Raw genomic sequence first — 57,671 nt, 5'->3', positions numbered from 1 at the left:
AGACGCATCAGCACTTCGTCAACAAATGCCCCCTCAACGCAGAGCGCCTTCCGATCAACCGCCCATTCCCTGAAACCCGCGCGCTGATACAGCCTTTTTGCCGCTTCGTTTGAAGCGGTCACGGAAAGCAGGACTGACTGGCAATCAACCATGGCTTCGTTGATGGCTGCCTGCAGCAGGTTTTTCGCCAGACCGGTGCCGCGACCAGAAGGAGCCACATACATCCCCCAGATGCCGGCCCTGTGTCTGATCTTGGCCGCCTTTTCCCTGCGGAGGCCGATGATCCCCTGCAAGGCTCCAGCAGCGTCAAATCCACCCAAAACGACATTCTCCGCCAAACGTGCGGCTGCCCGTTCGAGCGGCTGGGCAAGCTCATCATCAAACGAAGCGCCGAACGCCTCGGGATGCATCTTTAGCCCCTCTAGCCTCAGTTCTCTGAACGCGCGCGCGTCTTCGGCTCCAAGCCGTCTGATATTCATCTGCATGGCCTTCTCACAAGCACGAGCCTCCGCTCCCCTCTCACAGGGAGAAAATTCGCCTCAACATGCCGCAAGCGACGTCTCACCGCGAAAGCTCCGCAGCCGCCAGAGCGGCAATCTTCAGATCCACTTCCGCCAATGGGTTCTCATCCTCGAGAAACCACGCCGCCGACAAGCCGGTCCATGCGAGAATCCACTGAAGCAGGGTGCGGCACTCCACCTTCGCCGCCTCGGAAACGACCGCCAGGCGTCGCTGAAAGCGGCCGGGCTGCGTTGCGACCGGTCGGCTGGAATCGCTCAAATCGGGGTTGGTGAAAATGTTCGCAAAGTCGAAGCCGCGATCACCCGTCAGGCCATGCGGATCGATGGCCAGCCAGCCCCGCTTGCCGAAATCAAGCACATTGCCGTGGTGCAAGTCGCCGTGAAGGACGACCTGCTCTTTTGGCTCGGCAAGAAGCTTTTGCGCTGTCTCAAGCGAGTGAATCAGGATACCGCCATGCCTGGCCGCCGCCGGTTCGAGGCACCGGAACCAGCGCTTTAAAGGAACGAGTTCAGGCATGGGGCCGGGCCTGCTGCGATGCAGGCGGTTGGCGGTGGCGCAGAGAATACGGCAGGCCTCATCATCATCTTTGCCACGCGCCATGTCCGCCAGAGAGCGAGCGCCGGTGGCGCGCTCAAGAAGCAGAGCGCCTTCAGTGCACGCCAGAACCTCTGCCGCCCCGTCCCCGCTCCACCATGTCATAAGGCTCGCCCCGCGCTTCTGATCCGCGCTGGAGAACAGTTTGAGCATTGCCGGCTCGTCCCCTCGAAGCACCGGCAGAAGGTTCGCTGCCGGGGTAACGATCGGCTCACCATCAATGGCGAGCTTCCAAAGGCGCAGATACGGCTCGAACATCACAGTCTCTCCGGGCTCGTCCGAATACCGCAAGTGTCATATTCGGAAATCAGGCAGGTTCTTCGCATGCCCGTTTAAGAGCGGCAATGTCCACACCGTCGCACCGGCCCACAAGCCAGACAGCGCATAAAGAAAAAGGCCGCCCCAAAGGACGGCCTTTCTCGAACTTTCAAAAAGGAGAGGCTTATTCGCCCTCTTCCTTCTTCTTGGCAGCAGCCTTCTTCGGAGCGGCTTTCTTCTTCGGAGCAGCCTTCTCCTTCTTCGCCGGCTTCGCCTCGGTCTCGTCCTCGTCGTCAGCCATCAGCTCGTCGCGGGAGACCTTCTCGTCGGTGACCGCGATTTCAGCGAGCAGATGGTCGATGACCTTCTCCTCGAAGAGCGGCGCACGGATGTTGGCCATGGCCTGCGGGTTCTGACGATAGAACTCGTAGATTTCCTGCTGCTGGTGCGGCGGGTAGCGGCGGATCGATTCGATGAGCGCGCGCTGCATCTCTTCGTCGCCAACCTTGACCTCTGCCTTCTCACCGATCTCGGAGAGAACCAGGCCCAGACGTACGCGGCGCTCAGCAAGACGCTGATACTCTTCGCGAGCCTCTTCCTCGGTCGTCTCTTCGTCTTCGAAGGAGCGGCCGGCAGCCTCGAGATCGCGGGTCACCTGGTTCCAGATGTTCTCGAACTCGGCTTCCACGAGCTTGGACGGCGCTTCGAACTTGTAAGCCTCATCCAGCGCGTCGAGGATCTGACGCTTCGCCTTCTGGCGGGTCACCTGGCCGAACTGGTTCTCGAGCTGGCCACGAACGATCTCGCGCAGCTTGTCAGCCGATTCAAGGCCGAGCTGCTGTGCGGTCTCGTCGTTGATCTCCATCTCGTTGGGCTTGGAGACTTCTTTGACCTTGATGTCGAACTCGGCTTCCTTGCCGGCGAGATGCGCTGCCGCATACTCTTCCGGGAACGTGACCTTGATCGTGCTCTCGTCGCCGGCCTTCAGGCCCACGAGCTGCTCTTCGAAACCGGCGATGAACTGGTTCATGCCGATCACGACCTCGGAATCCTCGGCAGCGCCGCCATCAAAGGCTTCGCCGTCGATCTTGCCGAGATAGTCGATCTTGACCTTGTCGCCGTCAGCCGCCTTGCCCTTCTTCACCTCGTAGGTGCGGGCGGAGTCGGCAACGCGCTTGACCTGCTCTTCGACTTCCTCATCCGTCACGTCATAGACCTGACGCGTGATCTTGATGTCGGAGAAATCCTTCAGCTCGATCGGCGGAATGACTTCATAGGACATGGAGAATTCGAAGTCGGCATCGCCGGAGAGAACCTTGTCGGCTTCCTTCTCGTCCTCGGTCATCGAGATTTCCGGCTGAATGGCCGGCTTCTCACCGCGCTCGGTCAGGATGCTCTGCGTGCCTGCGAGGATCTCGTTCACGACTTCAGCCATGAAAGACTTGCCGTAGACGCGGCGCAGGTGCTGCGCGGGCACTTTACCGGGGCGGAAACCCTTGAGGTTCACCTTGTCCTTTGCGTCGTTGAGACGCTCAGCGAGGCGCGCCTCCATGTCCTTGGCAGGAACAACGACCTTAAGTTCGCGCTTGAGCCCTGAATTGAGAGTTTCGGTTACCTGCATCCATCATACCTTTGTATTCGCTTTTGCCGCCGCGTTCACGGCGCCCACCGCTCTTCCTGTCGGGGATACTTACCGGGAATGGCCCTTCTGGTGCGGGTGGAGGGACTTGAACCCCCACGGCTTGCGCCACAGGAACCTAAATCCTGCGTGTCTACCAATTCCACCACACCCGCTTCGAAAGACCCAAGGAACGCCTTAAGCTTCCGAAAGCGCGGGTTCTATATCACCTGCACCTAGTCTATCAAAGCAAAATTGGCAAGATTCAGGGCTTTTTTGATCGCTTCGGCCCCCTTGCGCATACCGGCTGCATCCCCCGCTCCCACCGTGCTTTTTATAAACCGATTAGAACCGCGCCAAACCCGAGCCATGCAGCAGCCGCAAAAAGGCCATGTTGCATTGCACAAATCGCATTGCTGTCATGCAACATTGTCACTTCAAAGCCGGGCGGCTTGGGACTATCTCCTGCTCACAAGACGAACACAGAATATTCGAACGAAGCGAGCAGCAAGATGAACATCATTCGCAACTACCGCAACTGGCGCCGTTACCGTCAGACCGTCAACGAGCTGAGCCGCCTGTCCAACCGTGAACTGAACGATCTGGGCATCTCCCGCGGCGACATCCCGTTCGTTGCACGCAAGTCTGTCTAAGGACAGCAGCTAATTCAGTTTCGCCAGGATTACCTCCTCCCAATCCTGACGGATATGACCGACAAACTCCTCCTCCCAATTGTCGGTCACCCAAAACAACCCCTGCCGAACCTCCTCCCTCGGCAGGGGTTGTAAAAAGGGCGGTAAGCCTCGTAAGAGCCCGCCAGACAGAGTTTTAGAGATTCCTTCGGAGTTATCCTCCTCCCAACTTCGAAGGAAACGACCGGCATCTCCTCCTCCCAATTGCCGGTCACCCTATAACGACACCCGCCGAACCTCCTCCCTCGGCGGGTGTTGTTTCCGGGCAGAAGCCTTCCTATATGGGCGCTGTCAGGATTTGAGTTTCATAGATTTCGTCCGGGTTACCTCCTCCCAACCCTGACGAATAGACCGGCAACCTCCTCCTCCCAAAATTGCCGGTCACCCTATAACGACACCCGCCGAACCTCCTCCCTCGGCGGGTGTCGTTTTTTTATCCCCTCCGCTTCCATGCACGCGCGCCGGATGCGCTAGCGCTCGCCGCGCACGCCGCGCTTCTTCCACTCAGAAAGCTGCATGATGTCCGGCGCACCGCCAGCCGGCTCGTACCAGCTGTCGATAGCCCAGTCCCGGCCATCCTTCGCGCGCACCACGGCAGTGGCGTGCGGGTAGCGGATGTCGATGAAGAAGCCGCGTGCGGCGTTCCTGCGCACGGTGTGATGATGCAGCAGCCCGTGGCGCTGCAGATAGGTCAGGAGCGTCCGCGTGTTGCGCGACTCGTCGATGCAGTCCATCTGGCCATAGACCCGCGCGCCGCCCGGTCCGGACTTCGCGCTATCGCGCACGCCCATGGTCTGTGTCGCCAGCGTCTCGAAATAGCGGACCGCCTTGCTGATGGCCGCCCGTTCGGCGCTTGCGGAAGACCTGCCGCCCGCCATGATTGCGGCCAGCCGCTGCTTCGCAGCCGCCCCCAGGTTCATGCTCTTCTTGTAGACACAGCCATAGCCGCTGCACAGATAGATGCGCTCCGCCTTCGCCGCCGCCGGCCCGGTCACACATGCCAAACACAGCGCCGCTGCAAGCAGCCCCGCCCGTGATGCTCCAAATTCCATTCGCACAGTATAAAACGCCCCTGTTGATTGCGAAACCGGATGTCAGAGCCGCCTCTATAATTGGTTAGCGCCACACGCCATCCACCGTTGCATTCCATGGTCCGGCGGCTTATCTCCTCCCCCATGAAACCGATACACATCATTGGCGGCGGTCTCGCCGGTTCCGAAGCTGCCTGGCAGGCGGCACAAGCGGGTGTTCCCGTCATTCTCCACGAGATGCGGCCGGTGCGCGGCACCGATGCGCACAAGACCGACGGGCTTGCCGAGCTGGTCTGCTCGAACTCGTTCCGCTCCGACGATGCGGAAACGAATGCGGTCGGCCTGCTGCATGCGGAAATGCGGCTCGCAGACTCCCTCATCATGCGCTGCGGCGACGCCAACCAGGTGCCCGCCGGCGGCGCGCTGGCCGTGGACCGCGACGGATTTTCCGAAGCCGTCACCGCAGAGCTTGAGGCGCATCCGCTCATCACCATCGAGCGCGAGGAAGTCACCGGCCTGCCGCCGGAAGAGTGGGATCAGGCAATCATCTCCACCGGCCCGCTGACCGCGCCCTCGCTGGCGGAAGCCATTTCGGAGGCCACGGGCGCGCAGTCGCTCGCCTTCTTCGACGCGATCGCCCCAATTGTCCACTTCGATTCCATCGATCTAGGCACCGCATGGTTCCAGTCGCGTTACGACAAGGTCGGCCCCGGCGGCACCGGCAAGGACTACATCAACTGCCCCATGGACAAGGAGCAGTATGAAGCCTTCATCCAGGCACTGCTCGACGGCGGCAAGACCGAGTTCAAGGAATGGGAAGGCACGCCCTATTTCGATGGCTGTCTGCCCATCGAGGTGATGGCGGAACGCGGACCGGAGACGCTGCGCCACGGACCGATGAAGCCGATGGGCCTCACCAATGCGCACAATCCCGACGTAAAGGCCTATGCGGTGGTGCAGTTGCGCCAGGACAACGCGCTTGGCACGCTCTACAACATGGTCGGCTTCCAGACGAAGCTGAAATATGCCGAGCAGACGCGCATCTTCCGCATGATCCCCGGTCTGGAAAATGCGGAATTCGCACGGCTCGGCGGCCTGCACCGCAACACCTATCTGAATTCGCCTGCGCTTCTCGACGGCCGGCTTCAGCTGAAAAGCCGCCCCGGCCTGCGCTTTGCCGGTCAGATCACCGGCTGCGAGGGCTATGTGGAAAGTGCGGCCATGGGCCTGATCGCCGGTCGCTTTGCCGCATCCGAGCGTCTGGGTCAGCCGATCTCCACGCCGCCCGGGACCACTGCCTTCGGCGCGCTGCTCAACCACATCACCGGCGGGCATCTCATCTCCGACGATGAGCCGGGCAAACGCTCCTTCCAGCCAATGAACGTCAATTTCGGCCTGTTCCCGCCCGTCGAGGTACCGAAGCCCGAAGGCAAGCGCCTCCGCGGCAAGGAGAAGACTGTCGCCAAGAAGAAGGCGATGACGGCGCGCGCGCTGGTCGACTTCAAGGAATGGCTCGCTGCACAGCCGGCAAGCCAGGCCGCCGAATAGGCAGGTTCTCGAACGAGAGCCCACAAAGAGAAAGGGGAAGCCGCAATGCCGGCTTCCCCTTTTTTATTCAGTCCTGGCTGCGCCCTACTTCCAATCTTCAAGCCTTAGCAGCAGCGTCCCGGTCATGTTGCGCAACTCCAGCTCCGGCTCAAACGTGGCGTGGAGATGAGATGGCACGATGAGGATCTTTCGCCCCTCAGCCTCCAGAGAGAACATCACCGTCTGCCCATCCTGTGAGGCGAGAGAAGCGATGCGTTCTTCCTCCAAGGGAAACAGCCCTTCAACCCCGTTCGCGGTTTTCACCGAAACCGCATTCTGCTTCAGCAGAAGCGCGATCTTTCCGCCATCCGGCAGAACGATATCGAAAGTACCCGGCTCCCCGTCCAGGAAGATCGCATTCTGGACAACGACATCGAACCCATCCGACTTGAACGCAACAATCAACGGATTGCTGTAGAAAACCCCGTTTCGATCCACATGGACGGGATTGTCGGGATCGAGCCCCCAGGCGATGGCCACTTCGCGATATGCATTGCCGTCCGGGCTCAGCGCAAAACCTTCAGGCTCCACAGCGCCAACGGCGTCCTCTCCGTTGAGATAACGCAGCACCGAAAGCGCCTCGGATTTCGCTGCCACGCTGAGCGGCGTATCGTTGACGAGTTCCAGAAACCTCGCCGTCTGCGACCGCACCGACCAGTCGAGCGCACCCTGCGGCCCGAAACTGCCCAAAAGCAGCGCCAGAACCGGAATGCCGGCGATGAGGCGGATATCGCCCCGCAGACGCGGCAGCGCCTGCATCCCGACCAGCGCGAGCGTCACCAGACCGAACAGGCCGAGGAAATAGCGCTGCGGCGTCCAGCCGAACGCCCCCACCCGCAGAGCGAGCGCGTAGAACAGAAGCCCCAGCGGCGCCAGAAGGAACAGCGGCCAGAAACGCACGAAGAAGCGCGTCGGCGCACGGGCGGTGTCCAGAAACGGCTTTGTCAGAAGAAGAACGGCGACAATGCACACGCCATATGTGAGCACCAGCCATCCGATCTGGCCCTGCGGAACCTCTCCGGTAATCGCGATCTTGGCCGCATAGAGGTGCAGAATGAGCGCATAGATGATGAGCATGGGCACGGCGGCGAAATCACCCAGCGCGCGCATCCCGCTCTGCATCAGCGCATGCTCATGGCCGCCCGGCTCTTCATCGAAGGTGCGCGGCGTCTGCCCGAGCCCGAACAGCGGTGCGACGAACAGGCCGATCGAGGCCCAGATATGCTCATAGAGATCATTCGGAACATCGATCCCGAAGAGATGGGTCAGACTTGCCAGAATGGCCGAAATCCCGCCGCCGAACAGCGCAAACGCCAACAGGCCGAGCCCCACGGCAAATACCAGCCGCGCCGTGAACATCCAGAACGCATCGCCCGTCCCCCGCCATGCGAAAGGCGCAATGGGCGCAAGCGCCATCAGGGAGAGCACAAACGCCCATTCCACTGTGCGCTCGGTGATGTCCGGCCACATGACGGCAAAGGCGGCAACACCGGCGAGCACCGGCAATGCCACGCTGATCAACGCTGAAAGCTGCCGGGCCTGCGCAAACAGGGTTGCGGCAAAAGAGGCAATCACGGCGGCGATCAGCGCAAAGAGGAGGTCATCCTTGTTGGCCGCACCAAGAAGGGCGGCGGGCACAAGATCGATATCCGCAACAAGCGCGTTGGCGTAGGTGGCGGTCAAAAAAAGAAAAAACACGGTGACGGGAAAGCGCGCCACGGCATCGCCCATGGCGACAAGCGCCTCAAGCGCTGATGCGAGCCACCCCGTGGCCGCATGATTTCTGTTCAGATTTTCAGCCACAAACCTTCCCCCGATCAATGAGCCGATAGTCAGAGACCATGCGGACGCGGCGTAAATTGGACAACGGCATCGTCAATCGCCGTGCGCCCCTTCGGGCGCACCAGGGACAATCCGGATTGTAAATGAAGCGTCGGAACAACCGAAAAACGGATCGCGCTTTGAGGTCCAGGTCCTGGGGTTATCCCCATCCCTTCGTGGCGCGCCGGAACATCAGCCAGTGCCGTCGCCATTGCGGCAGCGTCACGATGTCTTCAAGTGCCGCAGCCCCGCTGGCCTCAAGGCGCTTGAGATAGGCCTGTGAAAGCCCCGCAGGCAGGAATGCCGGACGCAGAGAAGCCGGCAGCGCCTTCGCGCCTGCCTCGAATGCCGCCGCATGATGTTTGCCAAGGGCGACCATTGCCGCCACGGCGCGCGCCGCAGCGTCACGGTCCTCGCCGCTCAGAAGATTTTCGCGTGTGGTGCCGGCGGCCCGTAACAGATCGCCCGGAATGTAGCACTGCCCGCGCCGGCGGTGGATCGGCAGCATGCGCAGAAGCCCGGCAATGGCCTGTGCACAGCCGGCATGGCCTGCCAGTTCCGAGGCGCGCATGGCGGCTGGCGTGTCGAGCACCAGTCCGGCAAGCTGGATCAGAGCCGAAGCGGTCTCGCCGCAATAGCCTTCCAGATCGTTGCGGCTTGGCATCGGGTCGTCATAGAGATCGAAGATGCGCGCTTCGAGAAGGTCGAGCAGCGGCTGCACGGGCAGCCCATGCGTGCGGATTGCCTCCAGAAGAGCTACCGCGAGCGGCGAACCGTCCGCACTCTCCGGCGCAGCCTCCGCCGTCAACACATCGCGCCAGAACTGCAGCCGCACCTCGCCGGGAAGCGGCTCGCTCACCCGGTCACGAATGCCCGCAACTTCCGAATTGAATGCATAAAGCGCAAACAGCGCCGGGCGCTTTTCCTCGGGTGCGTACAGCACGGAGAGATAGCGGTCCGGATCGGCGTCGCGCACCACCGACATGACAAAAGGCTGCGTTTCGGCCATCTCAGTCGACAGCGATCAGCGCTGCTGCAACCGTGCGGTCTTCCGCAAGCAGCACATTGTAGGTGCGTACCGCGGCGCCCGTCGCCATGGGCTCGACCGCCACGCCGGCCGCCCGGAAGCGCTTGCGCAGTTCAGCTGGCACAGGGATCAGGGTCTTTCCGGTGCCAAGAAGCAGAATGTCGAAGTCGGCGGCTTCGTCGAACAGCCTGGTGAAGTCGCCCTCGCCCAGCCCTTCGAAAGCCGCCACGTCCCACCCGTGAATGCCCGAAGGCATGCACAGGATGGAACCGCGATGCGACATGTCGGCAAAGCGAAAACCGCCATTGCCGTAAGCGTCGATGGGAGCGCGGCCCGGGAAATGGGCCGCGCGTATTTCAATGCCGCCCGCCATCACTTGGCCGGCATCTGTCCGGTCGTGTCCGAACCGGTCGCATCATCGTCCTTCTGCTCTGCGCCCAGCGCCCCGGTGGAGCGCATGCGGAACAGGATCAGCAGCGGACCGGCGATGAAGATCGACGAGTAGGTGCCGATCACCACACCGAAGATCATCGCGGCCGTGAAGGAACGGATCACCTCGCCACCGAAGACGAACAGTGCACCGAGCGCCAGAAGCGTCGTCACCGAGGTCATGATGGTGCGCGACAGCGTCTGGTTCATCGACAGGTTCAGAAGCTCCGGAAGCGGCATCTTCTTGAACCGTCGCAGGTTCTCGCGCACGCGGTCATAAACCACGACCGTATCGTTCAATGAGTAACCCACGATTGTCAGGATCGCCGCGATACTCGTCAGATTGAACTCGATGCCGGTTATCACGAAGAAGCCGACGGTCATGATCACATCGTGCAGTGTGGCAAGAATTGCACCCACGGCAAACTGCCACTCGAAGCGCAGCCAGATGTAAATCAGGATCGCCAGGAGCGAGACCAGAACCGCAATCGTGCCGGCACGCGCAAGCTCACCGGAGACGGTCGGCCCCACCACTTCGACGCGGCGGAACTCATAGGCGTCCTCAAGCTCGCCCCGCACCTTGGCGATGACGGTCTGTTCGGCATTCTCGCCGCCGTCCTGCGCCTGAACGCGGATCAGCACCTCACGCGGATCGCCGAACTCCTGCACCTGAACGTCGCCCAGATTGAGTTCCGACAGACGCGCGCGGATATCGCCGATGTCAGCCGGTCCTTCGCGGGACTGCACCTCGATGGAGGAGCCGCCCTTGAAGTCGATGCCGTAGTTCATGTTGACGGTCATGAACAGCGCCACAGCCGCGATGGAAGCCAGAGCCGAAAGCGTGAAGGTCACGCGGCGCAGCTTCATGAAGCCAATCTTCGTGTTGTCAGGCACGAAACGCAGCGGCGTGCGCGGCAGCTCACGGGGACGCCGGCGGCGCACCCACTCGGCGACGATCCAGCGCGTCAGCGAATAGGCGGTGAAGACCGTCGTCGCGATACCGATGGCAAGCGTGACGGCAAAGCCGCGGATCGGACCCGAACCCAGATAGAACAGGATCACGGCGGCGATCAGCGTCGTCACATTGGCGTCGACAATGGTTGCCAGCGCCTTGGAGAAGCCCGTGTCGACCGCCTGAATGAGCGAACGCCCGCCAGCCCTCTCCTCGCGAATGCGCTCGAAGATAAGCACGCTGGAGTCCACCGCCATGCCGATGGTCAGCACGATACCGGCAATGCCCGGCAGCGTCAGCGTTGCACCGAGCGCCGAGAGGATCGCGATGATCATCGTCACATTGGCGGCAAGCGCAATCACGGCGAACACGCCGAGAAGCCCGTAAGCGGCAATCATGAACACAACGACAAGAGCCGCGCCGATCAACGAGGCGATCTTGCCGGCGTCGATGGAGTCCTGACCAAGGCCCGGTCCGACCGTGCGCTCTTCAATGATTGTCAGCGTCGCCGGCAGAGCGCCCGCGCGCAGAAGAACGGCAAGATCATTGGCCGACTGGACGTTGAAATTGCCCGAAATCTGGCCGGTGCCGCCGAGGATGGGCTCGCGGATCTGCGGAGCCGAAATCACCTGGTCGTCGAGAATGATGGCGAACAGGCGACCGACATTCTCCTGCGTCGCCTGACCGAAGCGCGTCGCGCCCTTCGTGTCGAAGCGGAAGCTCACCACCGGTTCGTTGGTGCGCTGGTCGAAGGTCGCCTGCGCATCCACGAGGTTCTCACCCGAAACGATGACGCGGTCTTCGATCAGGTAGGGAACGGGCGGATCGTCCACCGAGTATTTGATGGTCGTGCCGATGGGCGGGCGGCTGTTGATGGCCTCCTGCACGGGCACCGACTGGTCGACCATCTGGAAGCTCAGCTTGGCGGTCTGGCCAAGAATGTCTTTCAGGCGCTGCGGGTCCTGAAGGCCCGGCACCTGAACGAGAATGCGGTCTTCGCCCTGCCGCTGGATCACCGGCTCGGTGGTGCCGAGCTCGTTGACGCGGCGGGAGACCACTTCAATGGACTGCGAAAGCGCGGAGGACACACGGTAGTTGATACCGTCTTCCGTCAGCGTGAAGCGCAGAAGGCCCGGCTCCGGTTCGGTGAGCGCAAGCTCGGTCACCGTGCCGCCACTGAACAGGCCGGAATTCACCGGCTGTGTCAGCTCGCGCAGAGCCTCCTTGGCTTCGGGTATCTGAGCGGCGTCGCGAATGCGAACCTGCACGCTCTGGCCCGAACCGGTGAGACCGGTATAGCCGATCCGCTTGTCACGCAGCGTACGGCGGATGTCGTCGCGCGTCGTAACGATGCGCTCCTCGATCAGTTCCTTCTTCTCGATCTGGAGAAGAATGTGCGAACCGCCCTGAAGGTCGAGGCCCAGCGTCATTGGCCGCGAAGGCGCCCAGCTCGGCATGGAGGACAAATAGGATGCCGGAATGATGTTCGGCGCCGCGTAGGCGACGCCAAGCGCCACGGCCAGCCAGATAAGTATCGTTTGCCAGCGCGAGAAGTGTAGCATGGGGCCTCGTCTGTTCAGGTTGGGAGGGCCGTTTTTGCCGGCCCTTCCCGGCAATCACGTCATATTGCGGTTATTTCTTGGCGGGCTGCTTGTTGTCTGCAACCGGCTCACCCTTCACGCGAACCTCTGCGAGCATGGAGCGCACGGCCGTAACCTTGTTGCCGCCGCCCAGGTCGATTTCGAGCTCGCTGTCATTGATGACCTTGCTCACCTTGCCGACCAGGCCGCCGCCCGTCACCACCGTGTCGCCACGACGAACAGCCGACAGCATCTCGGCGCGCTTCTTCATCTGCTGGCGCTGCGGACGGATGATGAGGAAATACATGATCACGAAGATCAGAACGAACGGCAGAATGCTGACAAAGATGTCGGGCGCTCCGCCTGCGCCAGCCTGTGCGTATGCCGGGGTGATGAACATCGAAAACTCCTGATATCTGCCGGACGTCCGGCTGGTCATAAATGTGGCCGGAATATAGACTTTCACCCCTTCATTGCAACTGTTGGCGCAGTGTGCACAGGCCCGCAAGGCCGCTTATGCGCAGACATCTGACGCTGCGTCCGGCAATACACTCCCCCGCGCCGCCTCCCGCACTTGCAAATCCCGCCCCCTTATGGAAGAACCGTACCGTACGGTACGCAACCCGTCTGCGCATGAGCTTTGCGAGGAAATCATGTCCGAAAACACCATCGAAGCGCTGTCCGAGAAACTCGACCGGCTGATCGATACGATCGCCCGCCTCACCCCGCAGCAGCCCGAGCCGCCGCGCTTCGAGCAAGCCGACTGTTTTGTCTGGAATGCGGAGCGCCGGACGCTGGATCCCGTCGAAAAGGTCAATCGCGTGGAACTTTCGCTGATTCGCGGCGTCGACCGCGTGCGCGATATCCTGGCCGACAACACCGAGCGCTTTGCCCGCGACCTACCCGCCAACAACGTGCTTCTGTGGGGCGCGCGCGGCATGGGCAAGTCGTCGCTGGTCAAAGCCGTCCATGCCGAGATCAACCGCGCCGCCCCTGCCGGCCAGCCGCCGCTGAAGCTGGTGGAGATCCATCGCGAGGATATCGAAACGCTGCCGCAGCTCATGGCTTTCCTGAAAGCCGCGCCGTTCCGCTTCATCCTTTTCTGCGACGATCTGTCCTTCGACCAGAATGACGCCTCCTACAAATCGCTCAAGGCAGCATTGGAAGGCGGCGTTGAAGGCAGGCCCGCCAATGTCATTCTCTACGCCACCTCCAACCGGCGGCACCTCTTGCCACGCGACATGATCGAGAATGAGCGCTCGACGGCCATCAACCCGTCGGAAGCCGTCGAAGAAAAGGTTTCCCTGTCAGACCGTTTCGGCCTCTGGCTCGGCTTCCACAAATGCTCGCAGGACGAATATCTGGCGATGATCGACGGCTATGTCGCCCATTACGGCCTCGAGATCGATTCGGAGCGCCTGCGCGCCGAAGCACTCGAATGGGCCACCACGCGCGGCAGCCGTTCGGGCCGCGTCGCCTGGCAGTTCATTCAGGATCTCGCCGGCCGCCTCGGCAAGCGTCTCGACGCCTAAGGCGTATCCCCCCGACCCAACGCTTCGCCTCAATAAAAAACCCGCCCTTTCGGGCGGGTCAAAGAGGCAGCCTGACCGGAGGTCTGGCAGGCCGCAGCTTTTTTCTCGTTATTCAGGGAACGTCTATTCCAGATAACCGGTCGGATTGACCGGCGTGGCGTCCTTGCGCACTTCGAAGTGCAGTTTCGGGCGCTCGGCGCTGCCGCTCATGCCCGAAAGGGCGATTTCCTGACCGCGCCGGACCTTCTCGCCACGCTTCACCCGAAGCGCGCTGGCGTGGCCGTAAACCGTCACCATGCCGTTGTCATGGCGCACCAGAACCGTGTTGCCGAACTCCTTCAGCCCGTCGCCGGCATAGATCACGACGCCGTTTTCGGCTGCCTTGACCGGCGTGCCTGCCGGAACGGCAATGTCGATGCCGTCATTGCGCACGGAACCCGAGGTGCTGCCGAAGTCCGAGATGATTCGACCACGCGCCGGCCAGCGCAGCTTGCCGATGCCGGTCGAGTCCGGCGCAACTTCATTGCTCTGCTTCGCCACGGCGGCAACCTGTGTCTGAGCCTGCGTCGAGGTTTTCACCACCGGTGCAGGATCGCGGGTCGTGGCGCTGGTCGTCGTGCGGTCAACCGTCTTCGGAGCCGCTGCAACCTGCGTCGGCTGGCTCACATTGCCGGACGGGATGGTCAGAATCTGACCGACCTTCAGATAACCATCGGCAAGACCATTGGCCGCCTTGATGTTCGCGACGCTCGCCCCCGTCTTGCGGGCAATGCCGTAAAGCGTGTCGCCCGAAACCACGGTGTAGGAACCGGCAGAAGCCGTCTTGGCCTGCACCGGCGCCGGCTGGCTGGTCGTATTGGCGTTGCTCGCGGTATTGTTCGTTTCAGAACCCTGCGGGCGCGGCTTGGGTCGCGGCGTCTCGCGCAGAACCGCAAGGCGCTCCTGCGGCTCTCTCTGAGGCGTCGGCTCCTTGGGAACAGGCTGCGGCGCAGCGGCCTGACGCTGCGTGGCCGCACCATTGTCAGATGCGGCAGCCGGTGCATTGCCCGAATAGGCATAGCTCGGGATCATCAGCGTCTGTCCCGTGCGCAGCTGCGATGCGCTGGAAAGATTGTTTGCGCCCAGAATGGCGGCAACCGGCACACCGAACCGGCGCGACAGGTTGAACACCGTCTCGCCTTCGCGCACCGTAATCTTCTGGCCAGCGCCCTGCCCGGTCTGCGCAGGCTGGCGCGTCACCGATCCGGTCGACGTGCGGTCAAGCTGCGGCTGCGCCGGTACGGGCGCTGCGGCAACGCGTGCCGGCTGCGGCTGCGACGGCGCGGGAAGCGCCTGGCGCTGTACGTTGGAAGCGGTCTGATTGGTCAGGTCAACCGGCCTGGTCGCTGCGCGAACCGGTGTGTTGGTCGGCGCGGGCAGAGGCTGGCTGACGGCACCGCCCACGAGACCGTTCGGCCGCGGGCTGGAGCCCTGACGGCTGATCGAACCCGTGTAGGTGGTGTCAACACCGCCGACATCGCCCGGATAGGGCTGGCTGGCAGGGGCCATGGCCACCGCCCGGTTGGTCGACCGTGCATCTGCAAAATCGCTGGACTTGAAGCGGGACACATCGGAACTGCATCCTGCCGCAACGCCGCCCATCAAAATGACAGCGGCTCCGCGCAACATAGCGCGATCGAAACTCCGTGTAATGCAACGCATGTGACTACCCGCGTACCCAATACCTGAACACGGGCAATTAAATCGCGTTAATGTTACTCAGCGGTTAAGCTGCGGGGAGATTTTGAGATGAACGCCCCTCGCCAGGGGCGTCAGATGGCCTCGGCAGCGCTTTTGAAAAGAGGCTGTAACCGCACGTTTTCAAGGTCTGTGCGCTCGAAACGACTGCCAACCTTGGCCAGTTTCGTCATCATCTGCACATCGTCGCCCGGTCCGATTGGCGCGACCATAATGCCGCCGGTGGCAAGCTGGTCGACGAAACGGCGCGGCAATTCATCGAAAGCGGCCCACACGATGATTCGGTCGAACGGCCCGTCGGAGGGTGCGCCTTCTGAACCGTCTGCATGCCGGGCCGACACATTGGTGAGGCCCAGATTCTCCCAGCGCAATTGTGCTTCCACACCAAGCGTCTTGTAACGGTCGAGCGTGAGGACCCGGCCCGCCAGCCTCGCGATCACCGCAGCGGTGAAGCCCGACCCCGTGCCGATCTCCAGCACGCGGTGCCCGGAAGAGAGTTCCAGCGCATCGATGGCCCTTGCCTGCAGGTCGCAGCCTTCAATGGCCTCGCCACAGGCAATAGGCACCATGCGCTGCGACCACGCCGCCGCATACCATTCCGATGGAAGAAAGCCCGCGCGCGGTGTCGCTTCCATGGCGGCAAAGAGTTCCTTGCCGCCAATTCCGCGTGCGCGCATGCGCAGCATGAACGCGGCAAAGCTCTCGCGCTCCTGCCCCGCTTCGTTCATGCCAGAGCCTTGGAAAGCTGGTCACGCACTTCATGCGCCGTCAGATCGAGATGCAGCGGCGTCACCGAAACATAGCCGTCACGGATCGCTGCCTGATCGCTGCCCTGGCGAATATCGGCCTGCTTGCGGCCGAAACGCAGCCAGTAATAGGGATAGTTGCGCCCGTCGCGGCGCTCTTCCACGTTCAGCCCGTGCACCATCTTGCCCTGTGCGGTCACCAGAGTGCCCTTGGCGTCTTCCGGCGCACAATTGGGGAAGTTGATGTTGATCAGAACGCCTTCGGGCATGGGCCGGTCGATCAGCTTCTTCAGAAGCGGCGGCGCAAGCGCCTCGGCGGTGCCGAAGGGAATGTAGCGGCTTTCGTCGGTGAAGTCGTAGGCCTGGCTCAGCGCAAAGGACGGAATGCCCAGAAGCGTCCCTTCCATCGCACCGGCCACGGTTCCCGAATAGGTCACGTCATCGGCAATGTTGGTGCCGTTGTTGACGCCGGACAGGATCAGGTCCGGCGGCGTGTCCATCACATGCCGCACGCCCATGATAACGCAATCGGTGGGCGTGCCGCGTAAGGCAAAATGCCTGTCATCGATCTTGCGCATCCTGAGCGGCTCCGACAATGACAGCGAATGGGCAAAGCCCGACTGGTCGGTTTCGGGCGCCACAACCCAGACATCATCGCTCAAAGTGCGGGCGATACGCTCCAGCGTCGCCAGTCCTTCTGCGTGAATGCCATCGTCATTGGTCAACAGAATGCGCAAAGTCTCAATCCTTCGATGCTTCGATTTTCTCCAGGCCGCCCATATAGGGTTTGAGGGCTGACGGTATCGTGACACTGCCGTCCTCATTCTGGTAATTTTCCAGAACCGCGATCAGCGCACGGCCAACAGCCGTTCCCGAACCGTTGAGCGTGTGCACGAAGCGGGTCTGCTTCTTGCCGGCCGCACGGTAGCGCGCATTCATGCGACGCCCCTGGAAATCGCCACAGACCGAGCAGGACGAGATTTCACGATAGGCGTTCTGCCCCGGCAGCCAGACTTCCAGATCGTAGGTCTTGCGTGCACCGAAGCCCATATCACCCGTGCACAGAACCATGGTCCGGTAAGGCAGGTCGAGCTTCTTCAGCACGGTCTCGGCACAGGCCGTCATGCGCTCATGCTCGTCAATCGATGTTTCGGCATCGGTGATGGAAACCAGCTCGACCTTGTAGAACTGGTGCTGGCGCAGCATGCCGCGCGTGTCGCGTCCCGCAGAACCCGCTTCCGAACGGAAGCACGGCGTCAGCGCGGTAAAGCGCAGCGGCAGCTTGTCGCCTTCCAGAATTTCCTCGCGCACGAGGTTGGTGAGCGACACTTCCGCCGTCGGGATCAGCCAGTGATCGTCACCGGCGCGGAACAGGTCCTCGGTGAACTTCGGCAACTGCCCGGTGCCGAACATTGCATCGTCACGCACCAGAAGCGGCGGCTGCACTTCCGTGTAGCCATGCTCCTGCGTGTGCAGGTCGAGCATGAACTGGCCAAGCGCGCGCTCAAGGCGGGCAAGCTGGCCGGATAGCACCGTGAAGCGCGAGCCCGAAAGCTTTGCCGCGCGCTCGAAATCCATCAGGCCGAGCGCCTCGCCGATCTCAAAATGCTCTTTCGACCAGTTGGCGTGCTTCGGCTCGCCATGCCTGCGCACTTCGACATTGTCGTTTTCGTCCGCGCCAACCGGCACATCTTCGAGCGGGATGTTGGGAACACGCGCCAGCGCATCGTTGAGCGCGGCGTCGTGGCGGCGCTCTTCAGCCTCGCCATCCTGAACGAAACTCTTCAGCTCAGACACTTCGGCCTTCAGCTTCTCGGCGAGGTCCTTGTCGCCGGATGCCATGGCCTTGCCGATTTCCTTGGAGGCGGCATTGCGGCGCTCCTGCGCCTCCTGAAGCTTCGTCAGGTGCTGGCGGCGCGCTTCATCAAGCGCCAGGAGCTTCCCACTTTCAGGGTCCGCGCCGCGCTTTTTGAGCGCTTCGTCCAGCGCCTGCGGGTTCTCGCGAATCCATTTGATGTCGAGCATGTCTGATTTCCAATCGCGGAGAGATTGCAGTGAACCGCCCCGGGACAGACAGGAAATGACCTGCTGATCTAGGCGGTCGGCTGGTCCGTCTCGCCGGTGTCGTCCTGCGCGTTCGCTTCCTTCTCGCGCTGGCGCTCGACCATGCGGGCGGCCCAGATGGCAATTTCGTAGAGAAGGATGGTCGGAAGCGCAAGGCCGATCTGGCTCACCGGATCCGGCGGCGTGAGGATCGCCGCAGCCACGAAAGCCGCCACGATGGCGTATTTGCGCTTGTCGGCAAGCCCGGTCGAGGTCAGAAGCCCCACCCGCGCCATGAGCGTCGTCACGACCGGAAGCTGGAACACGAGGCCGAACGACAGGATCAGCGTCATGATCAGGCCGAGATACTCCGAAACCTTGGGCAGCAGAGAGATCTGCACCGTGTTGTCAGGCCCCACCTGCTGCATGGACAAGAAGAACCACATCACCATCGGCGTAAAGAAGAAATAGACGAGCGCAGCGCCGATCAGGAACAGGATCGGCGAGGCAATCAGGAACGGAATGAACGCGCGGCGCTCGTTGCGGTAAAGCCCCGGCGCGACAAACTTGTAGATCTGCATGGCGATCACCGGGAAGGCGATCACCAGGCCGCCAAACATGGCCAGCTTGATCTGGGTAAAGAAGAATTCCTGCGGCGCGGTGTAGATCAGGTCCACCTTGTCCGCGTCGAGACCGGCCCACAGGGTCGCCCACTGGAACGGAATCACCAGCAGGTTGAAGATCTGCTTGGCGAAGAAGAAGCAGACCAGAAAGGCCACGAAGAACCCTCCGATCGCCCAGATGAGCCGCGAACGCAGCTCGATCAGGTGATCCATCAGCGGGGCGGAAGACTGATCGATGTCGTCGTCTCGTTCGGCGTTCACGACATTAGGCTCCGCTGGTCTTCTTGGTGGCCGGACGCTTCGCCGCGCCAGCCGCAGTGGTCTTGCTGGCGGCCTTCGGCTTGGCTGCCGTGCTTTTGGCTGCCGTGCTCTTTGTCGAAGCAGCCTTCGTCGACGCCGCCTTTGTTGAAGTAGCCTTCGGCGACGTCTTGGCAGACGTGGACTTCGCCGGAGCCTTGGCGGCTCCAGCCTTCCCCTCGCCCGGCATGCGGGTTGCCCCGGCCTTGGCCGGTTCCGCCGCATGCGTCTCGGTCGAGGCCGGAGGCCCTGACTTCGCCGCCTGCGGCTTCATGGCCTCATCCAGCCCGGAACGAATATCACGTCCCACCTGCTCCAGAGGGTTCAGGTGCTTCTTGATCTCGTTGCGCGGATCGAGCTTGCGCGCGTCGTCCACGATAGACTTCACGTCATCAAGCTCGGCTTCCTGCAGCGCTTCATCGAACTGCTTGCGGAAATCGCCAGCCATGCTGCGCAATTTGGACGTCGTGCGCCCGAATGAGCGCAGCATACGCGGCAAGTCCTTCGGCCCGACCACGACGATCAGGACGATGGCGATCACCATGATTTCGGGCCAGCCAAGATCAAACATAAGTCACCGGAAAGAGGGGCAGGAAGTTTATCCGCAGCGCATCAGCGCCGAATCAGCCGGACTTCTTCTTGTTCGGCTTGCTTGCGTCCTTCACCGGCTCGTCAGCCTGATGCTCGACCGTCTTGGTCGTGTCCTCGTCATCGTCGGACATGCCCTTCTTGAAGCTTTTGATGCCCTTGGCCATGTCACCCATCAGCTCGGGGATCTTGCCGCGACCAAAGAGGAGCAGCACCACGACGAGCACGATGAGCCAGTGCCAGATTGAAAAGGAACCCATGATCAGTCTCTTTCACCAATTGCCATTGATTTGATTTATGCGCTTTCGCCCGATTGTTCAAACGATTGTCTCGCAAACACAAGCACATCGCTCGGGACGACATTCAGCCATATATCGCGCACGCCCGGCTCCAGATGTCCACAGCGCACACGCGCCCGGACATGATGATCCGCGCCGGGAATGGCGAGTTCGAGAAATTCCACCACGCCGAGGAACCGGCGCGAGATGATGCGGGCAGGCACGGCCCCGCCCGTCTGGTCCACCTGGAAGCCGGAAAGGCGCACCGCGACCGTTGCCGCAGCCCCCTCTTCCAGCCCATCGGCGGGAAAACGTCCAAGCGGCGTTTCCACCGCGCCTGCATGAACCCGCCCCTCGAATTCGTTGATCTCGGAGAAGAAACCCGCAACGAAAAGATCGGCAGGACGATGATAGAGTTCTTCGGCAGTGCCCACCTGCACCAGCCCGCCATCCTTGAGCAGGGCGATCCGGTCGCCCATGCGCATGGCTTCCTCGGCGTCATGCGTCACCACAACCGCCGTGGCGCGGCTCTGGCGCAGGATCGCAAGCGTTTCGGCGCGCACATTGTCCTTCAGGCGCGAATCGAGCCCGGAAAATGGCTCGTCCATCAGGAGAACCGCCGGACGCGGCGCAAGCGCGCGCGCCAGCGCAACACGCTGCTGCTCACCGCCCGACAGCACATGTGGATAGGCGTCGGCATAGCCGTCGAGCCCGACACGCTCCAACGCGTTCATCGCCTCCTGCCGCGCCTCGCCGCCCGACAGGGCTGTCAGGCCAAAGCGCACATTGTCGAGAATCGTCAGATGCGGAAACAGCGCGAAATCCTGGAACACCAGGCCGATGGAGCGTTTCTCCGGCGGCAGGAAGACATCCGGCCCCGCAATCTCCCGCTCATTGAGGAATACCTGCCCGGCGCGCTGCGCCTCGATGCCGGCGGCAATGCGCAGAAGCGTCGTCTTGCCGGAGCCGGAAGGCCCCAGAAGGCACAGCACCTCGCCCGGCTCGGCCGAAAGCGAAACATCGCGCAGCGTCTGCCCGCCCGAAGCGTAGGAGTGGCTGATGTTCTTGAAGGAGAGACGCGCCGCAAAGCTGACGCCGGCTGTCCTGCGCGCCGAACTTTGCTTCTTACTGTCCATGCACCGGTATCCCTGGATGGATCGCAGGCGGCCCCTGTCCCGCGGACCTTCCGTCAATCATCCTCTGCGAGCGGTGTCAACAGACCGAGCTCTTCCAGATCGATATCCGTCAACGGATCTTCATCTTCTGTGAGTTCATCGGGATCTGTCATGGGCTGGGGAACGGCAAAATTGGCCGGCATGCGGGCAGAAAGCAGCCCCGCGCCCTTCAACTCTTCGATCCCCGGCAGATCACGCAGTTCCGCCAGACCGAAATGGTCGAGAAATTCCGTGCTGGTTCCGTAGGTTACCGGCCGTCCGGGCGTGCGGCGGCGACCGCGCATCTTCACCCAGCCCGTCTCCAGCAGAATGTCGAGCGTGCCCTTGGAGGTCTCGACACCACGGATTTCTTCGATCTCCGCCCGCGTCACCGGCTGGTGGTAGGCGATGACCGCAAGCATCTCGAGCGCGGCGCGCGACAATTTGCGCTGCTGAACCGCGTTCCGGCTCATCAGGAAGGAAAGATCGCTCGCCGTGCGAAACACCCAGCAATCTTCCACGCGAACCAGATTGATGCCGCGCTTTTCATAGTCGCTGCGCAGTGCTTCCAGCGCCTCGGCAACATCCGTACCCTGTGGAAGCCGCTCGACCAGCGCCCGCTCGGGCACCGGTTCGGCGCTGGCAAAGATGATCGCTTCGACCATGCGCTTGGCTTCCACCAGATGCGGCGAAACAGACTTGCTCTCTTCCCTTTCCTCATCGCCGTCATTGGCGACAAACGGAACCACATTGCTGTTTTCAGTCATCATAGCCCTCGAACAGGCTGGCGGGAGCCTTCTTGCCCGTGCGCATATAGATGGGCGCAAAAGCCTCCTGCTGCCGGATTTCCAGTGCGCCTTCGCGCACCAGCTCCAGCGAAGCGGCAAACGAACTGGCCGTCGCGGTCGCCCGCTCCTCGGCATTGGTCATGTAACGGATCAGAAAATGATCGAGCGCCGTCCAGTCGCCAAAATCGCCGATCATCCGCACCAGAATGTCGCGCGCCTGCTTCAGGGACCAGACGCCGCGCTTGGCGATCCGCACATTGGTCACCGCGCGCCGCTGGCGCTGCGCAGCATAAGCGGTCAGAAGATCATAGAGCGAAGCGGAGAAAGCGCTCTGCTTCTGCACGATCACCGGCTCGGGCATGCCGCGCGCAAACACATCCCGGCCAAGCCGGTTGCGGTTCACGAGCCGCGCCGCCGCATCACGCATCGCCTCAAGCCGTTTCAGGCGAAACTGCAGAAGGGCCGCCATCTCCTCACCCGTCGGTTCTTCGTCCTCGGGCTTCTTGGGGATCAGCAGGCGCGATTTCAGATAGGCAAGCCAGGCCGCCATCACCAGATAGTCGGCGGCCAACTCCAGGCGCATCTTGCGCACCTGTTCGATGAAGGCGATGTACTGCTCGGCGAGCGCCAGAACGGAAATGCGCGCCAGATCCACCTTCTGTGTACGCGCCAGATGCAGCAACAGATCGAGCGGGCCTTCAAAGCCCGCCACATCGACCGTCAGCGCAGGCTCCGACACCCCGTGATCATCGGGTTTGTCGTCCCACAGCTTCTCCATGGGAGCCGGTTTGACGGCTGTCTTTTCAGCACTCTGCGCCAAGCGTTGTGGTTCCTATCATCAGGCGACCGCCGCGAAGCATTGCTCGAATTCCGCCCGCGCGGCCAATTCTTCAGTGTCGTCACCCGGTGTCAGGTACGCCATGGCGCGGTTCGCACGCTCCAGGCTCTTGCCCGACAATTCCGGCGCTTTTTCGGCGACGGCCTTCATTTCCGGCATGATGCCGTGACAGTGAAGGACGAGATCGCAGCCTGCCGCAAGGATTGCTTCCGCACGATCCGAGAAATCCCCAGAAAGTGCGTGCATCGAGACGTCATCGCTCATCAAAAGCCCGTCAAAGCCGATTTCGCCGCGAATGATCTCCTGCACCACCTTCTCGGAAGTGGTCGCCGGACGCTCCGCATCGATGGCGTGGAAAACGATATGCGCGGTCATGGCCATGGGTAGATCGGCAAGCGCCTTGAACGGCACGAAATCATGCGCGCGCAGCTCGTCCAGCGAGGCCGTCACCTCCGGCAGCGCCTTGTGGCTGTCGCAGAACGCGCGCCCGTGACCGGGCACATGCTTCATCACCGGCAGCACGCCACCGGCCATCAGGCCGTCACTGGCCGCGCGTCCGAGCGCAATCACAGCCTCTGGATCATGCGCATAGGCGCGGTCGCCGATCACGTCATGCGCGCCGGCAATCGGCACATCGAGAACCGGCAGACAGTCAGCGGTAATGCCGTAGCGCTTAAGGTCCATCGCGTGCAGACGCGACATCAGCCAGGCAGCGCGCACGCCGGCCTCGGGATCCTTGTCGTAAATCCTGCCAAGCTCCGAAGCCGTCGGATAATTGGCGGCCATGGGCGGTCGCAGCCGCTGCACCCTTCCGCCTTCCTGATCGATGAAAACCGGCGCATCCGGCCGCCCGACGCTGTCGCGCATGGAGGCGACAAGGTCACTCAGCTGCCCGGCCTCCGCGATATTGCGCGCGAAGAGGATGAACCCCCAGGGACGCTCGTTTCGATAGAAGGCGATTTCGTCCGCCGTCAGCTTGGTCCCGGTCGCACCGAGGATCATGGATTTTGATTCGCTCATGCACACAGGATAGCCGGGCGCAGGAATCTGGAAAAGAAAACAAAAAACCGCCGCGCAATGGCGGCGGTTTTGACTGGAGTGTCTGCGAAACCTACTTCGAGACGAAGCAGCTTCCGCCAGCCGATTTCAGCTGCGAGCAGAGACGGATTGCATCGTCCTTCGAAGAAGAAGGAATGCGCACACGATAGTAAGTGCCCTTCCCTGCGATCTCCGCCTTGACGATGTTCACGCCCTTGCCGGTCAGCAGGTTCCCGTAGCGCTGCGCCATGTCCTGATAGGATTTTTGCGCCGCTTCCACGGTCGGCTGCGAAGAAATCTGCACCGACCAGCCATCCGTACCGGTGGTTACCGGTGCGGGAGCCGGAGCCTGTGCGACAGGCTGCGTCGGCTGGCTCGGGGCTGCGGCCACTTGCGAAGACTGCTGCTGTGCAGCTGGCTGCTGCGGCGCCGCCGGCGCTGCAGGCCGCGATGTCGGCACCGGCGCCTGCACATTCGGGGCGGCGGCCGTTTCGCCGGCACCCGTCTGGGCTGTGCCGGAAACAGGCGCATTCTCACCGGCTGCCGCCAGCCTTGCGTCAGGCGCAACCTCTTGTGCATTGCCGGTCGCAGCAGGCGCGCCCGCCGTTTCCGTCGCCGTCTGCACCGGAGCTTCCGGCTCGCGCGGAACAATCGTTCCGTCGGGACGAACCACCATGGTGCGCACGCGGCGCGGGGTCATTGCCGTCACCGGCTCACTGGTCGGCGCTGCGGTGTCGCCTGCATTCGGATCAAGACGTTCTTCCGACTTCGGTGCGGCAAGCGGAACCTCGACGGGCTCCTCTGCCGTGGACACCAGGCGCTCCTGCGCGGGATCGCTGTCCGTCTCACCACCGGTCACGCGCTGATAGACCTGATTGTCCTGATTGGGGACCTGCTGGCCGCCCGGGTTTTCAGGCTTCACCTTGACCGGATCATTGTCCGCGCGAACGACCGCCGGGGCCGTGTTGTCATCGCCGCCACCGGATCCCAGTGCGAAGAAGGCAATCGCGCCAACCACGGCGACACCACCAACCGCAGCCGCGATCAGCGTGTTGCGACGGCTCTTGAGCGGGTTGGAGCGCGAGGCCGCAGCCGCAGCAGCTGCCGCTGCGGGCGCTGCCGCCTGTTCTGCCGGCGTAAACTCGTCGATGGGCTCGTCCCAGGGCGTCATGGCCGGGGCAAATCCATCCGCAGCTTCCGCACGACCGGAAACCGCCGCACCGGCATCCCTGCCCGCAGCGAAATCATCGTCGAACTCGCCGGTTTCGGCAAAGCTGTCGGCAAAGGCCGTCTCGAAGTCGAAATCGTCCTGCGGACGCCGCGGCTCATCGCCCTCAAGGGCAGCTGCGGCATAGGCGTCTCTGGGAATGGACGATGCCGGCGTTTCCTCGACCGCGCTTCTGGTCTCTGCACGCTCGGGCAGGCTTTCGCTATCGCCGAAAGCACGCGCCAGCGCCAGTTCCAGATCATCCGCGTCGGCTGCCGGCGCATGCTCCGGCTCGCTCACGAATTCCGGGATGTGGGCGGAATCGGTAACGGGAACGCGCTCATTGCCGGGAACATCGACCGTATCGATGAACGGCGTGCTGGCTTCGCTGCCGCCACCATAGCTCACATTCGGCTGCGACTCTTCAGGCTGCTGCCAGAACGGAATGGACGATGCCGGTGTGGTCTCGGTTGCCTCGGGCGCGACTGGCTCATGCGTCTCGACAGACTGGAGGGCCTCGGGCGCTCCAAAATCAAGATCGCCCCAGTCGAAGCTCGTTTCGGGGGTCGGTTCTCTCTGCGGCTCCATGACGGGTTCCGCCACCTCCTCTTCCGCAAGAGCCCCCGCAGTCAGTTGCTGTTCGAGACTGGCCGCAAAATCATGGTCATCGCCGGCCATGTCTGCATCGACAGTACCAGACTTTTCAGCCCCCTGCGCAACGGAATTTGCGAAGGCCTGAGGCGAAAGATAGGGATCCGCACCGCCCGAAACCCGAACGGCGTCGGCAAGAGCCGCCGAAATGTCGGTGGATGGCGGCACGTCGATTTCGGAGAATGTCGATGCAACATCCCCGGCAACGGCATCCGCCGTATCCGTGTCCTCAGAAGGCATGCTTGCCCAGGCGTCGGGCTCCGGGAACATGTCCTCGTCCTCAACGCCCGCTCCAGTGGGAGTGGCGGAAGACGTGATGTCGGTCTCGACCGTCTGCTCTGGCTGCACGTCCATGGGTTGCGTGACCATGGGCTGGGAGCGCATGGACTGTGTGTGCAGGGGCTGTGCGTGCACGTAACGCGTATCGGCCGCGTCTGATTCGACCGGCTGAGCGGATACGTCGCTCACCTGCCAGTCGTCGGCTGCAAGCGAAGCTTCAAGATCATTGTCGAGCTGGGCAAAATCGCTCTCATCGAACGTTACGACCGGCTCCTCGGCTGGCTCCGGCGCGCTTTCCTCGATGGGCTGCTGCTCTTCCGCAGCGAAGGACGCAAACTCACGGGCGCTCGCATCAATGTCGAACTCGGAAAAATGCTGTTCGATATCGTGCGGGTCAAAAGCCGGAGGCGCTTCATGGCCCTGACGGGCCTCGGGAGCCTCAGGCGCTGCAAACGCATCGTGCTGCGAAACCTGTTGCGGCTCCGGAGCAGCGGCTGCCGACGCACGCTCCATGGAAGGCTCAAACGACGGTTCAGGCTCTGCCATGGAAGCGGCCGGGGAAGCGGCCGAGGAAGCGGAAATGTCTGCCGACACGGCTTCCTCCACGGGCTCGAGGCGCATTTCGCTCTCAAAGCTCGCCGCAAAGGTCTCGTCGAGTTCATTTGCCATGTCGGAGGCAAGATCCACTTCGGGCTCCTGCTCCATCGCTCCGGGCTCTTCAGCCGCTGGCGGCGCTTCGAAGCGCCAGTCCTGCGTCTGCATTTCCGGACGGCTGTGGTCTTCGGCCGGTTCTTCGCGAACCTCGTCGGAAAACTCCGCCAGGTCGCCCAGCAGCTCGTTCTCAAGCTCGAGGGCGAGATCATCGCCCTCCTGCCCTGCTGCATTGCCAGAATCCTCGGCGCGCCGTGGATCATGCCCCATGATGCGGGTCAGTTCCGCAAACGGGTCATCATCAGCAAAAACGGCGCTATCCGCACGTTGGTTCGGGCTATGATCTGCCATACCTTTTTCCGCACTCACACTCGGTAGACGCCCGCGACGTCATACAATTGTCGGGTACCAGCGCAATGTGGGCAAAAGGTGACAGACGATCGCACCCCTTTCGGGATGAGATTAGCGCATCTCTGAAGGCGCCTCGGCCCCGATCAACGCAAGTCCGGATGTGAGTACATCACGAACTGCCTGCACCAGACCCAGTCTGGCGTAGGTCAATTCTGGATCGTTAACCTTAACAAAACGTAAGTCGTCTGTCTCGCTGCCGCGATTCCACTGAGCGTGGAAGAGGCTCGCCAGGTCGTAGAGGTAGAATGCCAGCCTGTGCGGCTCCATCGCCTGGGCTGCACTTTCGACCAGACGCGGGTACTCGGCGAGCTTGCGCACAAGCGCCATTTCGCCCTCGTCGGAGAGCTTTGAAAGCTGCGCCTTCATCTCCTCACGGCCGAATTCCGCAATGCCCAGCTGCTCGCTCGCCTGGCGGAAAGCCGAGTGACTGCGCGCCGATGCATACTGCACGTAGAAGACCGGATTGTCCTTGGACTGCTCGGTCACCTTCTGGAAATCAAAGTCGAGCGGCGCATCGTTCTTGCGATAGAGCATCATGAAACGGATCGGATCACGCCCGACCTCGTCCACCGCCTCGCGCAGGGTCACGAACTCGCCTGCCCGCTTGGACATGCGCACCGGCTCACCGCCACGGAACAGCTTCACGAGCTGGCAAAGCAGCACCGTCAGCTCGACCCTGTCTTCGGCCAGCGCCCGCGCCACGGCCTGAAGCCGCTTCACATAACCGCTGTGATCAGCGCCCAGCACATAGATCATATGCTCGAAGCCACGATCCAGCTTGTCCTTCATATAGGCCACGTCGGCGGCAAAATAGGTGAAGCTGCCATCCGACTTCATCAACGGACGGTCGATGTCATCGCCCACTTCGGTGGAGCGGAACAGGGTCTGCTCGCGGTCTTCCCAGTCTTCCGGCTTCTGCCCCTTCGGCGGCGGCAGCTTGCCCTTGTAGACATGGCCCTTCATGGTCAGATCGTTGATCGCGGAACGGATCGCCCCGCCATTGCCCTCATGCAGCGAACGCTCGGAGAAGAACACGTCGTGGCGGATGTTCAGCGCGGCGAGATCGTCGCGGATCATCTGCATCATGCTCTCGACCGTCCTGTCCTTGACGATCGCCATCGCGTCGGCGGACGGCATTTCCAGGAGCCGGGTGCCATATTCGTCCGCCAGCGCCTTGCCGACCGGCTTCAGGTAATCGCCCGGATAGAGACCTGCGGGGATTTCGCCGATGTTCTCGCCAAGGGCCTCGCGGTAGCGCACCATGACCGACTGGCCGAGGACGTCGATCTGCACGCCCGCATCGTTGATGTAGTACTCGCGCACCACGTCATAACCGGCGAAATCGAGCAGATTGGCCAGCGCATCGCCAACCACCGCGCCGCGGCAATGGCCCACATGCATCGGGCCGGTCGGGTTGGCCGACACATATTCCACGTTCACCTTCTCGCCCCTGCCGAGCTGCGAACGGCCATAATTCGTGCCCAGGTCGAGCATTTCGCCAAGCCGCGCCTGCCAGAAGCTGTCGCTCAGCTTCAGGTTCACGAAGCCGGGACCGGCCACGGAGGCAACCGCCACATCCGGATCGGCCTCGAACGCCTTGGCGATCTTCTCGCCCAGCGCGCGCGGATTGTCGCCAACGGCCTTCGCCAGCACCATGGCTGCATTGGTCGCCACATCGCCATGGCTGGCGTCTCGCGGCGGCTCCACGGCGACGCGCGAAAGGTCAAGCGGCTCACCGTTGCTGGCCTGCAGGCCAAGGGCTTCAATGGTCTTTGCGACCCGATCCGAAAAATCGGCGAAAATGTTCATGGACGATGTCCTGAAAAAGGTTCGGTTGAAAGGTACCGTCCGCCCGGTGGCGGAATTGCGGTTGGCACTAGCTCAATTCAGGAGTCTGGTCAAACAGACGTCGATGCTCCTTCACCGCGTAGGTGTCGGTCATGCCGGCCAGAAAATCGGCCACATGCCGCGCCTTTTCAGCGTCTTGCGCCACATCCAGCCCCTCGCGCCAGCCCTCCGGCATTTGGCGTGGATTGTCGAAATAGGCGTCGAACAGGTCCTTCACGATGCGGTCGGCATTGGCCCGCACCGCCACAACCGTCTCATGCCGGTAGAGATTGGCGTAAAGGAAGCGCTTCAGTTCCTTTTCATCAGCCGCCATGCCGTCGGAGAAGGCCACAATTGTCTGTCCCGCATCGTGCACATCGTCCGCATTCGCGGGCTTCAGTTTTTCCAGACGCTGCCTTGACGCCACGATCACATCCTCGACCATCACCGTGATCTGCCGGCGCATCAGCTCATGCCCGCGCCGCACCGGATCGAGATCGGGATAGCGTTCCTCAACCGCGCTCAGAATTCTTCCCGGCAGGCCAACGCCCGCCATCATGTCGAGCGTGAGCAGGCCCGAGCGCAGACCGTCATCGATGTCATGGGCGTTATAGGCAATGTCGTCGGCAATGGCCGCGCACTGGGCCTCGATGCCCGCATAGCGCGCCAGCTCCAGATCGTGCCGCGCCACATAATCCAGAATGGGCTGCGGCACCGGCCCTTCGAGCCCCCTGCCCTGTGCATCCATCAGCGGGCCATTGTGCTTCACCAGCCCTTCCAGCGTTTCCCAGGAAAGGTTCAGCCCGTCGAACTCGGCATAGCGGTTCTCAAGTTCCGTCACGATCCGCAGCGACTGGGCGTTGTGATCAAACCCGCCCCAGCGCGCCATGCATTCGTCGAGCGCATCTTCGCCCGTATGGCCGAATGGCGTGTGGCCGAAATCGTGAACCAGCGCGATGGCTTCCGCCAGATCCTCGTCGCAACACAACGCCCGCGCCAGAGCGCGGGCGATCTGCGCCACCTCGATGGAATGGGTCAGCCGCGTGCGGTAATGGTCGCCCTCATGGGCGATGAAAACCTGCGTCTTGTGCTTCAGCCGGCGAAAAGCGGTCGAATGGATGATCCTGTCGCGGTCACGCTGGAAAGGCGTTCGTGTCGGGCTTTCCGGTTCTGCAAAAAGCCGCCCGCGCGAGGCTGCCGGGTCCGTGGCGTAAACCGCCCTTGGCCGATACCCGAAGCCGATGTCCCGCAAACCCTGTTCACTGTTCATGATCCGCCACACCGTTGGGGCAGACCGTTTCAGGCCTGCCGCTGTTGCTGTTTCAACCCCAACCGCACCACTCGGACAAACCCGACTGCGTTGCTCAGGTTGACTTGCCGCCTGCGGCTTCATACCTATTCAATGAACACGAACGCAAGGTGACCGTCAGGACAACCACCATGGGCATGGACGCGGGAACGGAAATGAAGAGCGTTGAACTGACCGAGGCTGCGGCCCGGCGCATTACCAGCATCCTCAAGGACGAGCCGGGCAAGATCGCCCTGCGCGTGTCCGTCGAGGGCGGCGGCTGCTCCGGTTTCTCCTATGCATTCGACCTGGTCGGTGAGCGCAATGAGGACGACCACGCCATCGAGCGGGACGGAGCCACCGTCCTGATCGACGATCTCTCGCTGGTCTATATGGGCGGCTCGGTGATCGATTTTGTCGACGACCTGATCGGCCAGTCCTTCCAGATCAGAAACCCGAACGCCGTCGCCTCCTGCGGCTGCGGAACCAGTTTCTCCATCTGATCCAAAAATCCTTTTCAGACATAAGCGTCGTGCCCCCTGCGCGGCGCTTTTTTTTCGTGCGCATTTTCCGGCGCATTCTTTCCGTGGGCGCTCTGTCACAGCCAGAACCCGATTGACGCAGCGGCTGAACCCGTTACAAGGGCGACCGCCTCAATGGGTATTTTTATTCAACTATATATTTGTTTTAAAAGGTTATTTCATGAACAGACGAGATATGGCGGGGCTTCTCGTGCTCCCCGCATTGCTGGCGTCAATGCACACGCCCGCCCGCGCCGACGATCAGGCTCCGAAGGCCGATTATCAGCGGGTTCAGCCGCTCCTCGACACGAAGAGCACCATCCTTGATCAGAAGCTCATCTACCCGAATGGCGAGGCCGAGCTGAAGGCGGTCGTGGTCACGCTGATGCCGGGCGAGGAAACCGGGCGTCACATGCACACGGTTCCCCTGTTCGGTCACATTCTGGAAGGTGAACTCGCCATCCAGTACGAAGGCGAGGAAGAGAAGACCTTCAAGGCCGGCGACAGCTTCATCGAGGCGCTCAACACCTGGCACAATGGCCGCGTGGTGGGCGACAAGCCGGCCCGCATTCTCGCCGTCTTCATCGGCAACGCAGAAACGCCGCCCGTCATCCGCCCCTGACGGCGCGCGGCCCCGACCATTTTGCGTCTTCGGGAGCAAGCCCCCGAAGACGCGTGCGGCTTACGCTTCGTTCTCGCCCCCGACCTCTTCAGGCAGGATCAGGTTAAGGACGATGGCCAGGAATGCCGCCGGCAACAGGCCGGAGGTCAGCAGGATCTGCGCCGTCTTCGGCAGGTGCTGGAGTGCTGCCGGCTCCATCTGAAGCCCGAGCCCGACCGAAAGCGACACGGCGAAGATCACCATGTTGCGGCGGTTCCAGTTCACTTCCGAAAGCATGTTGATGCCCGCTGCAGCAACCATGCCGAACATCACGATCACGCCACCACCCAGCACCGTGATCGGCACGGTCGAGATGATTGCGCCCACCTTGGGGATCAGACCGCAGACAATCAGGAAGACCGCGCCGCAGGTCACCACATGCCGGCTCATCACGCCCGTCATCGAGATCAGGCCGACATTCTGGCTGAACGAGGTGTTCGGCAGACCGCCGAAAATGCCGCCAATGGCCGTTCCAAGACCATCCGCATAGGTCGCACCGGAGATTTCCTTCTCCGTCGCCTCTCGGCCCGCACCACCCTTGGTGATGCCCGACACGTCGCCCACGGTCTCGATGGCCGAGATGACCGCCATGAAGCACATGCCGATGATTGCGGGCGCAGCCAGTTCAAAGCCCCATTTGAAGGGAACGGGAACTGCCACCCAGGATGCATTGCCAACATTGGAGAAGCTCACCATCCCCATGGCGAGCGCGACCACATAGCCGGCGATGAGGCCCAGAAGCACGGCTGCAATCGACCACATGCCGCGCGCGAAGAATTTTAGCAGAAGCGTCACGACAACCACGACCAGCGCCACGCTCCAGTTCTGAAGGCTGCCATATTCCGGCTTGCCGATCAGCGGCACACCGCCTGCCGAATACTGGATGCCCACCTGAATGAGCGACAGGCCGATCATGAGAACGATCAGACCGGTCACCAGCGGCGGCAGCGCAAAGCGCAGGCGTCCGACAAAGCTGCCCAGGAAGAAGTGGAAAATGCCACCGATCACGACACCGCCCATCAGTGCGCCCATGGCGGCCACGCCCTGCCCGGCCACGACCGGGATCATCACCGGCAGAAAGGCGAAGCTCGTGCCCTGCACGATCGGCAGCCTTGCGCCCACCGGGCCCATGCCAATTGTCTGAAACAGCGTCGCGATGCCCGCAAACAGCATCGCCATCTGGATCATGTAGATCAAATTCGGAAAGTCGGGCGAGTTGGAGCCAAAACCGAAACCGGCCGCTCCCGCCACGATAATGGCCGGCGTGACGTTCGAAACGAACATCGCCAGCACATGCTGAATGCCCAGCGGCACCGCCTGCATCAGCGGCGGCGTATAATCTGGATTGCTCAAATCAGCCCGCGATAAAGCATCGCCGGCGCGCTCCATTGTCTGTGTCATTTCGTTCCCCGGTTGTGTTTCAGATTTTCTGAAATCTTTTCTTGAAATCATCGGGCACAATGGGGCGCGCAACTATCTATAATTTTTTGAAAGACAGACACGGATTCAAACAGTAAGCGTCCGCAGCATTGAAGCTTTTCGCGAAGGAAATTCTTCAGCTTTTTCTGTTTGGATCGCCTTGTTCCCAGCCCTGACCGGACCGGGCTCACATGAGCCCGGTCCCACCGTTCAAAATCAATGCCAGCCCGCGGAAAGACGCCGAACGCCTGATGCTGCCACTCCAAGCCCTCAAGAGATCCGCTCGCTACGCGTTGATCCGGGCTGGCCTGGAAGGTTCAGCCATTGCCCTAAGGACAGGCCTGCCATCGAAAACGCCGGCACGCGGCGTCATCTTCGCCCTGCATCACGTGGATCCGCAGACGCCGCCAGGCTGGACGCCCAATGCGTGGCTCAGCATCACGCCCGCTTTTCTTGAAGAAGCGATCAACGCCGCGCGCGCACAGGGGCTCACCCCCATCGCGCTCGAGGACCTGCCCGAACGCCTGGCCGACGAGAGCGACACACGCCGCTATGTTTCTTTCACGCTCGATGACGGCTACCGCGACAATGCCCGCTTTGCCGCGCCCGTGTTCCAGCGTCACGGCATTCCCTACACGATCTTCATCACCTCGGGCTTCGTCGAGCGCAGCCGCTCGATCTGGTGGAAGACGGCGCAGGAAATCACCATGTGCTGCGAAACGGTCGACCTCGCACGCATCGGCATCGATGGGCGCGTGAGCGCCGGCACCCGCATGGCCAAGATCGCCCTGTTCGACCGGCTGTCGGATCTCGTGACGGATGCGCAGGACGAAGACGCGGCAATCGCGCTGCTGGACGATCTTGCGCTGGCCCATGGCGTCAATCCGCTGGAGATCACCGAACGCCTCACCATGAGCGCGGAAGAGCTTGCCGATCTTGCAGGCGATCCGCTTGCCCGTTTCGGCGCACACACGCTGACTCACGCCAATCTGCGCAAGGTCGATGACGCCCGCCTCCATCAGGAGCTTTCCGCCTCCGCCTCGAAGCTTCGCGGCTATGTGGGCGTTTCTCCCACGACCTTCGCCTATCCCTATGGCTATCCGTCCGCCGTCGGCGCACGCGAAATCGCCGCCGTGGAACAGGCGGGCTTTGCCGCTGCGGTCACCACCCAACCCGGTCTGCTCTTGCCCGGCGCACGCGACGCGCTCGCAGCCCTGCCCCGCGTCTCGCTCAACGGGTTCTATCAGCGCCGCCGCTATGTCGAGGCGCTTCTCTCCGGTCTGCCCTTCCGCCTGCGAGGCAGCCCGGCCGCGCAATAGGGCGCGCAAGGCATGGGCTGTCAGTATCCTGCACAAGGCGGTTGCGGCCCCTTCCCGTCCAACCTAAGAAGAGGTTGAGCTGTGGAAGGGCCCCCATGAAGATCGCTACCTGGAACATCAACGGCGTCAAGGCGCGCATCGACAATCTGCTGCACTGGCTCAGCGAGTCCAGCCCGGACATCGCCTGCCTGCAGGAGATCAAATCCGTCGACGAACTGTTCCCGCGCGAGGCCATCGAGGCGCTCGGCTACAATGTCGAGACCCATGGCCAGAAGGGCTTTAACGGCGTCGCCATTCTTTCCAAACTGCCTTTCGACGAGGTCAACCGCCGCCTGCCCGGCGATGACAGCGACGAACAGGCCCGCTTCATCGAAGGCGTCTTCTCCACCGACAAGGGCGTTCTCAGGGTCGTGTCGCTCTACCTGCCAAACGGCAACCCCGTCGACACCGAGAAATTCCCCTACAAACTTGGCTGGATGGAGCGGCTCGAGCGCTGGAGCGCAGAGCGCCTGAAACTCGAAGAGCCGCTCGTTCTTGCCGGCGACTACAACGTCATTCCCGAGCCCGAAGATGCGAAAAACCCGGACGCCTGGGTGGGTGACGCCCTGTTCAGGCCCGAAAGCCGCCAGGCCTTCCGTCGTCTCGGCGCACTCGGCTTCACGGACGCACTGCGCGCCGTCAATGATCAAGCCGGCATCTACACATTCTGGGATTATCAGGGTGGCTCCTGGCAGAAGAACAACGGCATCCGCATCGATCACCTGATGTTGTCGCCGGAGGCCGCAGACCATCTGGGGTCCGTCACGGTGGAAAAGCACACGCGCGGCTGGGAGAAGCCCTCCGATCACGTGCCGGTCGTTGTCGATCTGAAGCTCAACCCCGCCTGAGGCAAACGCCCCGCATTCTGCCCCTTGGGGTCCAGCCCCTCAAAGCCGCTTGATGGCCCGCGCCGCGCGTGCGTGCTATCATTTGCGGGTTATGGGCATGTTCCGGTATTTCCCGGTCGTCGCACTGGCGACAACACTCTGCCTGCCGGTCGCGGCATCTGCTGCGCCGGAGTGTCAGTGCCGCGCCAATGGCAAGACCTTCGCGCAGGGCGAAACGGCCTGTCTGGCAATGCCGGACGGCCCGCGCCTCGCGCGCTGCGAGATGGTGCTCAACAATTCTTCATGGAAGGTTCTGGATCGCCCCTGCGTTGAGACGGCAAGGCTTCCAGAGAAACTGTCTGATCCGACAGTCACGCGGCTCAGCGCCGCCACCAGCGGGAAATAGCCCCGCCGGGTTTCATGCTTCAGTCGAAGCCGTTTTCGCGCAGATCATGCGCCAGTGCGATTGCCGTGCGGCGATCCGATTCGCCGGCCAGCGCAAAGGCCTGCTCCTGCATACCGCGGATCCAGCCCACATCGTTTGGTGCGGCATGGTCGAGCGCAGCGGTCATCATCGCCAGCCCCTTCACCACGCGCCCGCTCTCGAACAGGATGTGTCCGAGCATCGCCTGCGCGCCGGAATGGCCCTTTTCAGCAGCCAGCTGGAACCAGCGGGCGGCCTGCTGCACGCTCTGTGCAACGCCCTCGCCGTTCAGGAACATTCGGCCGACCTGATACTGCGCCTCGGAATTGCGATAGGTCGCTGCCGCACGCATGAAATGTTCCTGCGCGGCCAGCGGATTGGCGCGGATCGGGCTGTCGGGAATGCCTGCCTTGAGATATTTGCCAAGCGCCACAAGCGCATCGGAAATGTAGGTCTCGTCAGGGCTGCCCGGACGCACTTCCTGCTGCGCAACCGCAGAGAAGAACTTGAAGGCTTCGTAGTCGTTGCGCGCAACGCCATCGCCTTCGGCATACATGCGCGCCAGTTTCCAGCGCGCGCCGACCTGACCGTTTTCAGCGGCGTAGCGATAGGCCTCGACGGCTTCCTGCTTTTCGCCGCGCTTGTAGGCAGAGAAGCCGAAGCGGAACACGGCCCACGGGCTGCGCTTCTCCGGCTCCTGGATCACGGCGTTCTCGTCGAGCGCGTAAGCGGCTCCCGGTAGCGCCACGAAGGACGCTACCAGGCCGGCAAGAACAGCTGTTTTCCCTGCTTCAAATATCCGCATAACAGTGCGTTTCTTTCTTAGCCCCGGGATGGGTCACCGCGCCATCGCGAGCCGGACCAACCGTCTGGGCATACTTCCAGATCGCGCCCGACTGATAGTCTGTCTCACGCGGTTTCCAATCCTTGGCGCGCTCTGCGAGTTCTTCATCGCTGAGCGCCACGTCGATCGTGCCGTCAACGGCATTGATCGTGATCATGTCGCCATCCTTCAGCAGACCGATCGGTCCACCGACCGCAGCCTCAGGCCCGACATGGCCGATGCAGAAGCCGCGCGTTGCGCCGGAGAAACGGCCATCGGTGATGAGCGCAACCTTGTCGCCCATGCCCTGACCGTAAAGTGCGGCCGTGGTGGCAAGCATCTCGCGCATGCCGGGTCCGCCCTTCGGGCCTTCATAACGGATGACGAGCACTTCGCCTTCCTTGTAGTTCCGGTTCTGAACGGCTGCGAAGCATTCCTCTTCGGAATCGAAGCAGCGCGCCGGGCCCGTGAACTCCAGATTCTTCATGCCGGCGACCTTCACGATTGCACCTTCCGGAGCCAGATTGCCCCTGAGGCCAACCACACCGCCGGTCTTCGTGATGGGGTTATCCGCCGAACGAACGACGTCCTGTTCTTCATTCCACGGAACATGCTCCATGTTTTCGGCAATTGTGCGGCCAGTCACCGTCATGCAATCACCGTGTAAGAAGCCATGCTCCAGAAGCGTCTTCATAAGGAGCGGAATACCGCCGGCCTCGAACATGTCCTTGGCCACATATTTGCCGCCCGGCTTCAGGTCGGCAATGTACGGGGTCTTCTTGAAGATCTCGGCAACGTCAAACAGCGTAAAGTCGATGCCGACCTCGTTGGCAATCGCTGGCAGGTGAAGCGCGGCGTTGGTCGAACCGCCCGAAGCGGCAACCACGGCAGCGGCGTTCTCCAGCGCCTTGCGGGTAACGATGTCGCGCGGGCGGATCTGCTTGGCGATGAGTTCCATCACCTTTTCGCCGGCGGCGTAGTTGAACCGGTCACGCATCTCGTAGGGAGCCGGCGCGCCGCAGGAATAAGGCAGCGCAAGGCCGATGGCCTCGGCAACCGTCGCCATCGTATTGGCGGTGAACTGCGCGCCACAGGAACCGGCCGACGGGCAGGCCGCCTGCTCGATTTCGGTCAGGTCGGCGTCGGAGATCGAGCCGACGGAGTGCTGGCCCACGGCCTCGAACACGTCCTGAACGGTGATCTGGCGACCACGGTAATTGCCGGGAAGGATCGAACCGCCATAGATGAAGACGGACGGCACGTTGAGGCGCACCATCGCCATCATCATGCCGGGCAGCGACTTGTCGCAACCGGCGAGGCCCACGATCGCGTCATAGCAATGGCCGCGCATGGTCAGCTCAACCGAGTCGGCGATGACCTCACGCGACACCAGCGACGACTTCATGCCCTGGTGGCCCATGGCGATGCCGTCGGTCACGGTGATGGTGGTGAATTCGCGCGGCGTGCCATGGGCGGCTGCAACGCCCTTCTTGACCACCTGCGCCTGACGCATAAGCGAAATGTTGCACGGCGCTGCCTCGTTCCAGCAGGTGGCAACACCCACGAGCGGCTGCGCGATCTCGTCCTCCGAAAGCCCCATGGCGTAAAGATAGGAGCGATGCGGCGCCTTTGCCGGGCCCACCGTCACGTATCGGCTTGGAAGTTTGTCTTTCGAAATTGCTTTAGCGTCCATAACTACCCCATCCGCAGCGCGCGGCATTCTCCTGAACATTCGGTTGTATCCCGAGCGCCATCGAGCATTTTCGATGCGCCGGGTTTATGGCGGGAAATTGACGTTCCGTCCCACGCTAGTCTTAGCCGAATGCTTATTGAGAAACTGTTGCCAAATGGGCACAGAAGTCTGTGCGTAGACTTCGGAGTGTCGGACAGGGCGAAAACACGCCCTGCCCCGGAGCATCAAATCAGGACCGAGCCCGTTGTTCTTCGCGCTTGCGCGCAAGGATGGAGATCACGACCGACCCGCCGATCAGGAGCGCCGTGACAGAGAGTGCCACCGGCGACGGGATCTTGATCCAGTGCGCGATCAGCATCTTGAAGCCGATGAACATCAGCACGAGCGACAGGCCCGTCTGAAGGTATTTGAAATTGCGCATCATGCCCGAAAGCACGAAGAACATGGCGCGCAGCCCCATCACCGCAAAGACGTTGGACGAGAAAACGATGAAGGGATCGTTCGAGATCGCCAGCACCGCAGGGATCGAATCCACCGCGAAGATGAGATCGGTGAACTCCACCGTGACCAGAACCACGAAAAGCGGGGTCATGTAGAGAAGGCCGTTGCGCCGCGTCAGGAAGCGCGAGCCTTCATACTCTTCCGTCACGCGTCCGGTGCGCATCAACAGCTTCACGATCCGGCTTTCGCCGGGGTCCACCATTTCGTCGTCGGACGTCATCATCTTGAAGCCGGAGAAAACCAGCAGCGCGCCAAGCGCCATGCCGATCACCATGAACTGATCAACGAGCTTCACGCCCGGCACGATCAGCGAGAGACGCATCACGATCGCGCCAAGAATGCCGTAGAAGAGAACCCGGTACTGGGCCTCCGACGGCACTTTGAAATAGGTGAAGATGAGCGCGATGACGAAAATGTTGTCGAGGGAAAGCGCCTGCTCGACCAGATAGCCGGTCAGAAATTCGGCGCCGCGGTCCTTGCCGCCGAAGTAGAACACGCCTGCTGCAAAGACCATGGCGAGCGCCACATAGCCGGCAACGGTTTTCATCGCCTCACGCGTGGTGATCACGTGATCGCGGCGATGCAGGACAAAAAGGTCGAAAAAGAGAATAACGGCCACAAAAGCTAGAAAGCCGGGCCAGAGCCAATCATGGGTTGTCATTGGAAGGATACGAGGTTTGCGCCGCGTTTGCGCGTTGTCGTTCGATCCGACATCACAGGCAACGCCTTGCCTGCCAGAGGGGCCCGGACCGGGTGACTGCCTCTTATGTGCTGCAAAATCCGGCGCAGTACAAGCCTTCGGATCCGCCGAACTGCCCAAGCCATGCAAAAATGCATGGCATTTTCACCCCTTCCCCAAACAAAAAGACCCGGCCGAAGCCGGGTCTCGAAAAACAGTCTGCGCGACGCGTTACCAGCGCACCTTCATGGAGGCAGAGAGCGCGCCAACCAGATCATTGCCGAAGGTGTAGGAGACGTCGTTGCCGTAGATCCGACCGTCATCGCCCACAATGGCGCCGGATTCGCCAGAGGTCAGAATGCCGAGCGCTCCGCTCAGGCGCATCTCCACATTCTCGTTGGGCGTATAGGCAACACCGCCGCCAAGCGTCCAGGAATCGGCCTGATGACCAAAGCCCTTCGAGGTGCCGCGATCCCAGGTCAGGCTCGCCGCAGCGCTCCACTGCTCATTGAACTTGTGACCAACACCGCCAGAAACCGTCCAGCCATCCCGGTACAGAAGATCAAGCGACGTCGCCCTGTTGCTTGTGGTGGTGCAAGGCGAGCCGCGCGTGGATTCCGGGCAAAACGGGATGGACTGAAGAATGCTCCAGTTCACCCATTTGACAGAGCCGAAGGCCAGCCAGTTGGGCGCGATACCGGACTGAAGCTTGAGCTCCACGACCTCTGGCATTTCAGCCGAGCCATATACCGGGGTCACCTGACCGAGAAGCGGCCCAATGGGGGGATTCCGGGAGAGATCCAGCGTACCGGTCACGTCGTCCAGCTTGACCCGAGAGTTATAAACCAGGCTAGCACGGAAGGCGATTTCCGGAATTTCGTAGGCCGCACCGACACGCCAGCCCACACCGCTGCCCTCTAGGTTAAGACGCCCAACACCGTTTCCGAACGGTGTTGCGGGCGTAACAAGACGTTCCTTGAAACCCTTGAGCTGCTGGTAGAACACACCACCGAGTACGCGGAATTCGCCCTTCCCTGCCTGCATCTTGTATGAGCAGGTTCCGCCAAAGCTATGGCTGTTGACCTTGGTCTCGATGTTGTGATTTGCGCCTGCCCAGTTCGCACCGGGATTGGTGTGCACGCCCCATGGCTCCGAATAGTCGACCAGACAGTCTACCTGCTCGCCAATGCCAACCTTGAGGCCAAGGCGCGGGGAGAAGTAGCTCTCCGTATCCTTCACCCCCTGCGACGGCCCCGCCGGCGTGCCATCCAGCGGATTCGTATCGACAACATTGTCGAGTTTACGCTGAGGCATCACATAGGTGCCGGTCGCCTCCGCAGCGAACGGTGCCGAATTGAACAGTAGATCAACATTGTAACCACCGCGCTCCAGCCCGCCGGCCTGAGCGGCGCCCACCGCAGCCGAAGACAACAACGCTGCCGAAACAAAGCGAACAAAACCCATGAGAACCCTCTCCTCCAATTGTCCGATGGGAGGATAGCAGCGCCATGCCCCACCACAATTGGCCTTTGTACAGTTTGTCGCACCTCACGCTTACGTCAACGTAATACGCCTATTGAATAGGCAGGCGACAGCGGTTGCGGTTAGCCTGAGTCTTGCCGCCCATGCCTTAAAAAACCCCTGAATCTGACACATTCTGACATGGTGAGCATCACAAATGACGCCAGTGTTGCACAGGCGCAACACAACCTTGAGTTCTTCAAGAAACTGTCACGATCCGCTTGTTGAAAGCGTCGCGCTTCTCCTTGTGGACTTCCCATTCAGGCGAATCGCAAGCGGACATACAAAAGCCGCGCCCACCTTTCGGCGGACGCGGCCCTGATTGCCTTCACGCTGACGCCAGCCCTTTAGAGAGACTGGCGCAGTTTCGTCACCCGGCTTCCTTCACGCGGGCGAGCGCCACTTCCAGCCTGCCCTTCGCATCGGCGAACTCGGTGAGCTTTTCGCGCTCGGCGGCAACGATCTCCTGCGGCGCATTGGCCACGAACTTCTCATTGCCCAGCTTCTTTTCAAGCCGCTGCATCTCGGAGGACGTCTTGGCGATCTCCTTCTCAAGCCGCGCGGCTTCCGCCGACAGGTCGATCAGGTCGCCCAGCGGCAGGCAGAAAGTGGTATCGCCAAGCACGATCTGCGCCGAGCCCTTCGGCGCTTCACCGGCAAAGCCAAGCTCGCCGACCCGCGCCAGACGGCGAATGGCCGGATCATGGCGGGCGATGCGCGCACGCATGGCCTCATCCGCACCGACCGCAACGAGCGGAGCCGTCGCAGACGGCGGCACGTTCATCTCTGCGCGCACCGAACGGATGCCCGAAACGAGGTCGACAAGCCAGTTGATGTCGGCTGCCGCATCCTCATCCACGAAATCGGGAGCCGGCCAGCGGGTCAGCGCCAGAACGGCGTCGCGCCCGGCGTCGCCGCCGGTATGCGCCCACAGCTCTTCCGTCATGTAGGGCATCATCGGATGCAGAAGCTTGTAGGTCTCGTCGAGCACATAGGCCGCACAGGCGCGGGCCTCGGCCTTGGCCTCCTCATCCTCACCGGCGAACACCGGCTTCAGAAGCTCCAGATACCAGTCGCAGAACAGGCTCCACACGAAGCGATAAGCCGTGCCTGCCGCCTCATTGAAGCGGTAGGCCTCAATGCCTTCCGTGATGCCCTTTGCCGCCCGCGTCAGCTCCGTCAGGATCCAGCGGTTGATGGCAAGCTTCGCGTTTTCGGGACGGAAGTTCTCGTCCCGCTTGACGCCGTTCATCTCGGCAAAACGCGTCGCGTTCCAGAGCTTGGTGCCGAAATTGCGGTAGCCCGCCACGCGCGCCGGGTCGAGCTTCACGTCACGGCCCTGTGCGGCCATGATGGTCAGCGTGAAGCGCAGCGCGTCCGCACCATATTCCTCGATCAGCTCGAGCGGGTCGATGACGTTGCCTTTCGACTTCGACATCTTCGCGCCCGACTTGTCGCGCACCAGCGCATGGACATAGACCGTGTGGAACGGCTCTTCTTCCATGAAGTGCATGCCCATCATCATCATCCGGGCAACCCAGAAGAAAATGATGTCGAAACCGGTCACCAGAACCGAAGTCGGATAGTAGCGTGCGAGCTCCGGCGTCTTGTCCGGCCAGCCAAGCGTCGAGAACGGCCACAGCGCCGAAGAGAACCACGTGTCGAGCACGTCCTCGTCGCGGGTCAGGATCTCGCCCGGCTTGAAGTTCTCCAGCTTGTCCTCAACCCAGGCCTTCCAGGGGCCTTCATGCGAGATGTAGTGCTGGATCGCGGCCTCGAGCGCCGTCTCCTCGTCCTTCTCGACGAAGACCTGCCCGTCCGGGCCGTACCAGGCCGGGATCTGATGGCCCCACCAGAGCTGACGGGAAACACACCAGGGCTGGATGTTCTCCATCCACTCGAAATAGGTCTTTTCCCAGTTCTTCGGCACGAACTTCGTGCGGCCCTCGCGCACCGATGCAATCGCCGGCTTCGCCAGCGTTTTCGCGTCGACATACCACTGGTCGGTCAGGAACGGCTCGATCGGCACGCCGCCACGGTCGCCATGCGGCACCATGTGCTTGTGCGGCTCGATCTTCTCCAGAAGCCCGGCCTCTTCCATCATCGCGACAATCATCTTGCGCGCGTCGAAGCGGTCGACGCCGTCAAGCTCGGCGATCGTGCGGGCGAGCGGCGCATCAGCGCCCTCCAGCCCCTCGAGAAACGCCTCATTGCCTTTCAGCGTGATCGTTGCGTCCGTCGCCATCACGTTGATCTGCGCCAGATCATGCCGCTTGCCGACCTCAAAATCGTTGAAGTCGTGCGCAGGCGTCATCTTCACCGCGCCGGTGCCCGCTTCCGGGTCCGGATATTCGTCGCCAACAATCGGAATGCGGCGGCCGACCAGCGGCAGGAGCACGTTCTTGCCGATCAGATCCCTGTAGCGCGGATCGTCGGGGTGAACCGCAACACCGGAATCGCCCAGCATCGTTTCCGGACGCGTCGTGGCGACCACCACATAGTCGCGCGTCTCATAGCCATCCGGCTGCCCATCGGACGGCCGCCAGATGACGCGGTTGCCCTCGTCATCCAGCCTGTAGGGATGCTCATAGGTCAGCCCGTCGGCGAGCGGATAACGGAAATGCCAGAGATTGCCGTTGGTCTCGATCTGCTCGACTTCAAGGTCCGAAATCGCCGTCAGAAGCTTCGGATCCCAGTTGACGAGGCGCTTGTCCTTGTAGATCAGCTCCTGCTTGTAGAGCGAGACGAACACCTCGACCACGGCCTTCGACAGGCCCTCATCCATGGTGAAACGCTCACGCGACCAGTCGCAGGACGCGCCCAGCCGCTTGAGCTGGTTCATGATCGCCCCGCCGGACTCCGCCTTCCATTCCCAGATCTTGTCGACGAACTTCTCGCGGCCCATGTCGCGGCGGTGCTGCTGCTTTTCCATGAGCTGGCGCTCGACCACCATCTGCGTGGCGATGCCCGCATGGTCCATGCCCGGCTGCCAGAGCACGTCCTTGCCGCGCATGCGCTCAAAGCGCACCATGATGTCCTGCAGCGTGTTGTTGAGCGCGTGGCCCATGTGCAGCGAACCGGTCACGTTCGGCGGCGGAATGACGATGGTGAAGGGATCCGCGCCAGGTTCTGCACCGGCGCCGGCCTTGAAGGCCTCGGCCTCTTCCCAGCGTGCGGCGATTTTGGGCTCGACGCTTGCTGCGTCGTAAGTCTTTTCAAGCATGAGGGTTTCCGCGCTAGAGCAATTCCGGAAAAATTGGAAACCGGATTTTCGCCCGGAATTGCATGGAGTCAAATGGTCAGCCCGCCCCACCGCTTCATGAAACGGAGAAACGCACTGTCGAGACAGTAAACCAGAAATCTGGTCCGTTCACAGCAGGGTGTAAAGCCGAAGGGTCAGATCAAGTCAACCGGCAGTCGGCGCGGCTTATCCGCCGCGCGCGATCCGTTCGATCTCTTCGCGCACCAGGCGCTCGACAATCGTGGGCAGATTGTTGTCGAGCCAGTCCTGCAGCATGGGCCGCAGCATTTCCTCGGCCATCTGGTCAAGCTGACGACGACGGCTGGCCTCGAAGGCCTCGTTCAGTTCGCCAAAGGCCGCCGCAACCTTGCGTCCGGTGTACTCGGAGAGGATGCCCTGTTTCGCGCCCTCGCCCTCATCTGCAGAGGCCTTCACCTGGGGAAGTTCCTCCGTACGAACATCTTCATGAGATGCCGCTTCGGGCTCCTGCTCCTCAACGCTGCGGTAGGAATAGACATCCGACGCATCATCGACGTCAGCCACATCCTCAACGACAGGAGCAGCAGCGGGCCGCGCCTCGGCAAGGCGCTGCATGAGACCGTGATCCACGGCCGGCTCAGGCTCGACAGACTTGGAGTCAAAACCGTTTGCAGCCCGCCCCTCGTCGCGCTTTTCGCTCACGGATGGCCGGAAAGGCTCCTCGCGCAATCCTGCACGGAAACTCTCGACGTCAGGCGCAGGCTGAAATGGCGCGGCGCGCTCTTCAACGGCTGCGGCCGGCGCGGCGTCAGGCTGCTGCGCCTCCACGGGCTGCGCAGCGCGCTCCTGCGAGCGCTCATCCGCAGAAGCACCGTTGGTCACGGCGCCAACCGCATCTGCCGCGCGCGCCACAGGCGCATCATTGTCTTCAATGATCCGTCGGATCGAAGCGAGAATCTCTTCCATGGAAGGCTCGCGCTGGCTTCCATTCGAAGTCAGCGCTTCTACCGCTGCTTCCATTTTGTGCGCACCGAAACCCTGTGACATAGTCAAATTAGCCGCCTCTAGCCTGTGTCCGTTTCACCGACTTTGTCCGGAGCGACATTCCCATTCCAAGTCCGGGCGCCAGTGCAGACGGTCGAATCACTAAAAAAGGGTAACGCAGCGTCTGCGGTATGAGAATCCCCGCACAGCACCTGTTTCAGGTTGCACACAAGAATGCCGGGCGCAAAAGCAAACCCGGCATACGAGACTTTATGAAAAATGCGTTAAACACGCCGCCCAGCGGGACCGGCGCTGGATACGCTTGCGGTTTCAGCGACCGTCCGGCGTGCGCAGTCCGTACCACTTGTCCTTGACGGCCTCGTAGTGTTCCTGTGGCCGGTATTCGGCAACCTGCAGACCGAGACGGTTCGCGGACAGATTGCCCGTGGCAGAAAGAATGGCGTAGCTGGCGACCACGATGTCGCGCTCGGCGCTGACACGGTCCACCTTCGCAGCAATCACGTCGGCCTGTGCGTTGAGCACGTCCAGCGTGGTGCGCTGCCCAACATTGCGCTCTTCGATCACGCCGTTCAGCGCCAGCTGTGCAGCCCGCACCAGTTCATGGTTGGCGGAAAGAACGCCCTGCGCGGCCTGATACTGGCTCCATGCGGAAACCACGGCAGCGCGAACCTGGTCACGCGCCACATCAAGATTGATGCGCGCCTGGCCGAGCGATTCCTTGTTCTTGCGCACCTGCGCAGAAGCCTGACCACCCTGGTAGATCGGCACGGTCAGATTGATGCCGACACGCGCGCTGTCGCGCGAACCGTCGCTGGGAATGCCAGGCGACGTGTCCTGATAGCTGTGCGAGAGCCCGACCGAGCCATTCACCTGCGGCAGGAAAGTGCCTTCGGCAGACTTCACACGGAACGAAGCCGCATCGATCTGATGCTGACGGCCCTTGATGGCCGGGTGGGCTGCAAGCCCGGTTGCCAGTGCGCTGTCGAGGTTCTTCGGCAGAAGCTTGACCAGCGGGTTGGCGGTTTTCAGATTGTCCGGCGCATCGCCGATGAGCTGACGATAGACGGCAGAGCTCGACGTCACCGAAGCGCGCGCGGCGCTTAGCTGCGCCAGAGCCGCCTGACGGCGCGCTTCCGCCTGTGCCACGTCGGTGCGCGTGCCCTCGCCCACATCGAAGCGCGAACGTGCGGAGCGCACCTGCTCTTCCAGGAATTCGAGGTTTTGCGCGCGCAGCGCCGCGATCTGACGATCACGAATCACGTCCATATAGGCGCTGGCAGCGTTAAACAGCGTGTTGAGCTCCTGGTTGCGCAGCCCTTCATTCGCGGCGCGCACGCCAGCCTCGGCCGCACGCACATTGTTGCGCGTCTGGAAACCGTCGAAGATCGGCTGCGTCAGCGAAACGCCAAACTCACCGGTCCTGATATCCGTGCCGTCATTGTGGGTAAGCGCGAAGGACGCCGTGCCCTGAATGCGCGGGCGCATGCCGGACTTGGCAATCGCAACGTCTTCATCCGTCACCCGCACGCCGGCGCGTTCCGAGTTCAGGGTGGAGTTGTTCTGATAGGCTTTCGCCAGAGCGCCGAGAATGGTTTCGGCGGAAGCAATGGCCGGCGCGGCAATAAGCGCGGACGATGCCACCAGAGGGATCAGGAAACGACGGTAAAAGGACACGATCTGCCAACCTCGGACTGTTTTCGGCAGCCGCGCCGAATCGACACCACCACCTCTAATATCAATTCCGGCCTTTCGACCGGCGTCCACGCCCGGGAGATCAAACGGTTAGCCTGTCCCCCACCCCCAAATCCAGGCGCTCTTTATATAGACATTACATCAAACTCTTGATCAATTCCGTTGCAGGAAAGCAACAAGTCACTGATCAAAAGACAAATTCCGGTGCATTCTGGAAGCCGGGAAGCGGCTTCACGGCAAGATTGAATGCAACGCGGCTCGAAACAATGCCGTCATCCTTAACATAAAGCAGCGCCTGCGCAGCGTTGCCTTCACCGATCACGGCGACGAGTCGCCCGCCGTCGCGCAGCTGATCGATCAGCGTCTGCGGCACAGAATCCACCGCGCCGCCGATGAAGATCACGTCATAAGGCGCATCGTCGGCATAGCCGCCCTGCAGAGGTCCGCTGACCACGGCAACATTCACGCAACCGAGTTCGCTGAGCGCATCCGTTGCCTTGGCGGCCAGATCCTCATCGCTCTCCAGCGCAACCACAAAGCTTGCAAGACGCGACAGAACCGCAGCCGAATAGCCCGAGCCCGCGCCCACATTGAGCACCACGTCGCTGGAGCGCACGTCGGCGAGCTGCACCAGCTTGCCAAACGCTGCCGGTTCCATGAGATAGCGCGCCGCGCTCTCATCCGTTGCCGGCGCGATCTCAAGATCCTCGTCAAGATAGGCGAGAGCCTGCTTGCGGCCGGGCACGAACGCCTCGCGCGGAATGTCACCCATGGCGTCCAGAAGAGCGCTCGCCGTCACGTCCGACGTGCGCAACTGTCCCTCAACCATATTGGCGCGCTGCTGGGAAAAATCGATTGTCATGCGTCTGGTTCCCGATGCCTGTTTTCGCGCCGCCCTCGGGACTGTGTTCCCAACGCGGCGAAAACAACGATTTCACGGGTTTGCTAGCGGCTGCCGCCGCCCCTGTCAATTACTCCGCCCCGCTGCGGCATATTGGCGGTTGATAGCGCCCCGGCGCCCCCGAATTCCCGGCGCCAATTGTGTCAAAGGCCGGATACCCCTTCACCCGGGCAGCGGAATGAACTCCTGATCGTCTCCCGTGGGCAAATCGAACAGTCCCGCACCCCAGCGCGCACGCTTCCAGTCTTCTTTCGCCGCTTCGATCCTGTCTTTCGAAGAGGCGACGAAGTTCCACCAGATATAGCGCGGGCCGTTCATCGTTGCACCGCCGAGAAGCATCATCCGTGCCCCTTCGCTTCCCGCCGCCACGGTGATCGAATCGCCCGGACGAAACACCATCATCCGCCCGGCCCCGAAAACCTGGCCCGCAACGGAGATCGCCCCGTCCGTCACATAGATACCCCTGTCCTCATGATCGTCCGGCAAAGGGAAACGCGCACCCGGCTCCAGCATCACATCCGCATAGAACATGTCCGAATACACCGTCGCCGGCGCAGTCTCGCCATAAGCCCGTCCCAGAATCAGACGCAGCGCGATGCCGTCATCGACGATCTCCGGCAGCGTCTCCTTCTCATGATGCTCGAATGCCGGGGCAGCGTCTTCCATCGCTTTGGGCAGCGCCACCCAGGTCTGGATGCCAAACAGGCTGTGCGGCCCCTTGCGGGCTGCCTCGCTGGTGCGCTCCGAATGCGAGACGCCACGCCCGGCAACCATCCAGTTGAGCGCGCCCGGATGAATGACCTGGTCCGAGCCGATACTGTCCCGGTGATGAAAATCGCCGCGGAAGAGATAGGTGACCGTCCCCAGGCCGATATGCGGATGCGGCCTGACATCAATCCCCTGCCCGGTCAGAAACTCGGCCGGCCCCGCCTGATCGAAGAAGATGAACGGACCAACCATCTGGCGGCGTGGCGCCGGCAGCGCGCGGCGCACCTCGAACCCGCCAATGTCACGGGCGCGCGGAATGATCAGCGTCTCGATGGATTCGGCTTCAATGTCATCCGGACAACCGGGTTCGAGTGCGGGGTTCCAGCTCATCGACGCCTCCATGCACGGGACAGCTCATCCCCAAACAGTACCATCCGCATGGTCGGCACAAAAGAAAAACGACCGCCGAAGCGTGCTCCGGCGGTCGATCTTGAACGGGTTCGTCCGTTACTTCTTGCTCATGCCGTCATACATGGCGTGCAGCAGATGATGCGATGCCTCGCCATCCGGGCCGACCGGCCAGTTCAGGAACTCGGTCTTCTGCATGCTTCCGTCCGCCTCATAGACCACCCTGTCATTCTTGATCGTCGCCTGGACGGTCAGGCTGGACAGGGTTTCCGGGTCGATTGCGGTCGGATCGTCGGAGAGAATCACGAAATCGGCCAGCTTGCCGGTTTCGATCGAACCCTTGTCGTTCTCCTCGAAATGCTGCCAGGCCGGCCAGATCGTCATGGCCTTCAGGGCCGTCGGCACGTCCACCCGCTGGCTCGGTCCCAGAATGTCGCCCGAGCGCGTGCGGCGGGTCACCGTCGCAGAGAGAATGCGCATGCTGTCTGGCAGAGCCACCGGCGCATCGTGATGCGAACCGAACATCATGTCCCGCTGACGCACCCAGCCGGTCGGCGAGATATTGTCTGCCGCCACCGGTCCGACCGTGTGATCGCGGTGCCAGTCGCCCCAATAGAAAGTGTGCATCGGGAACAGCGACGGGAAGACGTCAAGCCGCTTGATCGTGTCGACCTGATCCTCGCGCAGGAACTGGCCGTGCACCAGAACCGGGCGATTGTTCGCGTCGCTGTATTCCTTCTGCGCCACCTCGATGGCAGTCAGAAGCATGTCCGAGGCCGCTTCGCCATTGGAGTGCGTGATGATCTGCAGACCGTTCTTGTAGCAATGGTTGACGGCGTTCTGCACGACATCCATCCCGATCACCGCATAACCCGAATATCCGGGCGGATAATCGCCAACCGGGTTGTAATAGGGGCGGTCACGCAGCGCCGTAAAACCCTGCGGGGAACCGTCAATGGTCAGCTTGCAGCCGCCCACGCGGACACCGTTCGTATAGTCCTGCGAGAAATTCTCGACGATGTAATCCGGCGCTTCCAGAACGTCGGGAAACGCCACGACATCGATCGGCAGATCCCCTTCGGCGCCAAGCTTCTTCAGAACCTCCACGATCGATGGCGCAGAACGCCCGTCCTGTGCAGTCGTGTAGCCGAAGCGCGCCCAGAGTTCGGCGCCCGCACGCGCAAATGCGTGCATGCCTTCCTCACCGAGATCACCCAGCATCTTACCGAGAGCGGTAAAGAACGCATACTCTTCCAGCACGCCGTTCGGCTGACCGTTCTCGTCATGCCGGATCACGCCGCCTGACGGGTCCTTGGTATCGGCCGTAACGCCCGCCAGTTCCAGCGCCTTGGAGTTCACGACGCCCAGATGCCCGGACTGATGGACGATCAGGATCGGCAGCTCCGTCGAAACGGCATCCAGTTCTTCGCGCGTCGGATGGCGCAGTTCAGCCAGCTGCGCATTGTCATAGCCGAAGCCGATGACCATCTGGACCTTGTCGACGGTCTCGGCGTTGTCTTCGATCCACTTTCGAAGCGACTCCTGCAGGCTGGCGATGTCAGCAACGCCGCCATCCGGCGGCGGCAGAAGGTTTGCCGAGAGCGCCTGAAGGCCGCCAAACACCACATGACCGTGACTGTCGACGAAGCCCGGCACCATGGCGCGGCCGTCCAATTCGAAAACGGTCGTCTCATCGCCCTTGTGGGCCTCAATGTCGGCCAGCGCGCCAACGGCGAGAATACGTCCGTCCTTCACCGCAACCGCTTCAGCGGTCGGCTGCGCATCATTGATCGTCAGGATCGGGCCACCACTGTAGATCGTGTCGGCAATTTCCTGCGCGCAAGCCGCTCCACCGGCAAACACGGTGCCCGCCAAAAGCAATGCACGTAGTGCGTGAAAATTCATCATAAGATCGCCCCTGTGTACTTCCATACAAATACCGTCCCCGCCCGCTTTTCCTTTCACGAATCAAAGAAGAGCGGAACGCGAAGCAGTCTCGCCCCTTCTAAGGGCGAGCGCCAGTTTCAGCTTACGCTAGGGCAGGAATATGGTTATCAGTCGACTAACGGCTTCCCCCTCCCCCTCCTCCTCCCCCTTGCCAGCGGGCGGAGCAATCCAAGAGGTGAGGACGGTCGAGGCTGGATCGAGAGACAATCTGCTCTCGCAAGCCCGAACCAACTGGCTTACGCCAGCCGGCGCGCCCACGGCAGCCAGCACCAAAACGATATGGATTTATGAAGAAAAAGAATTTGGAGGCCTCGCCCGGAATCGAACCGGGGTGCAAGGATTTGCAGTCCTCTGCGTAACCACTCCGCCACGAGGCCATGCTGGCAAGCAGCATCGAGCAGTTCAATAGGTTGCGACTATTTCCCCGTCAAGCGGACAATGTCATTGATCCGCAATTTATCGTCATAGCCCCTTATAAGAGCCCTTTCTCACCGCCTGTTCGTCCTGTCGCCGCCCCGGCGGCTCCACCAGACGGTCATCTTGCGCCGTTTCCGTCGCACCACGGCGATGTCATAGGACAGAATCAAAAGACCAAGCGGAATCATCCAGAAGCCCAGCACGGGCAAAAAGCCGAATATGCCCAGCACCACGAGGCCCGACCCGCCCGTGATTCGTGCCAGACGCGACTGGGGAATCGGGATTCGTTTCCCCATCAGCGAAACCGAAGGCTTCGCGCGCTTGTCGTCGTCCTGCCTGTCTTCCTGTTGTTCCATCGCCCGTTCCGTCGCCCGTTCCGCACATTTCAGCGGTTTTGCTGCACAAACGCTGATGCTTCATATGCGTTGCAAATTGGATCCAAGGAATGGCGCTTGTGAAAAAAAAGACAAAAAACACATTTGCCTCTTTGCAAAGCTGAATTCGGTTTGCTATAGGCACGCTCACTCGACAGAGCACAGGCGTTCCCCGGTAGCTCAGTGGTAGAGCAACCGGCTGTTAACCGGTTGGTCGCTGGTTCGAATCCGGCCCGGGGAGCCACTTCTTTTCCAAACACTATACGCCGCCCACCCCTTCAGCACCTCCGCTGGAGCCGCGCTACCGCGCCCGTGATGAATTCGGCGCGACACTCCGTCATCACCCCTCCCCGCTTAATTGCTTCCTCCTTCAACACCTTGACGCTAGGGTGACGCTTGACGTTCCTGAAGGAGTTGCGCCTGTGTCCGAAGTCGAGTTGAAACTCCTGCTGGACAGACAACAGGTCCCCGCTGTCCTCGCCCGCATTGACGAGTTGCCTTCGCAGGCCTGCACGAAGCATGCCTCCCGCCTCCTGCGCAGCATCTATTTCGACACGGCAGCGCGCGATCTGCGCAAGAACGGTATTTCCCTGCGCCTCAGGCGCGATGGAAAGCGTTGGCTTCAGACGGTCAAGCTCAACGGCACGATTGCAGGCGGGCTGTCGAAGGTCAGCGAGTTCGAGCGCCCCGTGCCGAGCGGTCAGGTCTCCATCGACGCCATCGAAGATGCAGACGTGCGCGAACGACTCAGGAAGCTTATAAGCGACAGGCCGCTCAAGACCATCGCCGAGACCCACATCAACCGCACCCAGATCGACCTTAGCCTGGATGACGGTGCAAAGGCGGAGCTCGCCGTGGACAGCGGCGCCATCAAGGCGGCCGGACGCAGCGAAAACCTGCACGAACTCGAAATCGAGCTGGTCGAAGGCGCTCCCGCCGACCTCTACCGAACCGCCCGGATGGTTCTCCCCAAAGGCAGCCTGCGGTTTTCGCGCTTCTCAAAGGCGGCGCGCAGCGTTCTTCTCGCCGAACAGGGGCATATAGAGCCGCCGGCGACGCCACGCAGAGCCGAGACGGTTCCCCTCAAACCCGGATACGCGACCGGTGAAGCGGCCCGCGCCATGCTGCACGAGTGCCTCAGCCAGATCGCGGCCAACATTGAGGCGGTGCAGCAATGCGACGATCCGGAAGGCCCGCACCAGTTACGCATCGGGCTCCGGCGACTGCGCAGCGCGCTTGCCCTCCTTGCGCACGAAATTGCCTCGCCGGAAGAAGCAGCCCCCGGCCTCAGCGAGGAAGCCCGCTGGCTTGGCCGCGAGGTCGGACGCCTGCGCGATCTGGACGTCGTCCTCAACGACATCGCACGCCCCTATTTCGCGCTCGATGGCCATGCCCATGGCGCTGCCCCCGTGCTTGGCACACTGGAGCGCCACGCCAAAGAAATACGCAACGATCTGCGCCAGATACTCTGCGGCGAGCGCGTCGGCGACTTCCTTCTGTCCCTCTCCGAGTTCATCGAAACCGCCAGATGGAAGGATGACCATCGCAAGAAGCGAGAGCGCCGCAGGCTGACGGACTTTGCCGGCAAGATACTCGACAGGCGATGGGCCCACGTCCTGACCAAAGCAAAAGGGATCGAGCGCTTCGATCAGGAGCAGAAGCATGCGCTGCGCAAGGAGCTGAAAAAGCTCCGCTACACGATAGAGTTTCTTGGCCCGCTCTTCCCCAAACGCGATGTGAAGCGCGTGACCGAAAGGCTGAAGACGCTTCAAACCGTGTTCGGAAGCCTGAACGACGCCACGGTCGTCGAAGCCGTTCTCAGCAAACCGCCGCTTTCCTCGATCAACGACCTCGCGGCCCAGCGCGCCATCGGCCGGCTGCTCGGCGCATGCGAGACACGGGTGACCTATGACTGGACAACGGCGCAGGCCCACTGGAAGGCGCTGAAGACCTGTCACCTGTTCTGGAAGCGAAAACACAAATAGGCCACAGAGCGCATCCCTCCACCCCACCACCAGCCCACGCCGCGAACACAGTTCCGTGACCATGTTTCCGGCGCGGAACCAAACCGGCTTTTGCAGGTTGTGCTACGACAATCCCCAAGGGGCCAGAACGGGCGGGCACAATGAAACGGGAAAACGAAAAACAGGAAACCTTATCGGTCACGCTGCCGGCAAACATCATCGCCGCGCTTGACCGCTACGTCTCCACGCAGGATCAGGGCATCTCGCGCGAGGACGCGCTGATTTCGGCCCTGCGCGACTGGGCCATGCAAAATGGCCTCCTGCAAAGCGGCATGAATGGCGATGAAGGCTTGCGACCGGACCAGCTCAACGCCACAAACGACGACTGAACCAAAGCCGCACGGATAATCACATGCCCAATGAGAATGACCGGAACACGGTTCTGGTGCTGTTCCGGCACGATCTGCGCCTTTCCGACAATCTGGCGCTGTGCGCCGCCGCCAATGCCGGCCGGCCGGTCGCCGCCGCCTTCATTCTGGACGAGGAGAGCGAAGGCGCGCGCCCGCTCGGTGGCGCGCGGCGCTGGTGGTTGCATCACAGCCTCACGGCCCTCAGCAAGGATCTCAAGACGCTTGGCGTAAAACTCATCCTGCGCCGCGGCCCGATGGCGAAGACCGTGTCCGCCCTTGCAGAGGAAACCGGAGCCGCCTCGGTCTACTGGAACCGCCGCTACGACCCGCCCGGCATCGCCGCCGACACACAGATGAAGTCCGCCCTTCAGGAGGCCGGCGTCGAGGCGGAGAGTTTTGCCGGCCACCTTCTGCACGAGCCCTGGCGCATCAAGACCGGCTCCGGCGGTCCCTACCGGGTGTTCACCCCCTTCTGGCGCTCGCTGGTCGAGCATGTGCATCCGCGCACACCCGCCGACCGCCCCGGATCGCTAAAACCGTTCGAAGGCGACGTTACGGGCGATGCGCTCGAAGACTGGCAGCTTCTGCCCACCACCCCGGACTGGGCGGGCGGCCTGCGGGAAACCTGGACACCCGGCGAAGCCGGCGCCAGAGACCGCCTCATCGCGTTCCTCGATGGCGGCGGTGATGGCTACAAGACGCGCCGCGACCGGATGGGAGACGATGGCACCTCCGGCCTCTCCGCCCATCTCGCCCATGGCGAGATCACGCCCTTCCAGATCTGGCAGGCGCTTGACGGCACGGACGAGCTTGCCGGCGAAGACATGCTCACCTTCCGCAAGGAGGTCGGCTGGCGTGAATTCTGCTGGCATCTCCTGTTCCACAACCCGGATCTTGCGACGAAGAACTTCAACAGCGATTTCGACGCCTTCCCCTGGCACAGGGACGACCGCGCGCTCACAGACTGGCAGCGCGGGCAAACCGGCTATCCGGTGGTCGACGCGGCCATGCGGCAGCTCTGGCAGACCGGCTGGATGCACAACCGCGCGCGCATGATCGTCGCCTCCTTCCTCGTGAAGCATCTGGGGCTCCACTGGCGCACCGGCGAGGAGTGGTTCTGGGATACGCTGGTGGACGCGGACCCCGCCTCCAACCCGGCCAACTGGCAGTGGGTGGCGGGCTCGGGCGCGGACGCAGCGCCCTTCTTCCGCATCTTTAACCCCGTGCTTCAGGGCGAGAAGTTCGACCCGCAGGGGCGCTATGTGCGCGCCTTCGTGCCGGAGATCGAAAACCTCTCCGACAAGCACCTGCACCAGCCCTGGAAAGCGCCGGTCGAAGCACTCAGAAAGGCGGGCGTCAGCCTCGGCGAGACCTATCCCCGCCCCATGGTCGACCACAAGGCCGCACGGGAGAGTGCGCTCTCCGCCTACAAGTCGATCAGAAATGCAGACTGACGGGTCGCCCGTCAGTCCTTCTTTTTAGAAACGAAATCCGCCGCCATGCGAATCTCGCGCATGGGCCGCACCTTCGCCGTGCAGGCGTCGTAGACCGGATGGGCCTTGTAGGCCGCCAGCGCCGCCTCATCGCGGAACTCGCCATAGACGATCACATCCACCTCGGTGCCGATCTGGTCGACCTTGCGGTTGATGCCGATCTCGAAGAAATCCGAATGCGGAATCTCGGCAAGCATGCCGAGACCCTCGGCAATCCGCTCCACATCAGCCTCATCCTTTGCGCTGAAAAAAACGATGTGTCGAATCACGGGCATGTCTCCTGGAAATTGCGCCCGCAAATCGCGCCGACCGCCCGAAAAAGTCAATGCGCCCCAGCGTCACGCAAAGCGCGAACCGCCTGAATCACTTTATCCGCCGAAGCCGGCAAACACTTGCTTCAAAAGAAGAAAGGCCGGGCAAAGCGCCCGACCTCTCATCACCGATCATTATATTTAACCGACTACCGTTCAGAGCGTTATGCGGTAGAGCGCGAAACCTTCCTTGCCCTCGCCTGCCGGCTCGATGGAAACGCCCTCGACGCTCGAAGCGAACGCCGCGCCCTTCGGCCCGGTCTCGAACAGCACCGAGGTGTTTTCCAGCGGCTTGAAGTTCCAGTTGGCGTCGGCGGACGGGTTGATCGTGCCCTGTTCCACGATATAGCGCACGATCACGTCGCGGTTCGTGTCGGGCGCTTCGAAGATCACCTTGTCCGGGCCGATGCCGGGGAAGTTGCCCCCGCCCCCGCCACGGTAATTGTTGGTCGCGACGACAAACTTCTGCGCCGGATCGATGGCCGCGCCCTTGAACTGCAGATCGACGATGCGGTTCGAATCCGCGTTCAGAAGCTCGCCCTTGGGCGAATATTTTGCAGGCTGCGAAAGATCGATCCGGTAGGTCACCCCGTCGATCACATCGAAATTGTAGGACGGGAAGGTCGGATCGAGCAGTGGCTGGTCGGCCTTGCCCGGCTCCACCTGATTGAAGATGCCGGCCGACATTTCCAGCCATTCCTTCACATCCGCCCCGGTCACCAGAACCGCCTGCACCGTGTTGGGGTAGAGATAGAGGTCGGCGACATTCTTGATCGCCACATCGCCTGCCGGCACGTCCGTATAATAGTCGGGTCCGCCGCGTCCGCCGGCCTTGAAGGGGGCTGCCGCCGAAAGCACCGGCACATCCCTGTGCGCGCCATCCTTCAGCATGTCGGTGATGTACCAGGTCTGCGCCTGGCTCACGACCTGCACGGACGGATCATCCGCCACCAGCGCGAAATAGGAGTGCAGCGGCGCGGAGGTCTTGCCCACGGCGGTGCGCACATATTTCAGCGTCGCCTCGTGGTCCTCGCGCACCGCGTCTTCCACCTTGGCCACGCTTTCCACCAGCGGTTCGGCCTTGCGCTCCACGCGCTTGAAGATCGGCCGTGCCTCCGAGGTGGAGTTCACCACCCTCCAGCGATTGCCGTCGCGCTCAAGCATCAGGTCGATCAGCCCCAGATGCGAGCCCCAGAAACCGCCCATCACCGCCGGCTTGCCGGCAATCGTGCCCTTCGCATTGTCGACGCCTTCCAGCCCCTCGAATTTCGGGCCGGGGAAATCCAGATGGCTGTGCCCCGTCACGATGGCGTCAACGCCGTCAACACCGGCCAGAAGCAGCGAGGCGTTTTCAAGGTTCTCCTCATACTTCGCCGGGCCGATGCCGGAATGCGACAGCGCCACCACGATGTCGGCGCCCTCTTCGCGCATCTGCGGCACCCAGGCCTCTGCGGCCTTCACGATGTCGCGCGTCATGGCCTTGCCAGCCAGATGCTTCGAATCCCAGTTCATGATCTGCGGCGGCACGAACCCGATCAGGCCCACCCGGATCGGATGCTCTTCCCCATTGCCGTCCTTCACCTTGCGATCGAGGATCACATAAGGTTTCAGGAAAAGCGCGTCATCGCGCGCGTTGGCAGCGAGCTCGCCCTTGGTCACATTGGCGCAGACGAAGGGGAAGTTCGCGCCATCGAGCACCTTGAACATGAAGTCGAGCCCGTAATTGAACTCGTGATTGCCGAGCGTCGAGCAATCATAGCCCAGCGTGTTCATGCCCTTGATCACCGGATGAACATCACCCTCGCGCATGCCGCGCTCATAGGCGATGTAGTCGCCCATCGGGTTGCCCTGCAGGAAGTCGCCATTGTCGACGAGGATCGAATTCGTCGCCTCGGCGCGAATGTCGTCGATGATCGCGGCCGTGCGCGCCAGCCCCATCGTGTCGTTGGGCTTGTCGGCATAATAGTCATAGGGAAAGACATGCACATGCAGATCGGTCGTTTCCATGATGCGCAGATGCGCCTGATTGCCGGAAGCGCGTGCGGAAAACGGATGCATGAGAACCAGCGAACCGGCAGCCGCCGATCCGGCGAGGAAGGAGCGACGGGAAAGCAGGGCGTGCGGTCGGGTCATGGTCATCTCTCTTTCGATCTTTGAAACGGAAACAGCGATCAGTCATGATTGCGCTCTCGTGGCGAGACTTCCAGCAAAAACTCGTGACGCCCGGATGACAGGGCCATGGCACAAACGGCGCTTCACATGTCGCAGCGAGAAAAGCGCCTCAGCCGCCCGCCCCGCAGTCTTGAT

48 protein-coding genes and 3 tRNA genes (1 of these 51 only partly in view) are annotated in these 57,671 nt (G+C 62.0%); 12 read left to right on the top strand and 39 right to left on the bottom strand.

Going from position 1 to position 57,671, the window contains the following annotated elements; all coding sequences use genetic code 11:
* The 4 genes from JYP46_RS18030 to JYP46_RS18015 form a co-directional block, all read right to left on the bottom strand.
* Nucleotides 1-485 carry the 5' portion of a GNAT family N-acetyltransferase gene (locus JYP46_RS18030; RefSeq protein WP_206546356.1) on the bottom strand. The gene continues 13 nt to the left of window position 1, outside the view, so only the first 485 of its 498 coding nucleotides appear in the window; it begins with the start codon at nt 483-485; its stop codon lies beyond the left edge, outside the window.
* Between the two features lie 76 nt (nt 486-561).
* Complete coding sequence (locus JYP46_RS18025) at nt 562-1,374, bottom strand: aminoglycoside phosphotransferase family protein (protein WP_206548884.1); 813 nt, start codon at nt 1,372-1,374, stop codon at nt 562-564.
* Nucleotides 1,375-1,558: 184 nt separating this feature from the next.
* Nucleotides 1,559-2,995, bottom strand: a complete 1,437-nt coding sequence (gene tig / locus JYP46_RS18020; protein WP_206548883.1) for a trigger factor — start codon at nt 2,993-2,995, stop codon at nt 1,559-1,561.
* 88 nt (nt 2,996-3,083) lie between these two features.
* Nucleotides 3,084-3,168, bottom strand: a tRNA-Leu gene (locus JYP46_RS18015).
* Between the two features lie 336 nt (nt 3,169-3,504).
* Here JYP46_RS18015 and JYP46_RS18010 point away from each other — a divergent pair.
* On the top strand, nt 3,505-3,645 hold the full coding sequence (locus JYP46_RS18010; protein WP_008599151.1) for a DUF1127 domain-containing protein: 141 nt from the start codon (nt 3,505-3,507) through the stop codon (nt 3,643-3,645).
* Between the two features lie 509 nt (nt 3,646-4,154).
* Here JYP46_RS18010 and JYP46_RS18005 read toward each other — a convergent pair.
* Nucleotides 4,155-4,679: a hypothetical protein gene (locus JYP46_RS18005; RefSeq protein ID WP_342357337.1), complete on the bottom strand. Its 525-nt coding sequence runs from the start codon at nt 4,677-4,679 to the stop codon at nt 4,155-4,157.
* A 180-nt stretch (nt 4,680-4,859) separates the two neighbouring features.
* Between JYP46_RS18005 and trmFO the strand changes: the two genes are divergently transcribed.
* On the top strand, nt 4,860-6,263 hold the full coding sequence (gene trmFO, locus JYP46_RS18000) for a methylenetetrahydrofolate--tRNA-(uracil(54)-C(5))-methyltransferase (FADH(2)-oxidizing) TrmFO (RefSeq protein WP_206546359.1): 1,404 nt from the start codon (nt 4,860-4,862) through the stop codon (nt 6,261-6,263).
* 84 nt (nt 6,264-6,347) lie between these two features.
* Here the strand turns inward: trmFO and JYP46_RS17995 are convergent, their stop codons facing one another.
* The 5 genes from JYP46_RS17995 to yajC all read right to left on the bottom strand — a co-directional run bounded on the left by JYP46_RS17995 (nt 6,348) and on the right by yajC (nt 12,511).
* Nucleotides 6,348-8,105, bottom strand: coding sequence for a DUF4153 domain-containing protein (locus tag JYP46_RS17995; protein WP_206548882.1), 1,758 nt, complete (start codon nt 8,103-8,105; stop codon nt 6,348-6,350).
* A 178-nt stretch (nt 8,106-8,283) separates the two neighbouring features.
* Nucleotides 8,284-9,132, bottom strand: coding sequence for a phytoene/squalene synthase family protein (locus tag JYP46_RS17990; protein ID WP_222474233.1), 849 nt, complete (start codon nt 9,130-9,132; stop codon nt 8,284-8,286).
* Nucleotide 9,133: 1 nt separating this feature from the next.
* Nucleotides 9,134-9,523, bottom strand: coding sequence for an Mth938-like domain-containing protein (locus tag JYP46_RS17985; RefSeq protein WP_113155468.1), 390 nt, complete (start codon nt 9,521-9,523; stop codon nt 9,134-9,136).
* Nucleotides 9,523-12,093 (bottom strand): protein translocase subunit SecDF, encoded by a 2,571-nt coding sequence (gene secDF / locus JYP46_RS17980; protein ID WP_206546361.1) that lies wholly within the window; start codon nt 12,091-12,093, stop codon nt 9,523-9,525. The genes JYP46_RS17985 and secDF overlap by 1 nt, the downstream gene beginning before the upstream one ends.
* 70 nt (nt 12,094-12,163) lie before the next feature.
* Entirely contained in the window at nt 12,164-12,511 is a 348-nt protein-coding gene (gene yajC / locus JYP46_RS17975; protein ID WP_113156340.1) for a preprotein translocase subunit YajC, read from the bottom strand.
* A 253-nt stretch (nt 12,512-12,764) separates the two neighbouring features.
* On the opposite strand from yajC, the gene JYP46_RS17970 reads away from it, so the two are divergent.
* A complete protein-coding gene (locus JYP46_RS17970) occupies nt 12,765-13,643 on the top strand; it encodes an ATP-binding protein (protein WP_206548881.1) in 879 nt (292 codons plus the stop codon).
* Between the two features lie 123 nt (nt 13,644-13,766).
* Here the strand turns inward: JYP46_RS17970 and JYP46_RS17965 are convergent, their stop codons facing one another.
* The 14 genes from JYP46_RS17965 to JYP46_RS17900 form a co-directional block, all read right to left on the bottom strand.
* Nucleotides 13,767-15,251, bottom strand: a complete 1,485-nt coding sequence (locus JYP46_RS17965; protein WP_222474232.1) for a peptidoglycan DD-metalloendopeptidase family protein — start codon at nt 15,249-15,251, stop codon at nt 13,767-13,769.
* Nucleotides 15,252-15,454: 203 nt separating this feature from the next.
* Entirely contained in the window at nt 15,455-16,108 is a 654-nt protein-coding gene (locus JYP46_RS17960; RefSeq protein ID WP_206546363.1) for a protein-L-isoaspartate(D-aspartate) O-methyltransferase, read from the bottom strand.
* Complete coding sequence (gene surE / locus JYP46_RS17955; RefSeq protein ID WP_206548879.1) at nt 16,105-16,863, bottom strand: 5'/3'-nucleotidase SurE; 759 nt, start codon at nt 16,861-16,863, stop codon at nt 16,105-16,107. Before surE ends, JYP46_RS17960 begins: the two co-directional genes overlap by 4 nt.
* A 4-nt stretch (nt 16,864-16,867) precedes the next feature.
* Nucleotides 16,868-18,151, bottom strand: a complete 1,284-nt coding sequence (gene serS / locus JYP46_RS17950) for a serine--tRNA ligase (protein ID WP_206548878.1) — start codon at nt 18,149-18,151, stop codon at nt 16,868-16,870.
* A 68-nt stretch (nt 18,152-18,219) separates the two neighbouring features.
* Nucleotides 18,220-19,005 (bottom strand): twin-arginine translocase subunit TatC, encoded by a 786-nt coding sequence (gene tatC, locus JYP46_RS17945; protein WP_113156342.1) that lies wholly within the window; start codon nt 19,003-19,005, stop codon nt 18,220-18,222.
* A gap of 52 nt (nt 19,006-19,057) precedes the next feature.
* Nucleotides 19,058-19,660 (bottom strand): Sec-independent protein translocase protein TatB, encoded by a 603-nt coding sequence (gene tatB, locus JYP46_RS17940; RefSeq protein WP_206548877.1) that lies wholly within the window; start codon nt 19,658-19,660, stop codon nt 19,058-19,060.
* 52 nt (nt 19,661-19,712) lie between these two features.
* Complete coding sequence (locus tag JYP46_RS17935) at nt 19,713-19,937, bottom strand: twin-arginine translocase TatA/TatE family subunit (protein WP_113155475.1); 225 nt, start codon at nt 19,935-19,937, stop codon at nt 19,713-19,715.
* Between the two features lie 35 nt (nt 19,938-19,972).
* Nucleotides 19,973-21,091: an ABC transporter ATP-binding protein gene (locus tag JYP46_RS17930; protein ID WP_206548876.1), complete on the bottom strand. Its 1,119-nt coding sequence runs from the start codon at nt 21,089-21,091 to the stop codon at nt 19,973-19,975.
* A 53-nt stretch (nt 21,092-21,144) separates the two neighbouring features.
* Nucleotides 21,145-21,876 (bottom strand): SMC-Scp complex subunit ScpB, encoded by a 732-nt coding sequence (gene scpB / locus JYP46_RS17925; protein WP_113156343.1) that lies wholly within the window; start codon nt 21,874-21,876, stop codon nt 21,145-21,147.
* A complete protein-coding gene (locus JYP46_RS17920) occupies nt 21,869-22,675 on the bottom strand; it encodes a segregation and condensation protein A (RefSeq protein ID WP_204360910.1) in 807 nt (268 codons plus the stop codon). The genes scpB and JYP46_RS17920 overlap by 8 nt, the downstream gene beginning before the upstream one ends.
* A 60-nt stretch (nt 22,676-22,735) precedes the next feature.
* A complete protein-coding gene (gene nagZ, locus JYP46_RS17915) occupies nt 22,736-23,755 on the bottom strand; it encodes a beta-N-acetylhexosaminidase (RefSeq protein ID WP_206548875.1) in 1,020 nt (339 codons plus the stop codon).
* Nucleotides 23,756-23,846: 91 nt separating this feature from the next.
* Entirely contained in the window at nt 23,847-26,912 is a 3,066-nt protein-coding gene (locus tag JYP46_RS17910; RefSeq protein ID WP_206548874.1) for an SPOR domain-containing protein, read from the bottom strand.
* A gap of 111 nt (nt 26,913-27,023) precedes the next feature.
* Nucleotides 27,024-28,781: an arginine--tRNA ligase gene (argS, locus tag JYP46_RS17905; protein ID WP_206546367.1), complete on the bottom strand. Its 1,758-nt coding sequence runs from the start codon at nt 28,779-28,781 to the stop codon at nt 27,024-27,026.
* 67 nt (nt 28,782-28,848) lie between these two features.
* The gene (locus JYP46_RS17900; protein ID WP_206548873.1) at nt 28,849-30,069 is read right to left on the bottom strand and encodes a deoxyguanosinetriphosphate triphosphohydrolase; all 1,221 of its coding nucleotides are present in this window, start codon (nt 30,067-30,069) and stop codon (nt 28,849-28,851) included.
* A gap of 170 nt (nt 30,070-30,239) precedes the next feature.
* Between JYP46_RS17900 and erpA the strand changes: the two genes are divergently transcribed.
* Nucleotides 30,240-30,590: an iron-sulfur cluster insertion protein ErpA gene (gene erpA, locus JYP46_RS17895; protein ID WP_206546368.1), complete on the top strand. Its 351-nt coding sequence runs from the start codon at nt 30,240-30,242 to the stop codon at nt 30,588-30,590.
* A gap of 199 nt (nt 30,591-30,789) precedes the next feature.
* Nucleotides 30,790-31,230, top strand: a complete 441-nt coding sequence (locus JYP46_RS17890) for a cupin domain-containing protein (RefSeq protein WP_224873587.1) — start codon at nt 30,790-30,792, stop codon at nt 31,228-31,230.
* Nucleotides 31,231-31,290: 60 nt separating this feature from the next.
* Here the strand turns inward: JYP46_RS17890 and JYP46_RS17885 are convergent, their stop codons facing one another.
* On the bottom strand, nt 31,291-32,670 hold the full coding sequence (locus JYP46_RS17885; RefSeq protein ID WP_206546369.1) for a uracil-xanthine permease family protein: 1,380 nt from the start codon (nt 32,668-32,670) through the stop codon (nt 31,291-31,293).
* Nucleotides 32,671-32,939: 269 nt separating this feature from the next.
* On the opposite strand from JYP46_RS17885, the gene JYP46_RS17880 reads away from it, so the two are divergent.
* From JYP46_RS17880 to JYP46_RS17870, 3 genes are all read left to right on the top strand, one after another.
* Nucleotides 32,940-34,007 carry a polysaccharide deacetylase family protein gene (locus JYP46_RS17880; protein WP_206546370.1) on the top strand — a complete coding sequence of 356 codons (1,068 nt, stop codon included), beginning with the start codon at nt 32,940-32,942 and terminating at the stop codon, nt 34,005-34,007.
* Nucleotides 34,008-34,102: 95 nt separating this feature from the next.
* Nucleotides 34,103-34,894 (top strand): exodeoxyribonuclease III, encoded by a 792-nt coding sequence (gene xth, locus JYP46_RS17875; protein ID WP_206548872.1) that lies wholly within the window; start codon nt 34,103-34,105, stop codon nt 34,892-34,894.
* Between the two features lie 97 nt (nt 34,895-34,991).
* Nucleotides 34,992-35,279 (top strand): hypothetical protein, encoded by a 288-nt coding sequence (locus JYP46_RS17870; protein WP_206548871.1) that lies wholly within the window; start codon nt 34,992-34,994, stop codon nt 35,277-35,279.
* A 19-nt stretch (nt 35,280-35,298) separates the two neighbouring features.
* Here JYP46_RS17870 and JYP46_RS17865 read toward each other — a convergent pair whose 3' ends face one another.
* From JYP46_RS17865 to JYP46_RS17810, 12 genes are all read right to left on the bottom strand, one after another.
* Entirely contained in the window at nt 35,299-36,102 is an 804-nt protein-coding gene (locus JYP46_RS17865; RefSeq protein ID WP_113155487.1) for a tetratricopeptide repeat protein, read from the bottom strand.
* Nucleotides 36,089-37,813: a dihydroxy-acid dehydratase gene (ilvD, locus tag JYP46_RS17860; protein ID WP_206546373.1), complete on the bottom strand. Its 1,725-nt coding sequence runs from the start codon at nt 37,811-37,813 to the stop codon at nt 36,089-36,091. Before ilvD ends, JYP46_RS17865 begins: the two co-directional genes overlap by 14 nt.
* Nucleotides 37,814-38,042: 229 nt before the next feature.
* Nucleotides 38,043-38,975 (bottom strand): TerC family protein, encoded by a 933-nt coding sequence (locus JYP46_RS17855; protein WP_206548870.1) that lies wholly within the window; start codon nt 38,973-38,975, stop codon nt 38,043-38,045.
* Between the two features lie 249 nt (nt 38,976-39,224).
* Complete coding sequence (locus tag JYP46_RS17850; RefSeq protein ID WP_206548869.1) at nt 39,225-40,457, bottom strand: outer membrane protein transport protein; 1,233 nt, start codon at nt 40,455-40,457, stop codon at nt 39,225-39,227.
* 427 nt (nt 40,458-40,884) lie between these two features.
* On the bottom strand, nt 40,885-43,737 hold the full coding sequence (locus JYP46_RS17845; protein WP_206548868.1) for a valine--tRNA ligase: 2,853 nt from the start codon (nt 43,735-43,737) through the stop codon (nt 40,885-40,887).
* 204 nt (nt 43,738-43,941) lie between these two features.
* Nucleotides 43,942-44,754: a PopZ family protein gene (locus JYP46_RS22240; RefSeq protein WP_206548867.1), complete on the bottom strand. Its 813-nt coding sequence runs from the start codon at nt 44,752-44,754 to the stop codon at nt 43,942-43,944.
* A gap of 294 nt (nt 44,755-45,048) precedes the next feature.
* The gene (locus JYP46_RS17835; RefSeq protein ID WP_206546378.1) at nt 45,049-46,413 is read right to left on the bottom strand and encodes a TolC family outer membrane protein; all 1,365 of its coding nucleotides are present in this window, start codon (nt 46,411-46,413) and stop codon (nt 45,049-45,051) included.
* A 205-nt stretch (nt 46,414-46,618) separates the two neighbouring features.
* Nucleotides 46,619-47,293, bottom strand: coding sequence for a protein-L-isoaspartate O-methyltransferase family protein (locus JYP46_RS17830; RefSeq protein WP_206546379.1), 675 nt, complete (start codon nt 47,291-47,293; stop codon nt 46,619-46,621).
* Nucleotides 47,294-47,494: 201 nt separating this feature from the next.
* Entirely contained in the window at nt 47,495-48,430 is a 936-nt protein-coding gene (locus JYP46_RS17825; protein WP_206548866.1) for a pirin family protein, read from the bottom strand.
* Between the two features lie 117 nt (nt 48,431-48,547).
* Nucleotides 48,548-50,356 carry an amidohydrolase gene (locus JYP46_RS17820; protein WP_206548865.1) on the bottom strand — a complete coding sequence of 603 codons (1,809 nt, stop codon included), beginning with the start codon at nt 50,354-50,356 and terminating at the stop codon, nt 48,548-48,550.
* Nucleotides 50,357-50,698: 342 nt separating this feature from the next.
* Nucleotides 50,699-50,772, bottom strand: a tRNA-Cys gene (locus tag JYP46_RS17815).
* A 111-nt stretch (nt 50,773-50,883) separates the two neighbouring features.
* Nucleotides 50,884-51,168, bottom strand: a complete 285-nt coding sequence (locus JYP46_RS17810) for a hypothetical protein (protein WP_222474230.1) — start codon at nt 51,166-51,168, stop codon at nt 50,884-50,886.
* Nucleotides 51,169-51,355: 187 nt separating this feature from the next.
* On the opposite strand from JYP46_RS17810, the gene JYP46_RS17805 reads away from it, so the two are divergent.
* From JYP46_RS17805 to JYP46_RS17790, 4 genes are all read left to right on the top strand, one after another.
* A tRNA-Asn gene (locus tag JYP46_RS17805) sits at nt 51,356-51,430 on the top strand.
* 178 nt (nt 51,431-51,608) lie between these two features.
* Nucleotides 51,609-53,171: a CYTH and CHAD domain-containing protein gene (locus JYP46_RS17800; protein ID WP_206543781.1), complete on the top strand. Its 1,563-nt coding sequence runs from the start codon at nt 51,609-51,611 to the stop codon at nt 53,169-53,171.
* Nucleotides 53,172-53,311: 140 nt separating this feature from the next.
* Complete coding sequence (locus JYP46_RS17795) at nt 53,312-53,539, top strand: hypothetical protein (protein WP_206543782.1); 228 nt, start codon at nt 53,312-53,314, stop codon at nt 53,537-53,539.
* A 23-nt stretch (nt 53,540-53,562) separates the two neighbouring features.
* Nucleotides 53,563-55,014, top strand: a complete 1,452-nt coding sequence (locus JYP46_RS17790) for a cryptochrome/photolyase family protein (protein WP_206548864.1) — start codon at nt 53,563-53,565, stop codon at nt 55,012-55,014.
* Between the two features lie 11 nt (nt 55,015-55,025).
* Here JYP46_RS17790 and JYP46_RS17785 read toward each other — a convergent pair whose 3' ends face one another.
* Together JYP46_RS17785 and JYP46_RS17780 are read right to left on the bottom strand one after the other, a co-directional pair.
* The gene (locus JYP46_RS17785; protein ID WP_113156349.1) at nt 55,026-55,322 is read right to left on the bottom strand and encodes a Dabb family protein; all 297 of its coding nucleotides are present in this window, start codon (nt 55,320-55,322) and stop codon (nt 55,026-55,028) included.
* A gap of 198 nt (nt 55,323-55,520) precedes the next feature.
* Entirely contained in the window at nt 55,521-57,497 is a 1,977-nt protein-coding gene (locus tag JYP46_RS17780) for a bifunctional 2',3'-cyclic-nucleotide 2'-phosphodiesterase/3'-nucleotidase (protein WP_412033018.1), read from the bottom strand.
* Between the last annotated feature and the right edge of the window lie 174 nt (nt 57,498-57,671).

Origin of the sequence: Nitratireductor aquimarinus, from assembly GCF_017255295.1 — a bacterium.
Lineage (GTDB): Bacteria > Pseudomonadota > Alphaproteobacteria > Rhizobiales > Rhizobiaceae > Nitratireductor > Nitratireductor aquimarinus.
The sequence above is the reverse complement of the archived record's forward strand: the minus strand, read 5'-3'. Positions and strand labels throughout refer to the sequence as shown.

Excerpts from the sequence above, each read along its gene's own strand:
- JYP46_RS17930 (WP_206548876.1), bottom strand. The coding sequence starts at position 21,091 with ATGGACAGTAAGAAGCAAAGTTCGGCGCGCAGGACAGCCGGCGTCAGC.
- JYP46_RS17845 (WP_206548868.1), bottom strand. The coding sequence starts at position 43,737 with ATGCTTGAAAAGACTTACGACGCAGCAAGCGTCGAGCCCAAAATCGCC.
- JYP46_RS17985 (WP_113155468.1), bottom strand. The coding sequence starts at position 9,523 with ATGGCGGGCGGCATTGAAATACGCGCGGCCCATTTCCCGGGCCGCGCT.
- erpA (WP_206546368.1), top strand. The coding sequence starts at position 30,240 with ATGGGCATGGACGCGGGAACGGAAATGAAGAGCGTTGAACTGACCGAG.
- JYP46_RS17820 (WP_206548865.1), bottom strand. The coding sequence starts at position 50,356 with ATGATGAATTTTCACGCACTACGTGCATTGCTTTTGGCGGGCACCGTG.
- JYP46_RS17870 (WP_206548871.1), top strand. The coding sequence starts at position 34,992 with ATGTTCCGGTATTTCCCGGTCGTCGCACTGGCGACAACACTCTGCCTG.
- JYP46_RS17795 (WP_206543782.1), top strand. The coding sequence starts at position 53,312 with ATGAAACGGGAAAACGAAAAACAGGAAACCTTATCGGTCACGCTGCCG.
- secDF (WP_206546361.1), bottom strand. The coding sequence starts at position 12,093 with ATGCTACACTTCTCGCGCTGGCAAACGATACTTATCTGGCTGGCCGTG.
- JYP46_RS17885 (WP_206546369.1), bottom strand. The coding sequence starts at position 32,670 with ATGACACAGACAATGGAGCGCGCCGGCGATGCTTTATCGCGGGCTGAT.
- JYP46_RS17960 (WP_206546363.1), bottom strand. The coding sequence starts at position 16,108 with ATGAACGAAGCGGGGCAGGAGCGCGAGAGCTTTGCCGCGTTCATGCTG.
- tatB (WP_206548877.1), bottom strand. The coding sequence starts at position 19,660 with ATGTTTGATCTTGGCTGGCCCGAAATCATGGTGATCGCCATCGTCCTG.
- JYP46_RS17910 (WP_206548874.1), bottom strand. The coding sequence starts at position 26,912 with ATGGCAGATCATAGCCCGAACCAACGTGCGGATAGCGCCGTTTTTGCT.
- tig (WP_206548883.1), bottom strand. The coding sequence starts at position 2,995 with ATGCAGGTAACCGAAACTCTCAATTCAGGGCTCAAGCGCGAACTTAAG.
- JYP46_RS17990 (WP_222474233.1), bottom strand. The coding sequence starts at position 9,132 with ATGGCCGAAACGCAGCCTTTTGTCATGTCGGTGGTGCGCGACGCCGAT.
- JYP46_RS17890 (WP_224873587.1), top strand. The coding sequence starts at position 30,790 with ATGAACAGACGAGATATGGCGGGGCTTCTCGTGCTCCCCGCATTGCTG.
- JYP46_RS17830 (WP_206546379.1), bottom strand. The coding sequence starts at position 47,293 with ATGACAATCGATTTTTCCCAGCAGCGCGCCAATATGGTTGAGGGACAG.
- trmFO (WP_206546359.1), top strand. The coding sequence starts at position 4,860 with ATGAAACCGATACACATCATTGGCGGCGGTCTCGCCGGTTCCGAAGCT.
- JYP46_RS17865 (WP_113155487.1), bottom strand. The coding sequence starts at position 36,102 with ATGCGGATATTTGAAGCAGGGAAAACAGCTGTTCTTGCCGGCCTGGTA.
- tatC (WP_113156342.1), bottom strand. The coding sequence starts at position 19,005 with ATGGATCACCTGATCGAGCTGCGTTCGCGGCTCATCTGGGCGATCGGA.
- JYP46_RS17855 (WP_206548870.1), bottom strand. The coding sequence starts at position 38,975 with ATGACAACCCATGATTGGCTCTGGCCCGGCTTTCTAGCTTTTGTGGCC.
- nagZ (WP_206548875.1), bottom strand. The coding sequence starts at position 23,755 with ATGAGCGAATCAAAATCCATGATCCTCGGTGCGACCGGGACCAAGCTG.
- JYP46_RS17850 (WP_206548869.1), bottom strand. The coding sequence starts at position 40,457 with ATGGGTTTTGTTCGCTTTGTTTCGGCAGCGTTGTTGTCTTCGGCTGCG.
- JYP46_RS17900 (WP_206548873.1), bottom strand. The coding sequence starts at position 30,069 with ATGAACAGTGAACAGGGTTTGCGGGACATCGGCTTCGGGTATCGGCCA.
- JYP46_RS17880 (WP_206546370.1), top strand. The coding sequence starts at position 32,940 with ATGCTGCCACTCCAAGCCCTCAAGAGATCCGCTCGCTACGCGTTGATC.
- argS (WP_206546367.1), bottom strand. The coding sequence starts at position 28,781 with ATGAACATTTTCGCCGATTTTTCGGATCGGGTCGCAAAGACCATTGAA.
- JYP46_RS17935 (WP_113155475.1), bottom strand. The coding sequence starts at position 19,937 with ATGGGTTCCTTTTCAATCTGGCACTGGCTCATCGTGCTCGTCGTGGTG.
- serS (WP_206548878.1), bottom strand. The coding sequence starts at position 18,151 with ATGCTCGACATCAAATGGATTCGCGAGAACCCGCAGGCGCTGGACGAA.
- scpB (WP_113156343.1), bottom strand. The coding sequence starts at position 21,876 with ATGACTGAAAACAGCAATGTGGTTCCGTTTGTCGCCAATGACGGCGAT.
- JYP46_RS17810 (WP_222474230.1), bottom strand. The coding sequence starts at position 51,168 with ATGGAACAACAGGAAGACAGGCAGGACGACGACAAGCGCGCGAAGCCT.
- JYP46_RS18010 (WP_008599151.1), top strand. The coding sequence starts at position 3,505 with ATGAACATCATTCGCAACTACCGCAACTGGCGCCGTTACCGTCAGACC.
- JYP46_RS22240 (WP_206548867.1), bottom strand. The coding sequence starts at position 44,754 with ATGGAAGCAGCGGTAGAAGCGCTGACTTCGAATGGAAGCCAGCGCGAG.
- ilvD (WP_206546373.1), bottom strand. The coding sequence starts at position 37,813 with ATGGACGCTAAAGCAATTTCGAAAGACAAACTTCCAAGCCGATACGTG.
- JYP46_RS17790 (WP_206548864.1), top strand. The coding sequence starts at position 53,563 with ATGCCCAATGAGAATGACCGGAACACGGTTCTGGTGCTGTTCCGGCAC.
- JYP46_RS17970 (WP_206548881.1), top strand. The coding sequence starts at position 12,765 with ATGTCCGAAAACACCATCGAAGCGCTGTCCGAGAAACTCGACCGGCTG.
- xth (WP_206548872.1), top strand. The coding sequence starts at position 34,103 with ATGAAGATCGCTACCTGGAACATCAACGGCGTCAAGGCGCGCATCGAC.
- JYP46_RS17920 (WP_204360910.1), bottom strand. The coding sequence starts at position 22,675 with ATGGAGAAGCTGTGGGACGACAAACCCGATGATCACGGGGTGTCGGAG.
- JYP46_RS18025 (WP_206548884.1), bottom strand. The coding sequence starts at position 1,374 with ATGTTCGAGCCGTATCTGCGCCTTTGGAAGCTCGCCATTGATGGTGAG.
- JYP46_RS17825 (WP_206548866.1), bottom strand. The coding sequence starts at position 48,430 with ATGAGCTGGAACCCCGCACTCGAACCCGGTTGTCCGGATGACATTGAA.
- JYP46_RS17780 (WP_412033018.1), bottom strand. The coding sequence starts at position 57,497 with ATGACCCGACCGCACGCCCTGCTTTCCCGTCGCTCCTTCCTCGCCGGA.
- yajC (WP_113156340.1), bottom strand. The coding sequence starts at position 12,511 with ATGTTCATCACCCCGGCATACGCACAGGCTGGCGCAGGCGGAGCGCCC.